The 57,671-nt window shown below is 59.8% G+C and carries 32 protein-coding genes and 2 pseudogenes (1 of these 34 running past the window's edge); 20 read left to right on the forward strand and 14 right to left on the reverse strand.

The annotated features are described in order from the left end of the window. From groEL to EN955_RS35330, 5 genes and pseudogenes are all read left to right on the forward strand, one after another. Nucleotides 1-200, forward strand: a pseudogene (gene groEL, locus EN955_RS09350) (chaperonin GroEL); the annotation flags it as partial. A gap of 112 nt (nucleotides 201-312) precedes the next feature. Next, nucleotides 313-675, forward strand: coding sequence for a hypothetical protein (locus EN955_RS35325; protein WP_024504928.1), 363 nt, complete (start codon nucleotides 313-315; stop codon nucleotides 673-675). 403 nt (nucleotides 676-1,078) lie between these two features. Then, nucleotides 1,079-1,261 (forward strand): hypothetical protein, encoded by a 183-nt coding sequence (locus EN955_RS09365; RefSeq protein WP_024504929.1) that lies wholly within the window; start codon nucleotides 1,079-1,081, stop codon nucleotides 1,259-1,261. 530 nt (nucleotides 1,262-1,791) lie between these two features. After that, nucleotides 1,792-2,178 (forward strand): hypothetical protein, encoded by a 387-nt coding sequence (locus EN955_RS09370; protein WP_024504930.1) that lies wholly within the window; start codon nucleotides 1,792-1,794, stop codon nucleotides 2,176-2,178. Between the two features lie 81 nt (nucleotides 2,179-2,259). Beyond that, nucleotides 2,260-2,403 carry an RES domain-containing protein gene (locus EN955_RS35330; RefSeq protein WP_245265393.1) on the forward strand — a complete coding sequence of 48 codons (144 nt, stop codon included), beginning with the start codon at nucleotides 2,260-2,262 and terminating at the stop codon, nucleotides 2,401-2,403. Between the two features lie 427 nt (nucleotides 2,404-2,830). On the opposite strand, the gene EN955_RS09385 is transcribed toward EN955_RS35330, so the two are convergent. Beyond that, nucleotides 2,831-3,430: an RNA ligase family protein gene (locus EN955_RS09385; RefSeq protein ID WP_164753104.1), complete on the reverse strand. Its 600-nt coding sequence runs from the start codon at nucleotides 3,428-3,430 to the stop codon at nucleotides 2,831-2,833. 240 nt (nucleotides 3,431-3,670) lie between these two features. On the opposite strand from EN955_RS09385, the gene EN955_RS09390 reads away from it, so the two are divergent. The 4 genes from EN955_RS09390 (at nucleotide 3,671) to EN955_RS09405 (ending at nucleotide 6,464) form a co-directional block, all read left to right on the forward strand. Then, complete coding sequence (locus EN955_RS09390) at nucleotides 3,671-3,853, forward strand: DUF3606 domain-containing protein (protein WP_024504934.1); 183 nt, start codon at nucleotides 3,671-3,673, stop codon at nucleotides 3,851-3,853. 18 nt (nucleotides 3,854-3,871) lie between these two features. After that, entirely contained in the window at nucleotides 3,872-4,648 is a 777-nt protein-coding gene (xth, locus tag EN955_RS09395) for an exodeoxyribonuclease III (protein ID WP_024504935.1), read from the forward strand. 107 nt (nucleotides 4,649-4,755) lie between these two features. Further along, the gene (locus tag EN955_RS09400; RefSeq protein ID WP_024504936.1) at nucleotides 4,756-5,427 is read left to right on the forward strand and encodes a DUF6088 family protein; all 672 of its coding nucleotides are present in this window, start codon (nucleotides 4,756-4,758) and stop codon (nucleotides 5,425-5,427) included. Further along, on the forward strand, nucleotides 5,424-6,464 hold the full coding sequence (locus EN955_RS09405; protein WP_024504937.1) for a nucleotidyl transferase AbiEii/AbiGii toxin family protein: 1,041 nt from the start codon (nucleotides 5,424-5,426) through the stop codon (nucleotides 6,462-6,464). The genes EN955_RS09400 and EN955_RS09405 overlap by 4 nt, the downstream gene beginning before the upstream one ends. Here EN955_RS09405 and EN955_RS09410 read toward each other — a convergent pair. From EN955_RS09410 to EN955_RS09420, 3 genes and pseudogenes are all read right to left on the reverse strand, one after another. Next, nucleotides 6,451-7,344, reverse strand: a complete 894-nt coding sequence (locus tag EN955_RS09410) for a hypothetical protein (RefSeq protein WP_338101344.1) — start codon at nucleotides 7,342-7,344, stop codon at nucleotides 6,451-6,453. The two genes, EN955_RS09405 and EN955_RS09410, sit on opposite strands and share 14 nt — an antisense overlap. A 504-nt stretch (nucleotides 7,345-7,848) precedes the next feature. After that, nucleotides 7,849-8,124, reverse strand: coding sequence for a hypothetical protein (locus EN955_RS09415; protein ID WP_024504939.1), 276 nt, complete (start codon nucleotides 8,122-8,124; stop codon nucleotides 7,849-7,851). A 129-nt stretch (nucleotides 8,125-8,253) separates the two neighbouring features. Then, nucleotides 8,254-8,670 (reverse strand): annotated as a pseudogene (locus tag EN955_RS09420) (organic hydroperoxide resistance protein); the annotation flags it as partial. A 351-nt stretch (nucleotides 8,671-9,021) separates the two neighbouring features. Between EN955_RS09420 and EN955_RS09425 the strand changes: the two are divergent. The 10 genes from EN955_RS09425 to EN955_RS09470 all read left to right on the forward strand — a co-directional run bounded on the left by EN955_RS09425 (nucleotide 9,022) and on the right by EN955_RS09470 (nucleotide 25,875). Next, a complete protein-coding gene (locus tag EN955_RS09425; protein ID WP_024504941.1) occupies nucleotides 9,022-11,982 on the forward strand; it encodes a PAS domain-containing protein in 2,961 nt (986 codons plus the stop codon). Further along, on the forward strand, nucleotides 11,982-12,353 hold the full coding sequence (locus EN955_RS09430) for a response regulator (RefSeq protein WP_024504942.1): 372 nt from the start codon (nucleotides 11,982-11,984) through the stop codon (nucleotides 12,351-12,353). The genes EN955_RS09425 and EN955_RS09430 overlap by 1 nt, the downstream gene beginning before the upstream one ends. 51 nt (nucleotides 12,354-12,404) lie before the next feature. Beyond that, on the forward strand, nucleotides 12,405-13,034 hold the full coding sequence (locus EN955_RS09435; RefSeq protein WP_024504943.1) for a response regulator: 630 nt from the start codon (nucleotides 12,405-12,407) through the stop codon (nucleotides 13,032-13,034). A 91-nt stretch (nucleotides 13,035-13,125) separates the two neighbouring features. Continuing rightward, on the forward strand, nucleotides 13,126-18,624 hold the full coding sequence (locus EN955_RS09440; RefSeq protein ID WP_024504944.1) for a trifunctional serine/threonine-protein kinase/ATP-binding protein/sensor histidine kinase: 5,499 nt from the start codon (nucleotides 13,126-13,128) through the stop codon (nucleotides 18,622-18,624). 369 nt (nucleotides 18,625-18,993) lie between these two features. After that, on the forward strand, nucleotides 18,994-20,292 hold the full coding sequence (locus EN955_RS09445) for an epoxide hydrolase (RefSeq protein WP_024504945.1): 1,299 nt from the start codon (nucleotides 18,994-18,996) through the stop codon (nucleotides 20,290-20,292). A 133-nt stretch (nucleotides 20,293-20,425) separates the two neighbouring features. Then, a complete protein-coding gene (locus tag EN955_RS09450; RefSeq protein WP_206523751.1) occupies nucleotides 20,426-21,247 on the forward strand; it encodes an alpha/beta hydrolase in 822 nt (273 codons plus the stop codon). A gap of 49 nt (nucleotides 21,248-21,296) precedes the next feature. Continuing rightward, a complete protein-coding gene (locus tag EN955_RS09455; RefSeq protein ID WP_024504947.1) occupies nucleotides 21,297-22,037 on the forward strand; it encodes a hypothetical protein in 741 nt (246 codons plus the stop codon). A 25-nt stretch (nucleotides 22,038-22,062) separates the two neighbouring features. After that, nucleotides 22,063-23,118 carry an alpha/beta hydrolase gene (locus EN955_RS09460; RefSeq protein WP_024504948.1) on the forward strand — a complete coding sequence of 352 codons (1,056 nt, stop codon included), beginning with the start codon at nucleotides 22,063-22,065 and terminating at the stop codon, nucleotides 23,116-23,118. 92 nt (nucleotides 23,119-23,210) lie between these two features. Then, a complete protein-coding gene (locus tag EN955_RS09465; protein WP_024504949.1) occupies nucleotides 23,211-24,032 on the forward strand; it encodes an SDR family oxidoreductase in 822 nt (273 codons plus the stop codon). Nucleotides 24,033-24,120: 88 nt separating this feature from the next. Next, the gene (locus tag EN955_RS09470) at nucleotides 24,121-25,875 is read left to right on the forward strand and encodes a cytochrome c biogenesis protein CcdA (RefSeq protein ID WP_024504950.1); all 1,755 of its coding nucleotides are present in this window, start codon (nucleotides 24,121-24,123) and stop codon (nucleotides 25,873-25,875) included. 1,083 nt (nucleotides 25,876-26,958) lie between these two features. Here EN955_RS09470 and EN955_RS09485 read toward each other — a convergent pair. The 4 genes from EN955_RS09485 to EN955_RS09500 all read right to left on the reverse strand — a co-directional run bounded on the left by EN955_RS09485 (nucleotide 26,959) and on the right by EN955_RS09500 (nucleotide 34,783). Further along, a complete protein-coding gene (locus tag EN955_RS09485) occupies nucleotides 26,959-30,426 on the reverse strand; it encodes an AAA family ATPase (protein ID WP_024504952.1) in 3,468 nt (1,155 codons plus the stop codon). Continuing rightward, entirely contained in the window at nucleotides 30,423-31,682 is a 1,260-nt protein-coding gene (locus EN955_RS09490) for an exonuclease SbcCD subunit D (RefSeq protein ID WP_024504953.1), read from the reverse strand. The genes EN955_RS09485 and EN955_RS09490 overlap by 4 nt, the downstream gene beginning before the upstream one ends. A gap of 375 nt (nucleotides 31,683-32,057) precedes the next feature. Beyond that, complete coding sequence (locus tag EN955_RS09495) at nucleotides 32,058-32,819, reverse strand: AAA family ATPase (protein WP_024504954.1); 762 nt, start codon at nucleotides 32,817-32,819, stop codon at nucleotides 32,058-32,060. Then, on the reverse strand, nucleotides 32,816-34,783 hold the full coding sequence (locus EN955_RS09500) for a hypothetical protein (RefSeq protein ID WP_127219040.1): 1,968 nt from the start codon (nucleotides 34,781-34,783) through the stop codon (nucleotides 32,816-32,818). The genes EN955_RS09495 and EN955_RS09500 overlap by 4 nt, the downstream gene beginning before the upstream one ends. A gap of 206 nt (nucleotides 34,784-34,989) precedes the next feature. Between EN955_RS09500 and EN955_RS35855 the strand changes: the two genes are divergently transcribed. Then, nucleotides 34,990-35,118: a hypothetical protein gene (locus EN955_RS35855; RefSeq protein ID WP_255337276.1), complete on the forward strand. Its 129-nt coding sequence runs from the start codon at nucleotides 34,990-34,992 to the stop codon at nucleotides 35,116-35,118. 403 nt (nucleotides 35,119-35,521) lie between these two features. Here EN955_RS35855 and EN955_RS09505 read toward each other — a convergent pair whose 3' ends face one another. From EN955_RS09505 to EN955_RS09530, 6 genes are all read right to left on the reverse strand, one after another. After that, nucleotides 35,522-37,483, reverse strand: a complete 1,962-nt coding sequence (locus tag EN955_RS09505; protein ID WP_164752926.1) for a DEAD/DEAH box helicase — start codon at nucleotides 37,481-37,483, stop codon at nucleotides 35,522-35,524. A gap of 37 nt (nucleotides 37,484-37,520) precedes the next feature. Beyond that, nucleotides 37,521-39,668 carry a hypothetical protein gene (locus EN955_RS09510; protein WP_024504957.1) on the reverse strand — a complete coding sequence of 716 codons (2,148 nt, stop codon included), beginning with the start codon at nucleotides 39,666-39,668 and terminating at the stop codon, nucleotides 37,521-37,523. An 18-nt stretch (nucleotides 39,669-39,686) separates the two neighbouring features. Next, nucleotides 39,687-41,237, reverse strand: a complete 1,551-nt coding sequence (locus EN955_RS09515) for an HlyD family efflux transporter periplasmic adaptor subunit (RefSeq protein WP_164752907.1) — start codon at nucleotides 41,235-41,237, stop codon at nucleotides 39,687-39,689. Nucleotides 41,238-41,693: 456 nt separating this feature from the next. Then, entirely contained in the window at nucleotides 41,694-42,587 is an 894-nt protein-coding gene (locus EN955_RS09520) for an efflux RND transporter periplasmic adaptor subunit (protein WP_024504959.1), read from the reverse strand. Further along, nucleotides 42,571-42,876, reverse strand: coding sequence for a DUF3467 domain-containing protein (locus EN955_RS09525; protein WP_024504960.1), 306 nt, complete (start codon nucleotides 42,874-42,876; stop codon nucleotides 42,571-42,573). The genes EN955_RS09520 and EN955_RS09525 overlap by 17 nt, the downstream gene beginning before the upstream one ends. A gap of 58 nt (nucleotides 42,877-42,934) precedes the next feature. Then, nucleotides 42,935-57,671 carry the 3' portion of an Ig-like domain-containing protein gene (locus EN955_RS09530; RefSeq protein ID WP_206523752.1) on the reverse strand. 10,823 nt of this gene lie beyond the right edge of the window, so the window shows 14,737 of its 25,560 coding nt (coding positions 10,824-25,560); the start codon falls outside the window, past its right edge — the gene reads right to left on this strand; its stop codon occupies nucleotides 42,935-42,937.

Here is a 57,671-nt window from a genome sequence, read left to right on the forward strand (position 1 = left end):
ACGCCCAGAACGAGGTCTATGTCGACATGATCAAGGCAGGCATCGTCGATCCGGCGAAAGTGGTGCGCACCGCACTCCAGGATGCCGGCTCGATCGCAGCCCTTCTGATCACCGCCGAAGCGATGATCACCGACGTTCCGGCCAAGGATGCAGCACCTGCGGGTGGCGGCGGTGGCGGCATGGGCGGAATGGGATACTGAGGACCTGGCGCCAGGAGAAAGCCATGCGTGAACCGACACTGCTTCCGGTATTCCGCACGCTTGGGGCAAGCCGCCGGTCGCCGTTGCGGCGACGCCGGCCAGATCCAGCAGCATGAAGAACGTGGTTGCCAGCATTCGGGAGGGGCTCGCTTCACAGGGCGAGCCTGGTTTCGAAGCTGGGCGTGGCCCTGTGGACAGTCGTTGTGCTGGCGGCAGTGTTTTTCATTGTGCACGCCTGAACCGGTCGGTGGCGGGCGAGAACCAAGAGGACTCGGAATATGGCAACCGCTACGCGCTTCGGATGGACCATCCGGACAGCTGGACCATTTTCGACGTCTTCACCGGCCAGCCCGCCGAGTCCGGCCACAAGGTCATGGTCGGAGTTAATGCTGGTGAAGCGGACGAGATGGTCAGACGGTTGAACGATCAGGACGCCAAGCGGCGGGACGAGGCCGACCCGACTGACCTGTGCTGACAAACCGGCAAGCTGCTGGAATGATTCGCTAACCAGCTGTGGGTGTGTACAGTCGCATTGTCGCCGGCCGGGACATCGGTACCGGCGCTTGAGAGCGACCATCGCTTTCCCGCCCCTCGATGGGAGCCGCATTATGGACAACGATCATTCGGCCGATGCTATTTCAACTTTTGACTGCAATATTCTGCGCGACGCGTTTACAACTCGGTCATTGAAAAGCAGATCCCCGAGGATCAGTTGCAGGCCTACGCTGTGCTTTTGATCCGCGACTCGGCAACTCCGATTTTGGTTCAGCACTGCTGGCCTGGATCGTAAAGAAATTAACTTTGTCGCCGTGCCTAACTTGCCGGAGCGGACATCTGCTCGGCGCTCGCTTTCATTTTTGCCTGAAAGGATAATGAGCATGAGATACATGAAAACTCCGGACGCTCCGGTCGTAACGATGGAGCCAATCGTCGAGGCCGCAAAAGTCCTATCGAAGCGGCTGACGATCAGAAGCGACGAAGCCGCAAGACGAAAGATCGCCGACACCGACGGCACGATGCGGCGGGCGCGCCAACTTGCGGAAAGCAATCGCCTGATTTGATGAATTGACGCCAACGTCCTGCCGCGGTTGACGCTTATTACGTCATGCGCGTCGGCACGTTACATCTATAACCATATTTCGCTCCAGGAGATATTGACCTCGCCAAGGCCGTCGGCGACTCGCATCGCGACATCATGCGGTGCTGCTGGCCAATCCATTCGCAGTCTGCTGGAGGTGGCCCCGGCGATGCATATCTTGAGCCTAAGACGCCCATTTCAATGCAAAATATGCGTCTTCTATCGGGCGACCGTGCAACCCCGTTTGAGGGCGGAGATTGGGGCGCGAAGCCGCCGTCCCACTCAGCAACACAAACGGCAATCCCAACGCCAGCATCGCTAACAACCAGTCTGCTTTCGGCAGGAGGTTAAGTCGGACGGAATGACCGAGATGAAGGCGCATTGCTGCCGCTAGCTAGGATCCGCTACGAGGATGGGGAAGCACAAGCAGTGCGTTGGAAAGGCGTCAGGCTGTTCTTTCTATGCCTAGGAATGTGCGTATATTGTGCGTAAGAGAGAGGTCGGAGATTTGTAATGACCCACGCACAGCTGGCCCAATCGAAAGTGGTCTCAGGTTTTGTCGACAGCCTGCAGGAGCCGCGCACGCCTTATATCTCGCCGAAGCGCCTGTCGCAGGCGCTTGGCGTGAAGGTGGCCAACCTGGCGCAGTTGACCGGCGTCCACCGCAACACGCTGCGCAATCCCTCGTCGGAGCGCCTGCAGGGTCGGATGCGCGAGATGGTGAAGGTGATTTCGGCCGCAACGGAACTCACCGGCGACGTCAAGAAGGCGATCTTTTGGTACCGCAATAAACCGATTGCCGACTATGGCCATCGCACGGCTGCCGAACTCGTCGCGGACGGCCAGGTCGAGGCAGTCCTGGCCTTCATCCGGGATTTCGAAAATGGGGCGCGTGGGTGAGGATCACCCGAGTCGGTCCAGACGAATCGCTATCTGACACCCAAATGGGCTTTCCTGCCCATCAGCGGTGCAGGCGCGGCGATCGACGGCGGTCGTTTCAACCGGCCATGCGTCGAAGCACTCTATCTGTCTCGTTCGACCCAGACGGCTCTTGACGAATACAAGCAGGGCGCCAGCATCGTCCCGCCGGCAACGCTTGCCGCCTACAAGATCACGCTCGCCTGAGGTGGCGGACCTTTCGCAGGGATTCGACCCGGAGATCTGGGACAGCGCTTGGCAGGAATGGGATTGTGCCTGGCGCCAGATCGCTCGCATCGACAAAAGCGTCACGCCGGTGGCACCAACCTGGTGGTCTTTCCGGCCAGTCTTGTCGAAGGCGATAAGATCACCGTCCATGATCCCGATCACCGGCTGCCGCACGACCAGTCGTCCTGGCCGTAGGAATCGACTGTCTCTGGGATCACAACGCGACGACGCCCCCCGTCACGGCGCTTGGTCCCCAACGAGACCGTCCTCGCCGTCGCCCTCCCCGCTAGCCAGCCCAACCGGTATATCGCCGGCCAGCAACTTCTCCTTCGACAGGAGGCCTGAGTGAACCCCGTCCCCACCCGACCGCGGTAAACCAGCTTCCCCTTCTCATAGGTGCCGAGGATCAGCGAGGCCATGCTTCGGCCGGTGTCGTTTGGGCGGTAACCACAACGACGAATTCCTGTCGTTTGGTGCATTTGATCTTGAGCCAGCTGGTCGTGCGGTCGCCGATGTAACGGCTGTCGGCGCGCTTGGCGATAACGCCTTCGTGGCCACCCTCGCACATGGCGTCGAAGACTTGTCTGCCCCGGTCGACGATGTGGCCGGAAAACTGCAGGCTGTCGCCGACGTCGCGGTCCCCAAGGAGCAACTCCAGCCGCTCCTTGCGATCGAGCAGCGGTTGGGTCGACAGATCCTCGCCATTCAGCTCGAGCAGATCGAATGCATAGAACTTGAGGGGCACACCTGCGGCGATGCCGGTTTTCAGCATGGAAAAATTGCTGCGGCCCTGGCTGTCGATCGCGACAATCTCGCCGTCAATCAGGGCAGAGCCTTTGGTTAGCGCCTGAAGCGGCGGCAGGATGACCTTGAACTGTCGCGTCCAGTCGTGGCCGTTGCGGGTGTAGACCACCACTTTAGAGCCGGAAATCGCGACCTGGGCGCGATACCCATCGAACTTCATTTCGAACAGCCAATTGCTGCCCACAGGTATCTCGTCGGTCAAAGTGCAGAGCTGGAACGGACGAAACGCTGGCGGCGGATATGTAGGGGTAGATTCTGAGTCCCGGCGCCGTGGGCGCTTTTTGCTGAGGGCGGCCTCTACGGCCGGCATGTGGAACTCGAATACATGGCTCGATTCAATACCCTGAACGGGATTCGGTTCCACTCCGGTAAGTCGAGACATTGAACCGGAAGACACTGGCTGCGTTGTTGGGTCTGGAATGGCAATCTTTTGGAGGACGAAATGGCCAATACAGGAACAACACGTGGACGCAACCAGGATCGCGTGAAGGTCGCTGGCGGGCAGGATCATGAAGTGAAATACGAGGCGGGTAAGACCGGAGCGAGCAAGGCCGACGTGAAGTCAGCCGTGAAATCGGTCGGGAACAGCCGCAAGAAGGTCGAGGATAAGCTAGGTAAGAACTGAACCACGGGGTCCGGCTAGATGCTCCGGGTTGCCACGTTCAATGTAAACGGCGTCAATGGTCGTCTGCCGGTCCTCATCGCGTGGCTAAAGGCCACGCGCTATGACGTCGTCTGCCTTCAAGAACTCAAAACCTCGGACGAGAAATTTCCGGCCGAGGCGATCGGCGATGCTGGCTATGGCGCGATCTGGCACGGCCAGAAATCCTACAACGGCGTCGCTATCCTGGCTCGCGGAGCTGACCCGATCGAGCGCCGACGCGGGCTTCCTGGCGACCCTGACGATAGCCATAGCCGCTATATCGAGGCGGAGATCAGCGGGCTCGTCGTCGGATGTCTCTACCTGCCAAACGGAAATCCCGCCCCTGGTCCCAAGTTTGACTACAAGCTGCGCTGGTTCGACCGCCTGATTAGCTACGGCCAGGATCTGCTCAAAGCGGGAGCGCCGACCGTGCTGTGCGGCGACTACAATGTCGTTCCAACTCCGATTGATGCCGTGGTGCCGCGACGATGGATCGGCGATGCGGTTTACTTTCCCGAGAGTCGCCAAGCCTATGCCGCGATGCTCGAGGACGGCTGGATCGACGCGGTCAGGCGCATCCATCCGGAAAAGGGCGTCTATACGTATTGGAATCACTCCTATGGCGGCGGCTACGACAAGAGTTCTGGCCTGCGAATGGATCATCTGCTGATCAGTCCCTCGTTATCGCCCAAGCTTCGCGGTGCCGGGGTGGATGTTGAGACGCGAGGGTGGGAGAAGCCCAGCGATCATGCGCCGGCATGGATCGAGCTAGAGTAGCCCGAGTTTGAGCGGCTGCGGCACGACTTCGCGCTTTGTCCGAAATTTGTAACAATCTTCGGACGTGCCACCTTGCCATTGTCCGAAACTTGTCACATATTTCGGACATGACCAAGGTCGAACAACATGACACCGATATTCGCTCGCGCGTGCTCGCGCGCATCGAGTCCAAGCCCGAGGAGGTCTGGACACCCGGCGACTTTGCCGATCTCGGCGCGCGCGCCGCCGTGGACAAAACCCTGCAGCGCCTAGCGGCCGCCGGGGATCTTCGCCGGATTGACCGTGGCCTCTATGACCGCCCGCGGACCAATCCTCTGACCGGCCGCGCCACCGTGCCGGACTATCGCGCCGTGATCAGGGCGGTGACACGCCGCGACAACGCGCGCACCGTCATCGATGGCATGACGGCCGCCAACGATCTTGGGCTCACGACGGCCGTACCCGCGCGAATCGAGGTGCTGGTCGATGCGAGATTGAAGCCGATCAAACTCGGCACCCAGGAAATCCACTTCAAATACGCCGCGCCGAGCCGTCTTTATTGGGCGGATCGGCCGGGAATGCGGGTCGTCCAGGCCCTGTATTGGATGCAGGATATGCTGACCCAGGACAGCGAGCGCAAGCGGATCGCGACCATATTGCGCCGCCTGCTTTCTGACCCCAAGCACGGCGAGGCGATTTGCGAGGATCTGCGCGCCGGTCTTTCCGCCGTGCCGATCTGGATGCAGGAGTTCCTGCGCCAACTGCTCAGCCCGGGAGCCGGGCTCGAGGGTAAGTCATGAGCACCGACGCCTACCGTCAGATCATTGCCGCACCGCCACGTGACCGGCTCGATCTGTTCCTCGCGACGGCCAACCGCATCGGCGCGCCGGTCGGGAATGTCGAAAAGGACTTCTGGGTCTGCTGGACCCTCAATGCGCTCTATCACGAACGGCCGTCAGGAGAGCCGCGGCTGCTGTTCAAGGGCGGCACATCGCTGTCGAAAGGCTATGACCTCATCAAGCGCTTTTCCGAGGACATCGACGTCACCGTGTTCCGCGACGACCTCGAGGAGCCAGCCTCGGTCGAAGAGCTCGAGGCGCTATCGAACAAGAAACGTCGCGCCAAACTCGACGCCATCCGAGATGCCTGTCGCGCCTATATCACCGGCCCGCTCAATGAGTTCCTCGCCGCCCAGTTGGCAGACCTCACCAAAGGGGCGGGGCGCGTGGAAATCGATGACGCCGATCCCGATCGGCAAACCCTGCTGCTTTGGTATCCCGAAGTGGAGCCGCGCGATGGCGCCTATGTCCGACCGGCGATACGTCTTGAATCCGGCGCAAAATCAGCGCTCGATCCCCATGGGCCTCTTACGATTACTCCCTATGTCGCCGAGGAAGCAGCCGGCGTTGATCTCGCCGTGCCGGACGTCACCACGATCGAGGCGACGCGGACCTTCTGGGATAAGGTGGTGATCGCTCATGGACTGCGCCGCTGGTATGAGCGGCGTGGTGAACTACGGCAGGAAGGTCAGCGGGTCTCGCGGCATTACTACGACTTGCACTGCCTCATGCAGTCGGAAACCGGGAGAGCGGCGATCGCCAACCTCGATCTTGGCGCCGATTGCGTGCGTCACGCGCTCATGTTTTTCGATCGGCCGGACTATGATCTTGCCTCGGCAGTGCCGGGGACCTTTGCGATCGAGCCCGCGACCAAGATGGTCGATGCGCTTGCGCGCGACTACACCAACACGACTGCGATGATCTTCGGCACCCCGCCAAGCTTTGACGGCATCCTAGCCTCGGCCCGGCAGATCGAGCAGAGCATCAACGGCGGGTAATTGTTCGCAGCCGCGTCCGCCTTCTCTCCAATGCGCGAGCCGTCTTTCTTGCGGCCCTCAAATCGTCGAGAGTCGGCTGCCACCAAACTGTTCCATCGATCTTCGTCTTGGATCGCGAGGGCCAGGTCTTGATGAGCTCATCGAGGTCGGCGGGACGCCATTGCCCCCAGACATAATTATGGTGGTCTGGAAGGTCGGAGTAGTGGGAACGAAGTATCTCGCCGTCGACGGGCTCACCATCGCATCCGACGACGACGACGACACCAAAGCTTCGTGTCATCACGGGCCGTCCAAAAGGTGGAAGATTGTCAGGGTCCAGCGGATAGCGCCTGCGGCGGCGTTCTATAGCACGCGCGCGTGACGCCAGGTCTTGCGGAGACCCCCGCCTCTGCGCCGCGCGCTGCTTTCGTGCTTCGGGCTCGTTGCGAATGGCGGCCGCCTCGATTTCCGCCCAGCGTCGATGCAGTTGTTCGTACGAGCGAAAAGGCACTGTCCAAGCGCGCCTGTCGGGATCCCAGAACGCAAACGGCACGTCGCGCATCGTGTTTACCACCGAGCGAGAATATGGTGTTTGCACCTCCAGCCGATCCTGGTGCACGAGCAGGTACTTGGAAACGATAGGATCGAAGGCATAGGCGTCGCGTCCCCTGCTGTCAGCATGCACGTTCAATCCGGCTAATTCTTGCTCCAGCCAACGATTGAAGCGCCGAGCGGCGGTCTTTCCCGGGACAAACCAGGCCTTGAGTTCATCGCTCCAACGGGCCCGGGGAAAACTCTTCCGGAAGCGTTCGACGGTGATCCTGTCATAGGGGAACGAAGCCGATGCGCCCGTTGGGACATCGTCATTGGAACTCGACCCATCCGTTCTCTTCATGATCATGGCGCCGCACCTCACCGCATCTCTTGCCAGGAGAACGCTTTACGAAGGCGCAAGTGCCCTTGGCGTAGCTTAGTTCGCAAGGGCTTGGTCGATAGCGCGATCGGCGATCCAGCGGGCAATGCAACAAGGTCTGCGCTTTTCTCAGAAGGCCGAGAGGCCGATCAAGCTGGATCTGCGCCAGCTTTCTTGATTCGACACCGGCCGCTCCGGGGCCGGAAGCGGACCAGCAACTTATGGCGTCCGAACAACGATAGCTGACATTTCACCAGATAGGCCGCATCGACCAGATCTGGATTGCTCCATGGCAATGTATCGTCGGGTTCCTGTTCATGACTGACCGATGCCGACCTGCTCGCCTGGAGGCTGGGGGAGGAGCGGCCCGGGGGAGTCTCTGGGCCGGCATCGGTCACCGCCGGCACTACTCTGTTGCCGGCGGAAGCTGAGGATTGGCTTTGATGGAGGCAGTTTGCCCCATGATCGGCAACCTAGGGGGTGGAGAACGACCTACTGCATTCCGCGGAGGGCATTCACGTCGGCGCAGAACTCGGCGTAAGGCTTGCTCATGGCCGCGTCGTTGCATTCTCGCATGATCATCTCGCGCATGGGCTGCGGCTTCGCCATGAAGGCCGCCTTGAACTCCGGCATGGGCTTCAGGGTCTTCATCGACGCATCGGTGTAGAACGGCGCCAGGTTGTCGACGACATCGAGTGCGCCCGCAATTGCCGTGCTTCCGAGAGTGCAGACGGCAAAGGCACCGAGACAGATCGCTTTGATATTCATGGTATAGTCCTTCTCCTGGGTTGCGCAGCTATCCCATCGATAACTGCTGGTAATTGTTCAGACTGGTAGAAAACCGCCGGCAGCCGAGCCGACCGTCGCCCCCGCGACAGCGCTGGTGAGACCAGGCTCAACCACGGTGATGATGACGTCGATGTTTCCGCGTGTGGCCTTGGAGTATGGGCACGTCTGATGAGCCGCATCCGCCAGGGCTTGGGCGACGTCGCGCTCTAGACCGGGTAGGCTCACGTTGAGCCGGGCCTGAAGGGAGTAGGAGCCGCTCTCCAGGCAAAGGTCGACCTCGGCATCGATGGCCAGGTCAGCCGGAAGAGCGACCTTCATTTTGCGGGCAGCAATTCCCATTGCCCCCTCGAAGCATGCCGACCAGCCGGCTGCAAACAGCTGCTCCGGGTTGGTGCCGGAGCCGGGACCGCCGGGAGACGAAAGTTTGATATCCAAGCGGTCGTCGGAGCTGCGAGCAACGCCGTGTTCACGACCACCCTCAGTATGGGTCTTGGCCGTGTATATTGCTTTTCCTGACTGTGTCATGATCAATCCTCGCTATTGCAGTTCTTTGCATTTGGCAGCGCCGAATGTGCTTCTCAAGTACGGGGGAACATGGCTGCAAATCTATTGAACTAACGTATCGTCGATACTTTCGGATTGGCGCGCCAGACCTTTAGCTGCATGGATTTTGCCATCTCAGCATCGGATCGTTCACTAGACAAAGAGACGGCCTAGAGCGTCTCGGTCAGAGAACGATGGCAAGATGTCACGGCAGCGGAGCGGCGGCTCTGGATGAATAACGCCCAAACCAACACCTAAGCATCATCGACTCGAGTGCAACATGTGGCGCATCTTTGCGCCGACGGCTTTCACCAGCCGTAGCGAAAGGGCGAGATGGAGAACGAACTCAGCCGCGTCGTCGATGCTCTCCCTGGGTTGATTTGGAGCGCGCTGCCGGATGGATGTACCGACTTCGTCAATCAACGCTGGTGCGAGTATACCGGTCTTTCAACCGGCGAAGCCCGTGATGAGGGCTGGCAAGTTGCCGTGCACCCGGATGATCGGCCACGCCTAACCGACGACTGGGAAGCAATACTTGCCTCCGGTGCGCAGGGGGACATCGAAGCTCGGATGCGGCGCTTCGATGGGACGTACCGTTGGTTCCATGTTCGAGCTTGCCCGCTGTTCGGTGAAAAGGGCGAGGTCGTCAAATGGTGCGGGATAAACACCGATATCCAGACGCGAAAGACCGCAGAAGAAGCGATTCGCGCCGAGGAAAACCGCTTCCGGGTAATCATCGACGGTCTCCCGGCGATCGTAACGCTCATGTCCTCTGACGGCCAGTTCGAACACGCCAACCAATACATGCTCGATTATATCGGCGTGACGCTGGAACAGATGAAGTTAAAGGACCGGCCCTTAGGCAAGGCTTATCATCCTGATGACCGGCCGGCGATCCTTGTCAAATGGATGGAGTGCGTCCGGACCGGCGAGCCCTACGACCATGAGGCACGCCTGCGTCGTGCTGATGGGAAATATCGCTGGTTTCATACGCAGGGATATCCGTTGCGAGATGCTGAAGGTCGAATTGTCCTTTGGTATCTTCTCCAAACGGACATTGACGAGCGAAGGTGCGCGGAGGCGCTGCTTTCCGGCGAAAAGCGCCTGCTTGAGATGGTTGCGTCTGGCAACCCGCTTCCCGTTGTTTTGGATGAACTTTGCGGACTGCTGGACAAGATGGCCAACGGTTGCGTCAGCGGCGTCCTGCTACTCGACCGCGCAGGCCTGAAAGTAGAACGTTCGATCGGACCTGGACTGCCCACCACATACAGCAAGGCTCTGGAAGGCAAGACGGTAAGTCCCGAGGCCGGACCATGTGGAATGGCAGTTTGTCAGAAAATTCAAGTCATCGTCTCGGATGTCACAACAGATGCGAGATGGAATGAAACAGGATGGCAGGCACTTGCCCTTGCCCATGGGTTGAAGTCTTGCTGGTCAACGCCGATTATCGCCGCCACAGGTGAGGCACTCGGAACTTTTGCAATCTATAGACCAGATGGCGGTCTGCCCACCGCATTCCATCAGTCGCTCATGCAGAAACTGACGCATATCGCCAGTATTGCTGTAGCGCGCACGCACAGTGAGGACGATCAGCAAAGGGCAGAAACTCTTCTGGCACATGAAAAGCGGCTCCTCGAAATGATCGCGTGGGGTTATACACTTCCTGTCGTGCTCGACGCTTTGTGCCGCCTGGTCGAAGATATGGCCACCGGCTGCCATTGTGGGATCCTTTTTTACAGCCCGGACGAAACAACATGGCAGCATGGCGCCGGCCCTGCGCTTCCGTCGGGCTATAACGAGACAATGCACGGCAGACCGGCCCACAGGGCATCTGGACCCTGTGGGTTGGCGGCTTCCGAAAAGAAGCAGGTGATCGTTTCGGACATTGCGACAGATATGCAATGGGACAAACACGGATGGCGTGCACTTGCCCTCTCGTACGGTATCAAGGCGTGCTGGTCGTCGCCAATTCTCTCACACGACAAGAAGGCATTGGGTGCGTTGGCTTTCTACCAGTATGAGCCGGGGCCGCCGAGCACCTTTCAACGCGAACTCATTGCGCAGTTGTCCCAGATCGCAAGCATCGCCGTCGAACGTGCGCGAAGCGAAAGCGCGCTAAAGCGGAGCGAGGCATTCTTGTCCAAAGCCCAGCAACTCAGCTTAACGGGCAGCTTTTCGTGGCGCGTGGGAACTAGCGAGATCACCTGGTCCGAGCAGGCCCATCGAATTTTTGAGTTTGAGCATCGCGTGCCCGTAACGATTGAACTACTCAGTTCGCGCATCCACCCCGATGACCTTGAACTTCTCAATGAAATGATCGATCGAGTTCGGGGCGCCGGCAGTGATTTCGAGTATGAGTGCCGGCTGCTGATGCCCGATCGGTCTACAAAGTATCTGCATGTGGTGGCTCATGGCACTCGCGACCATGATGGGGCACTCGAGTACATAGGCGCAGTTCAGGATGTAACTGAGCGGCGCCTCTCGGAGGAAGCGCTCGGCAAAGTTCGGTCGGAACTGGCGCATGTTGCCAGAGCAACGACACTCGGCGCACTGACTGCATCAATCGCGCACGAGGTGAACCAACCTCTCTCCGGTATCATGACCAATGCAAGCACCTGCCTGCGCATGCTTGCGGCAGATCCGCCCAATGTCGATGGGGCTCGCGAGACGGCACGGCGCACTCTTCGCGACGGCAAAAGGGCTTCGGATGTGATCGTGCGATTGCGCGCCCTCTTTGCCAAGAAGAACGAACTCACGGAATCGGTGGATCTTAACGAGGCGACCCGAGAGGTGATTGCACTGTCGTCGAATGACCTACAGAGAAACCGGGTCAATCTCCGCGCCGAATTCCGAGATGACATTCCGCCTATAGCTGGCGACCGCGTTCAGCTTCAGCAAGTTATTCTGAACCTGTTGCTGAACGCCTCCGATGCAATGAAAGGCGTTGACGACCGGCCAAGGCAATTGCTGATCAGAACAGATCGAGATGAAAGCGAGCATGTCCAACTCACCGTGCAGGACACGGGAGTGGGTTTCGAACCACAGGCCGTGGAGAGACTTTTCGACGCCTTTTATACGACCAAAACTAGTGGCATGGGGATCGGCCTATCAGTTAGTCGGCATATCATCGAAAGCCACCAAGGTCGGCTCTGGGCCTCCTCTAATGAAGGTCCCGGCGCGACATTTTCATTTTCCATCCCCCGGAAGTCCGTGCGGACTCGAGACAGTGACCGCTCCGGGCACAACCAAACCTCTGCCGATGTGGAAATTGGGCAAGCTATGAGGAAAAACTAATGGTATCCAAGTCGCTCGTGTCGGTCGTCGATGATGACGAGTCCGTTCGCGAGTCGCTGCCTGACTTGCTCAGGGAGTTCGGTTTTGCGGTTCAGGCGTTCTCATCGGCAGAGGAATTTCTAGCATCCGATTGGATGGACCGAACTGATTGCCTGGTCCTCGACGTAGTCATGCCAGGGATGACGGGCCCTGGCCTGCAACAGGAACTCAAACGCCGTCGGCGATCTATTCCTATCGTATTTATGACGGCACATGAAAACGAGGCCATACGTTCACGCGCACTCGCGGATGGTGCTGTAGATTGCCTCTCCAAGCCTTTTTCACAGACTGCCTTACTCGATGCTCTCAACATGGCGCTGCAAGCGACCTGACGAGCTTACTTGGAACGTAAATGCGGCTCACCCAGCGATAGAGGCCCAATCATGTCGCATGCCCAACCAATTGTATTTATTGTCGACGATGATGTCTCCGTGCGTGAATCGCTCGAGGCTCTTATCAATCTGACCGGCCTCCGGGTCGAAACGTTCGCGTCTGCGGAAGAATTTCTTATGCGGCCGCGTGTATCCGTGCCGAATTGCTTGCTCCTAGACGTCAGCTTGCCTGACTTGAATGGTCTCGATCTGCAGAAACAAATCACTGCCGATCGCGCCGACATGCCGATCATTTTTATTACCGGCTACGGCGATGTTCCGATGACCGTCCGGGCGATGAAGGCCGGGGCGGCTGAATTTCTGACGAAACCGGTGAGCGATGACGTTCTGTTGGACGCTATCAGCCAGGCTATTGAGCGTAGCCGCGAAACAATCGACCGTGACGCCGAATTGCAGGCTCTTCGGGACGATCAAGCCACACTAAGCCGTCGCGAACGAGAGGTCATGGCCTTGGTGACGTCCGGCCTCATGAACAAACAGGTCGGCTTCCAGCTTGGGATCAGCGAAATCACTGTGAAGGCTCATAGAGGCCGGATGATGCAAAAGATGAAGGCCGGTTCGCTTGCCGAATTGGTGAACATGAGCGCTAAGCTTGGCTCAGCTAGCGCGGTGAAGGCGTGACTGCCACCGCGAGCCGATCCGGCTTTCCACGGCAATGCAATCCAGAGCGGTGTTTCGAAAACGGGCGGCTTACGGCTTCACGAGGCAACAGATGACTTATTCCGGGTATTTGTTCGAAGTCCTGAGCCAAACGGGAAATTTTGTATTTTCGCGTGGCACTTGCTCCGGCAAGCCACCCCTCCTTGCGCTGTCCATTGCAGGACAGCAGCCCTCCGCCCGCCACCTAGACCGACTGTCGCACGAACTTGGTCTGGCAGCAGACCTTAACGGAACGTGGGCACTGAGGCCGCTGGCAATCACGCGCCAAAAAGGGCGGCAGATGCTTCTACTGGAGGACTGCGGTGGTGTGCCTTTAGATGTCATCCTGGCGCGAGAGCAGCACCAGATGAACCTGACCCAGTCTTTCCGGCTCGCCATCGATCTGGCGCGGGCGGTTGGCCAGGCACACAAAAGCGGTTTAGTTCACAAAGACATAAAACCCGCAAATGTCTTTGTGGATAACGAGGGACGTGTCCACCTGACGGGGTTTGGCATCGCTTCGCGAATACCCAGGGAGAGGCAGATCCCCGGGCCACCTGAAGTCATAGCTGGCACGCTTGCCTATATGGCGCCTGAGCAGACGGGGCGAATGAACCGATCTGTCGACTCGCGTAGCGACCTCTATTCCTTGGGCGTCACGCTCTATGAGCTGTTTACGGGCGAATTGCCCTTCACCGCCACGGATCCGATGGAGTGGATCCATTGTCATATAGCGCGGATTCCTCTGCCGCCGAGTCAGCGTATCAAAGGTCTGCCATCTCGCATCGACGACCTTATACTGAAGCTGCTCGCCAAAGACCCCGAGGAGCGATACCGAACCGCGGCCGGGGTTGAAGCCGACCTGATCAAATGCCTGGAAGCCTGGGAATCGAAGTGCATCACGCCGGTGTTCGAACTCGGCCAGCACGATGTTTCAGACCGTTTGCTCTTGCCTGAAAAGCTGTATGGGCGCTCCGTTGAGGTTGAGGTCCTACTCGCTGCTTCCGATCGAGTAATGACGCACGGCGATTGTGAAATGGTGTTGATCACCGGTTATGCTGGTATCGGCAAGTCCTCCATCGTCAACGAGCTTCACAAAGCTCTCGTGCCGAGACGCGGCTTGTTCGCGTCTGGAAAATCCGACCAGTACAAGCGAAACATCCCTTATGCGACGCTTGCTCAAGCCTTGCAGGGTCTGGTTCGTCAGTTGCTGATCAAGAGTGATGCAGAACTGAAAACCTGGCGCGATGATCTTCTCGCTGCCTTAGGGCCGAACGGCCAGTTGATGGTTGATCTAATTCCGGAGCTCGCACTGGTAATCGGCGAGCAGTCAATGGTCGCCCAAGTTGACGCAAAATCCGCCCGGACGCGATTCCACACGGCTTTCCGCAACCTGCTTGGTGTTTTTGCCAAGGCCGAGCACCCGTTAGTATTGTTCATCGATGACCTCCATTGGCTCGACAGCGGCACGCTTGAACTTTTGGAGGGCCTTGTTACAGATCCCCAGGCCAGACACATCCTCGTGATCGGTGCGTACCGAACCAACGAAGTCGGCCCAACACACCCTCTGTTCCACACGCTCGGCACAATTCGCGGTGCCTCAGGAACTATCTCCGAGATAGTCCTTGGCCCGCTACAAGTAAGTGATCTTGCGCAATTGTGCGCCGACGCGCTGCATTCTGATGTGGCGCTAACGCGCGAATTGGCCGAGTTGATATTCGAGAAGACGGGCGGAAATCCCTTCTTTGCACTGCAGTTTTTGACGGCGCTCTCCGAGGAGGGGTTGCTTACATTCCAACCCGAAAGCGCATCTTGGCGATGGGACTTTGATAAAGTTCAGGCCAAGAGGATCACCGACAACGTGGCGCACCTGCTCTCCACCAAACTGACCCGATTTTCTGCCCAAACGCAGCGGACTTTGGGTCAGCTGGCCTGCCTGGGTCACATCGCGGATCGTCTTGCGGTCGCGCGAGTGCAGGAACGTTCACTTGATCAGATCGACGCGCAACTGGGAGCGGCCGTGCAGGCGGGTCTGATCCATCGTTTCGATGGGAGCTATGCTTTTTCGCACGATCGCGTGCAGGAAGCGGCCTACACACTGATTCCACTTGCCGAGCGAGCTGCCACCCACCTGCAGATCGGCAGGGCGCTTTTGGCGCAGATCCCACCTGAGGAACTCGAGGACAAGGTGTTTGAGATCGTCAACCAGTTCCACCGAGGCTCATCGGCAATCGATTGCACTGCAGAACGTGATCTCGCGGCGCAACTCCATTTGATTGCAGGGAAGCGCGCCCAAAATTCGAGCGCATATCGTTCTGCGCAAACCTACTTTGCAGCTGGTCGGAGCTTGCTTGAAGATGGCAGTTGGGAGCGCCAGTACAGGCTGACATTTGATCTGGAAATCGGGCAGGCAGAATGCGAGATTGTTGGGGGTGAGTTGGTTGGAGCCGAGGGCCGGCTTACGGTTCTCACGCAGCACGCCAGAGGTTTCAAAGATGAGGCCAATGTGGTGTGCCTTGCTGTCCTACTGTACTTCACAACGGGCAGGAGCGAGAGTGCGGTCGAGGTTGCACTTGCCTTCCTGTCCCGGAAGGGCGTCAACTGGTCATCGCGCCCAAGTGAGGCGGAAGTTCGCCGGGAATACCTTGAAATGCGCCGTCAGCTAGCGCGCCGGCCTGTGAACGACCTCATCGACCTGCCAGCTATGAGCGATCCGGACTGCATAGCTATAATGGCGGTGCTGACCGAACTGTTCCCGGCAGCGTACGCTGTGGATCGGTATCTGCTTGAAATTGTGCTTCTACGCATGACAAATCTGAGTCTGGAGCATGGCCACTGCCAGAGTTCCAGCGTTGCCTATTCCGCGCTTAACATGACGCTTGGCTCGCACTTCTCTGACTACGCGACGGCATACAGCCTAGGCCAGCTCGCTTGCCAATTGGTGGACCGACGCAGTGATGACCGCTTCAAGGCCCGCGTGTATTCGTGCTTCGCCGCTTTCGCGATGCCTTGGTTCAAACCCCTGCCCATTTGCCAGCCCTTGATGAGGGAGGCCTTCGAAATCGGCAGATCGATGGGGGATATGGCATTTGCCGCCTACAACTCTAGAAATCTCATAACGCATTTGCTTGTTTCGGGCGTGCCGCTTAGCCAAGTTCAGATCGAGGCCGACCAGGCGCTTGCTTTTGCAAGCACAATTCAGCTGGGCCTGCCAGCAGAGCGCTTCCTGGGACAGCTCTCGCTCATCCGCAACCTTCGTGGTGTGCCCTGCGGCAACAGTCCCGAAGACGAGGATTGGGCCAATCAGAACGTCGACACGCAGCCTCAATTGGCAATGATGGTCTGTTATCACTGGGTCTTTAGACTTCAAGAACGGTATTTTGCGGCCGACTATGCAGCAGCACTGGAAGCTTCGGGAAAGGTGGCTGGGATACGCTGGGCCATGCGGTCTTCCATCGAGGAGGCGGAGTACGATTTCTATTCAGCTCTCACCTGTGCAGCTGCAATTGATAACGCCTCGGAAGACCAGCGCAAGAAGCTATCGCAGGCGCTCAGGACGCACTTTGAGCGGATTGTCCTCTGGGCCGAAAATTGCCCGGAAAATTTCGCTAATCGAAAGGCGTTAGTTGGCGCCGAAATGGCACGGCTGGAGGGTCGGGAAGTTTCCGCGCAACATCTTTACGAAGACGCGGTTCGCCTCGCGCGCGAGCACGGCTTCCTTCAAAACGAAGGGCTTGCCAGCGAGCTTGCAGGGCAATTTTACGCGGCACGCGGGCTTGAAACGATTGCCGATGCCTATCTTCGCAACGCGGTGTCCTGCTACGAACGTTGGGGCGGGCACACCAAAACCAGACAGCTCAAAGCCCGGTACCCGAACTTAAGCTCGGCCACTGTGAGACAAGAGCCAGCCGGGATGGTCGACACTCCGCTCGCGAAAATGGATGACCAAGCGGTCGACAACGCATCACAGGCACTATCGGCGGAGTTGGTCCTGCCGGCCTTGCTGGGTAAGCTCATGCGCCTGGCAGTCGAGCACGCTGGAGCAGAGCGGGGCTTGCTCATTCTCCTGCAAGGCAACGAACCGCACATCGAGGCGCAGGCAACAACGACGCAGGGAAGTGTGGAGGTTCTGGTCCGAAGCGTTGCGGTCACGCCATCTGATCTTCCGGCTTCGGCACTTCACTACGTTTTGCGTACGCGCGAGCGTCTGGTCTTGGACGATGCGTCTTCCGAAGGGCTCGACAGCGAAGATGAGTACGTTTCGCTCAACCGACCTAGATCGGTACTGTGCCTGCCGATCTTCAAACAAGAGAAGGTAATTGGCGCACTTTATCTGGAGAACAATCTGACCACGCGCGCGTTTACTCCTGATCGTGTTTCGGTGCTGGATTTCCTCGCCTCACAGGCCGCTATTTGGCTGGACAATGCGCAACTCTATTCGAATTTGCGCCGCAGCGAAACGTGGCTGAGAGAGGCTCAGCATTTGAGTTCCACGGGCAGCTTCTACTGGCGCGTCGATTTGGATACGGTGGAATTCTCGGACCAGACCTTTCGGATTTACGATCTCGACCCGGGCAATACCGTGACGCTTGACATGATCGCGACACGCATTCATCCGGAAGATCATTCACTGCTGCGAGAAATGATCGATATCGCGCGCGGCCCTGCGACGGACCTCGACTACCGCTACCGCGCGCAAATGCCGGACTCCTCGGTCAAGCACCTTCATCTAGTCGCTCACGGCGCGCAAAACAAAGATGGCCATGTGGAATATGTTGGGGCGATCCACGACGTGACAGACAGCCATCTAGCCGACGAGGCCATCAGCAAAGCCCGATCCGAACTTGCGCACGTGGCAAGGATCACGACGCTTGGAGTTCTCACAGCCTCTATAGCGCACGAAGTCAGCCAGCCGCTGATGGGAATTGTTACCAATGCCGCCACTTGCCTAAAGATGCTTGCTTCAGATCCGCCGAATATTGAAGGCGCACGCCGGACAGCACAGCGGTCTATTCGAGACGGCCACCGTGCTGCCGACGTGATAAAGCGATTGCGTGCCCTCTTCGGCAAGAAAGGCACCACTACCGAATCGGTGGATATTAACGACGCTGCCCGAGAGGTGATCGCGCTTTCGTCTACCGAGCTTCAGAGAAGCCGTACGGTGTTGCAGACCGACTTCGCTCGCGACTTGCCGCCGGTTATGGGGGATCGTGTTCAACTGCAGCAGGTGATGCTGAATTTACTGTTGAACGCATCTGACGCCATGAGCCATATCGAGGATCGCCCCAGGAAGCTCATCATACGAACCGAGTTGGACGGCGCCGACCGTGTTTGCCTGATCGTCAAGGACACGGGGGCGGGCTTTGATCCACAAGCCGTCGAAAAGCTTTTCGAAGCTTTCTACACCACCAAGAATGGCGGTATGGGGATGGGCCTTTCCGTCAGCCGGTCCATCATCGAAAGCCATCTCGGTTGTCTCTGGGCGGCTGGCAATGATGGCCCCGGAGCCACATTCTCTTTTTCGATTCCCCAGTCACTGGAACTGGCCCGCATCCACGCTTACACCGGGTAGGCGAGCGACATCTTCGCACTGATGCGATAAGCCCCTGCGCCCGTCGAAGACTGTTCGCGCGTGACCACTTAGCTCGCAAATCCACCTCCGCCTATCGTTTGATATGTTTGGTTCCTCCTGCACGCGCGTCCTCCGACGAGCCAATGCGAAGGTATCGGCGACACGTTCGTCCAATATATTCGGAGCGACTCTTCTGGCGTTATTGACCTTGCGGTGACCGCATCAGTCTTTCGATTTTCGCGGATGCGCAACGGACAAACCCAGAAGGAGAAGAACATGAACCCGCACGAAGGTGCACAGAATATTGGCAGCGTACGCGCAGGTCAGGATCGCCACGTTGATCTATCCCTGCCGAGAACGGGCACTGCGATGGCATTGTCATCCCCCTCGCGGCGCGGTTTTCTCTCCATGTCCGCAGCGGCGTCCATTGTAACGCTGGGCGTCACAGGCACGTTCAGTCTGCTTCCGGCGCAGCCGGCAGGGGCCGCACAAGAAGGAGCAGTCTATCCGTTTCAGGTCAACGTTCCCGAAGAAGCACTTGTCGATCTTCGCCGGCGCGTGCGAGCAACGAGGTGGCCGGCCAAGGAAACCGTGAAGGACGAGTCCCAAGGCGTGCAACTGGCCAATCTGCAGAAGCTCGTGCGGTATTGGGGGACCGACTACGACTGGCGCAAGGTGGAGAAGACGCTCAACGCCCTGCCGATGTTCCTCACCGAGATCGACGGCTTGCGCATCCAGTTCATCCACGTCAAGTCCAAGCACCCGAACGCGCTGCCGCTGATCATCACGCACGGCTGGCCGGGTTCGATTCTGGAGCTTCTCAAGGTGATCGGCCCGCTCACTGACCCAACCGCGCACGGTGGGACCGCCGAGGATGCGTTCGACCTGGTTCTGCCTTCAATGCCCGGCTACGGGTTCTCGGATCAACCGACCGAACCTGGCTGGGATGCCGACCGCATCGGCCTCGCCTGGGACGTTTTGATGCGGCGCCTGGGATACGAACACTACGTCGCCGCGGGGGGCGATTGGGGCTCTGTCGTCTGCGATAAGATGGCCCATCAGGCACCGGCGGGTCTGCTTGGCATCCATGTCAACATGCCTGCGACCGTCCCTCCCGAAGTCGCCAAATTCATGCGCGCCGGCGATCCGGCACCGGATGGGCTGTCTGCCGATGAGAAGGCAGCATACGACCAGCTAAACACATTCTTTGCGAAGAATGGCGCCTACGGCAGCATGATGACCACTCGGCCACAAACGGTGGGCTATGGGCTGTCGGATTCGCCCGCAGGCCTGGCCGCCTGGATGTACGACAAGTTCGCTCAGTGGACGTACAGCGGTGGCGAGCCTGAGCGTTCGCTCACCAAGGATGAGATGCTCGACGACATCACGCTCTACTGGCTCACCAACAGCGCGATCTCCTCGGCACAACTCTACTGGGAAAACAATGCGAACAACTTCAACGCCGTGGACATCTCGATCCCCGCTGCTGTGACGATTTTCCCCGGTGAGATCTACCGCGCGCCGCGAAGCTGGACCGAGCGGAGCTATCACAAGCTGATCTACTTCAATGTCGTCGACAAAGGCGGCCACTTTGCCCAGTGGGAAGAGCCGCAGCTGTTCTCCGCCGAAATGCGGGCAGCCTTCCGGTCCCTGCGTCAACTGACGTGACAAAGCCGGCGCAACGCGCGCCGGCCACCGCCGCGAGGCTGAGGCCATTCGGCAAAAGCCGTGTTCCGAACCAATCGTCGCAGCCCAATCGGCCTGGCCTTCATAGCCGCGCCTTCAGATGGAGAACATTGCCGTGACCAGAACCCGTTTCGCCCAGATCTCGCTCGCAATGCTAATTGCCATCAGCCCTGCCGGGGCCAGCACTGTTGGCCCTTCGCCAAGCAAGCGGCCGGCTGCGGCAACTGAAACCCTTGTCGCTTCCAATCCCGCGAAACCGACGATCGTGCTTGTGCATGGCGCCTTTGCCGATGGCACGGGTTGGCAGCACATCATTCCGATCCTGCAGCGCGACGGCTACACCGTCATCGCCGTACAGAATGCGCTGACCTCGCTTGCCGAGGACGTCGCGACGACCAAGCGGGTGATCGAGGCTCAAAAGGGTCCGGTCGTCGCTGTTGGCCACTCCTATGGCGGCGCGGTGATCACCGGTGCCGCGGCGGGGAACTCAAACGTGAAGGCACTTGTCTACATAGCGGCCTTCGCACCTGAAGCCGGCGAGCCAATTGGCGCCTACACCGAGAAATACCCATCTGCGCTCGGCTCAGCGCTCAGACCCGATGTGGCGGGGTTCGTCACCATCGACCCGCCCCAGTTTCGTGAGCTTTTCGCCAATGACGTTGCGGCGGCTGAAGCCAGCGTGATGGCAGCGGCGCAGAAACCAATCATCGGCAGCGCGTTCGCTTCGTCTGTGACGGAGGCGGCCTGGAAAACCATCCCGTCCTGGTACCTGGTCGCCCAACAGGACCGGGCCATCAATCCAGACTTGGAGCGGTTCTATGCCAAGCGCATGGGCGCAATCACCGCCGAGATCAAATCCAGCCACGTTCCGTTCGTCTCCCACCCGAAAGAGGTTGCACGCTTGATTGAACAGGCGGCAAGCGCCCCGGCGAAATAGCCCGACCAGCTGCAGGCAAACTGAGAAAATAACAACAAAGGAACATCCCATGGACAAGCTATTGACGGCAGTACTCGATGCGCATGGTGGATTGGAGAACTGGGCCAAAGTCACCAAGATCACCGCGCAGATGTCACTGGGCGGCCCCTTCTGGGGCGCAAGAGGGTGGCCGGACGTCTATTCGGACCAGACAGTCACCATTGATCCCCATCGTGAGCACATTACGTTCGCACCTTTCACCGGACCCGACCGTATGTCGCTGCTGGAACTCAACCCCGAGCGTGTTGCGATCACAACACTCGAAGGTGGGTTAGTCGAACAGCGCATCAACCCGCGCAAATCGTTTCCGACTGGCTTCATCGACGCCAGCACGCCGTGGGATGCAGTGCAGGTGGCCTATTTTACCAGTGCGGCCGTGTGGAATTATCTCACGGGGCCGTTCGCATTCACCTATCCGGGCGTCGAGGCAGCGGAAATCGCTCCGTGGAACGAAGATGAACGGAACACCTGGCGCCGGCTGGCCGTCAAGTTCCCGGAAAGCATCGCGAACCATAACGCCGACCAGGTCTTCTACTACGACCAAAGGTTCATGCTTCGGAGGATGGACTACTCACCCGATGTGACTGGCAGCCCGCCTGTCGCCCACTACACGTATGACCCAAAGAGATTTGGTGGGTTCGTGTTTCCAACGCGAAGGCGCGTCCTTCTGCATGATGCCAATGGCGTTGCGAACCAGGGATTCGTGCCAATCACCATCGACGTCACCGATGTGACGATCGACCGGGCATGATCGCGTGAACGGCGAGGATTGAGCAATGGATATGACCAGGGCTTCCGAAACAATTGACCACCGTCGCCGGAACTTCTTCGGCACGGCAGCAGCCACGGTAGCTGCCGTGCAATTGATCTCGATGGGTACGTCAGACGCTTGCAGCAAGGCCGCGCCGTTTGGGACAATGCCTTCGGGAAAATCGTCATTCGGCGCACTGAAGCAGATCGATGCCGGCCTGCTGAACATCGGCTATGCCGAGGACGGCCCTGCTGACGGCCCTGCAGTTTTGCTGCTCCATGGCTGGCCGTACGACATCCACACTTATGTGGATGTCGCGCCATTGTTGGCGTCGGCCGGTTACCACGTAATCGTTCCCTACTTTCGCGGCTACGGTACGACGCACTTTCTGTCGTCTGCGACACTCCGCAATGGCCAGCAAGCGGCGCTCGCCGCCGACGTCGTAGCCCTGATGGATGCGCTGAAGATTCCCACGGCGATTTTCGGCGGTTGTGATTGGGGGGCGCGGACGGCCAACATCGTTGCGGCGCTCTGGCCCGAACGATGCAAGGCACTCGTTTCCGTCAGCGGCTATTTGATTGGCAGCCGTGAATCCAACAGGAAGCCGTTGCCGCCCAAAGCTGAACTTGCATGGTGGTATCAATATTACTTTGCCACTGAACGTGGGCAGGCAGGATACGAAAAATATCGGCACGATTTTGCAAAACAGATCTGGCAGATCGCATCGCCGCGGTGGGACTTCGACGAAGCCACGTTCAATCGCACGGCGGCAGCCTTCGATAACCCGGACCATGTCGCCATTGTGATCCACAACTATCGCTGGCGCCTTGGCATCGCTGACGGCGAGCCGACATATGACGATCTGGAAAATCGGCTTGCCGCGGGTCCGGTCATCACTGTGCCCACTATCACCCTCGAAGGTGATGCCAATGGAGCCCCACATCCGGAGCCTGGTTCCTACTCCAAGAAATTCTCGGGCGAATATGAGCACCGGACCATCAAGGATGGCATCGGACACAATCTGCCCCAGGAGGCTCCAATGATCTTCGCCAAGGCGATTATCGACGTGGACGCCTTCTGAATGATCGGCAGCCGCGCTGCCCAACTTTCGTGACTGCATCACTTCAAAAGCAGGCGCCATCGCTGGCGCGAGAAACAAAAGGACAAACGGCCATGACCATTTCTGCCAACGGGACAGCTGTCGTGACAGGCGCTTCCTCAGGTATCGGCGCGATTTACGCCGATCGGCTGGCGCGCCGAGGCTATGATCTGATCCTTGTCGCTCGCAACCGTGAGCGCCTCGACGAACTGGCAGGTCGCCTCATCGGCCAAACCGGCAGGACGATCGAAATCCTGCCTGCGGATCTTAACGACCGAAATGATCTCGGCCGCATCGAAACGCTGCTCAGAACGGATCCCAGGATCACGATGCTGGTGAACAACGCAGGTATCGGCGCCACAGAGACACTGCTCGAGTCCGATGTGGACCGAATGGACGACATCATCGCCCTGAACGTCACTGCCCTGATGCGGTTGACGCACGCCGTTGCCCCGGCACTCGTGAGCAGAGGTGGCGGGGCGATTATCAACCTCGCATCCGTTCTGGCCATTACCCCCGAGATCCTGAACGGTGTCTATGGCGCCTCAAAGGCATTCGTCCTTGCGCTCGGGCTCTCGCTTCACAAGGAGCTCGGGGAAAGGAACATCCGGGTCCAAACCGTGCTTCCCGGGGCCACGGCGACCGAGTTCTGGGATACGGCCGGCATGTCGCTGGACCACCTTCCCGGTGAAGTCGTCATGAAGGCCGAGGCAATGGTCGACGCTGCATTGGCAGGTTTCGGCCAAGGTGAATGGATCACCATCCCGTCGCTTCCCAACATCGCCGATTGGGACGCCTACGAGAGCGCCCGGAGAACAATGATGCCGAACCTTTCGCTCAAAGTTCCCGCCGCCCGCTACGCGGTCGACTCCGGTATCAGCGCTAATGCGGCGTGACGCGGCGTTGCCCGCTCTTCGGAGAGCCGGCCGATAGTCGGGAGCAAACCTCACACCTCTCGCGCTACCATTTTCGAAAGTGCAACAGATGACGCTCTTCATCCTTGCCTATCTGGCCGGCGTGTTCACGATCGCCACGCCTTGTATCTTTCCGATCCTGCCGCTCCTGTTGGCGCGCACTGAGCAACCCTTTAGACAGGGTGCCTTGCCTATGCTTCTAGGCATGGCTTTCACCTTCGCGGCTATAGCGAGCCTTGCATCGGTCGCTGGGGGGTGGGCAGTGCAGGTGAACCAATCTGCCAGGACCTTCGCGCTCGTCTTGATAACGCTATTCGGCCTGACAATGCTTGTACCCACACTCGCCGGATGGATAGCCGCTCCTGTCGTGTCGCTCGGGTCAAGGCTGTTGCGTTTGTCCGCACGACAGCGAGTGAGCAAGCATTCAACGACAGGTGTGACGACGGGTTCGTCGCTGCTTCTCGGCATCGCCACGGGGCTACTCTGGGCACCTTGTGCCGGCCCGGTTCTGGGATTGATCCTGACGGGTGCCGCACTACGAGGAGCAAACATTCAAACATCACTCTTGCTGCTGATTTATGGCTTTGGTGCCGCGAGCTCGCTCGCCGCAGGCTCACTTCTCAGCGGTCAATTGCTCGCTACCGCCAAGCTCTCAGCGCGATGGGGCGAGGCCTTGCGCCGTTGCTTTGGCCTCGCTGTGGTGGCGGGCGCCGCAACCATCTGGCTTGGCCTCGACACCGGGCTTTTCACGCGCTGGTCTTTGGTTGTAGCGAACAGCCTTGAACAAGACCTCATTGTCAAAATAATGGATGGGAGAGACCTGGTTGGCGGATCAGGCGCCCTTTCCGCGACCTACCCAACCCTATCGGATCCCTTGGTCGCGATGCTTGCAGCGCCGCAATGGCTGAACACACAACCGCTCCGTTCCGAGGATGTTCGAGGCAAGGTCGTAGTCGTGAATTTCTGGACCTATTCCTGCGTCTATTGCTTGCGAGCCCTGCCTCATATCCGCGCCTGGGCGGCCAAATACGCCGACCAAGGCCTTGTCGTTATCGGCGTCCACACCCCTGAGTTCGCCTTTGAGAAAGACCTCCCCAACGTTCGCAGCGCATCGGCATCGCTGGGTGTTCGTTATCCGGTGGCCATCGACAACGACTTCGGGATATGGCGGGCGTTCAACAACAATTCATGGCCGGCGCTATACATCATCGGTGCAGACGGCCAAGTCCGGCGTGCCATTTCTGGAGAGGGCGGCTACGATCACTCTGAACAGCTGATCCAGCAACTGCTGTCCGAAGCCGACGGTGTTGATGTTGCCAGCGACATCATGGCTGTAGTGGGCGAAGGGCCGCAAGCAGCCGCTGACAGGACCAATCTGCGCTCGAGTGAAACCTATGTAGGCTACGGCCTCGGCAGGACGTTTTCGTCGCCCGGCGGATTGAATGAAGATTCCCCGACCCTTTACCGGGCCGCCATGCCGTTGAATCTCAATCGATGGAGCCTCTCAGGTATCTGGACGATCGGAAGTGAGTTTGCCACGCTCAGCGATAGCTCCGGAAAAATTGCTTTCCGCTTTCACTCGCGCGATCTTCATCTTGTGTTGGCTCCTCCTTCTGAAGGCCGGCCCGTTCGCTTTCGCGTCACAATCGATGGCGCGCCCCCCAAAGCCGATCATGGCTTTGATGTCGACGGCCAGGGTTGGGGAATACTGAAGGACGCACGCCTCTACCAGCTCATCCGACAAACCGGGCCGATCGCGGATCGAACCTTCGAGATCGAATTCTACGAAGAGGGAGTGCGGGCCTATGCCTTCACTTTCGGATAGCAGCAGGCCGTTCTTATCGAGTTCCCCAGCCGCGCCACTGCGGTGACTTGGTATAACTCGGCGGAATGTCGAGCCACCTTGCCGCTCCGCACATTGCGCGTCCCAGTCCTCAATTGCCGCGTCATGGAACCAGTAATTTCAAGCGGCGCATTCGTCTGGCGCTGAGACCAAAGTATTGACAACACTATCGTACAATAGATCGATCTAAATAACTGGGCTTATAAGCGATCTTCATCCGATTCAGCAGTTTTGTGGACAGGAGTTCGGATTATGATACTGAGGTCTCTCATCACGCAGCCGGCATCAATCTTTCGCGAATTCGTTGCACCTCGCTATCGGCCTGAACTCCACTACATGCGCGGTCCCGGTCCAGCCTACACGCGTCGCGCGGTCATGGTCGGGGCGAGAAGTGGTTCTGTAGACTGTAATCTCTGGCCGCTCTGCCGTTGTCATATCGGTTGCGCCATTGACACCCGCAGCAAGCCCGCACCCAGCGGGGCTGTCGCAGGCATGACGCTGCTGGCCCTGGTCGCCGCAGCACTGATCGCTGCTACACTGGTCGGCGTAAGGGCGTACCTCCTGACATCCGATGCGATGGCGCACGATGTGTCGCCATCCGCTACGCACCCGCAGGGATGGTCTTATCCTTCTCTTGTCGGCCCGGGTACAATTGCCGAGAAGTCGCTGACAGCGATGGAGCGGAGCCCGAAGGATATGTCGTCGAGGAGATGGGCGAACTGATCACCTACGCAGGAGGTTGGCAGACGGTCGTCGTCGTGCGCGCCGCATCCTTTCGCAGATACACTCTCGAAGCTTCCGACTATGAGCGCAAGCGGATCGCCGAACCCGCCGTCAGCAAGCGCCCTAAGAGTGGGGAACATGGCGCGAGAATCGGGCACCCAATGTTTCCCTTAGTGTTGCATCCGCGATGTCCGCTTCTGGAGGGCGGCAGGGGCCAGCGGAATGACCTAGATTAGGCGCAAAGCTGACGCCAACGCCGGCGCTTGGAAATGTCGATTAGACTAGCTAAGGGGAAAATGGAACAGCACGGTATTTCCGCAGCGCATCAAGTAAAGTCCAATCTCATCCGAGCTCATGGACCGCTACGCCCGGCACTACAGTCTTGGCGATCTCGCACAGGTGCTGGTGATGTGTCAGGTAGATTACCTGTCCTGCACTTGCCATCTCCCCAAACAACCTGAAAACCTCCTCCGACCGGACATGGTCGAAGGTCTCCATGATGTCGTCGGCGATGAATGGTACTGCGGGTCGAAACTGTGCGAACTCGTAATACCCGGCAAGCCTGAGCGCCAGGTAGAGCTGAAAACGTGCCCCTTTTGACAGCGCGTCGGCGACCTTGGATTGCCCGTCGCGCTGCAACGCGATGAGCACTTCCCCACCCTTCACGGGCTGGGTTGTCAGGCCAGAGTACTGGCCGCGCGTCATGAGAGCGAATGCGTCCGATGCGCGCTCCATCATCCCGGAGCGATGACGTTCACGGTAGACGCGCAAAGCATTGCCAGCCGACATTATTCCCAATTTCAGCTCGATATAGCGGACGGCCTTTTCCTCGATTTCCAGAAGGACGGTGCGCCGTTCGGCATCTATGCGGGCAACAGCACTGTCGCCGCCAATAGCGTCCAGCTTGTCGGTCGCGCGCGTCTGCCGAATGAGCTGGTGCTGTATTGCCTCGTCAGAAGCGCGAAGCCGTTGCTCGGCTTCCGCCTTCTCGATTGCGATACTGTCGAGATCGACACCATCCAATATCGAACGCGCCTGCTCGAACCCTTCCACCGCGAGCTCGGAAAAAACCTGCTCCTCAAGTTCGGCCACGGTTGTGCGCAGGCGATCCCTGTCGCGCAGCAGCTCGTCGCGTTGCACGACCTCCGCCAGCGTGGCCACGCTAAAGATGCTCAGAACCTCGTTCTTGCGGCGCTCATGCGCCGAAATCTCGGCATCGAGGATCTCACGCTGATCCTGCAGGCGCCGCAGGTCATTGACGAGGCTTGCCTTGGCCTCGCGCATCCGTTCGGCGCGCTCCAGCCGCTCGGCAAGCCGAATGGCCAGCTGTTCCGCTTCGTCGTCGGCCGCCTCGCCCGCTTCGGCTGCAACGGCGGAAACCTCGACCAGAAAATTGTCCCTGTCGGCCTCCATCTTCTCGATGCGAAGCTGCATTGCGTCCCGGTCCTGAAGGCCCTTGGACAGTTCAGCCATTTGGTCAAGGACGCCCCCCATGCCGGACACCGAGATGCCGCTCTCCAGCCAGGTGCCCTTGAGCGATTCGGCAATACCGGCCTGCCATTCATCCTCACGTCGCTCCGCGACTTCGACAGCGCGGCGCCTGGCGGCCAGATCCTCTTGCCTTGTGCCAACGGTCTTGAGCGCTTCGGTGCGCTCAGCGTCCACCTTGAATTGTCTCTCAAGGAATAGCTCTGCCACGGCCATGACCGTCCCCAGGCTGTCACCAGCATCCGAACCGACGCCGACGCTCGCCAGAGCACCGTTCAACTCCAGGCGTATTCGCCCTTCCTCATCAACCGCCCGCTCGGCTTTCTTGCGCGAAAGCTCGATCTCCTCCCAGGCCGCGAGCGCATCGATGCGGGCAGCGATGCGATCCTCGATCAGTTCGATCAGCTGTTCGGGGGATGTTTCCTGGCACGGTCCGAGCAGCTCTCTGGCGACTGTGCGTATTTCCAAGAGCACGGCCTCCCGATCTGAGCCGTTGCGGGCAAGTTGATCACGCGCATGCCCGATGGTGGCCGCGGCTTCTGCGAGGTTGCGGTTTGTGCTGCGAATTTCGACCAGTTCCCGGGCGTTGGCCAAACGGCCTGCGCCGACACTGTCGTCTCGGGCCAGTGCTGCCGCGAAACCATCCGCCGTTTCCCCAGTCAGGTCATGGCGATGCCTTGCCCAGGCGTCGTCGCGGGCACGCCGAATGACGTCGGCCGCATCATCGTCGGTGACATCCACAGAGGCACGAAGGGCTTCCAGCCGGGCCGAAAGCAAGTCGTGATTGCCCTGGTGCTCGGCAAGACGATCGGAAAGGACGCCCCTGCCCTTCCCGAGCTCCGCTGCCAGCGCCTTCCATGCGCCAATCTGCGCAGCATTCGGAATGGCGACCCTGGCCAGTGCCTGAGCCTCACCCGACCAAGGGTGCAAACGCGCGATCGCGGCCTGCCATCGAATTTCACCGGCATCCGCAGTCTCGCGTGCCGCCTTGATCTCCCTCATGTAGCCGCTGGCCTTGGCCCTAGACAAAGCCGAAACCAGCCTTGCCCTGGCAGGCTCTGGCACGGCCCGTTCTTCGCCGACCCGGTCGCGTGCCGCCTGGAGCACGTCAGCGGCTGCCGTGGCCTCCTCGCGCGCAACGCGCACGCTGGTAGCAATCCCGGATCGCTGCTCGACCATGGTGCGCACAGCGCTAATGGTTGCAGCAGGCAAGAGCAGTTTGGCAGGAACTGGCTCGGAGGATCTTCCAAGGGTGGCAAGACAGGTCGCCACGGAATTGTCGAGGATTTGCAGCTCCGTCCTGCGGCTTGGCAGGTCCAAGCCGGCCGAGACGTGACGCACCTTGCGGTCGGCCAGGCCGCGAACGCGTTCGGAAATCGCAAGGATCGCGTCATCCACATCGACCGAGGCGATTTTCGTCGTCACCCGCTCAAGCTCGTTTTCGCTCGCCGATAGCCGCGTTCTCAGGCTGGCGTCGTCATCGATCATCTCAGTGACGCTGCCGGTCCAGGTCCGTGACGGTGAGGCGATCTCTGGCAACTCGGCCAGTTGGGCTTGCTTGCGCCGGATATCGGCGAGGATCGGGATCGCCCGAAGATACTTCGCGATGGTCTCGAGGCGAGCCGACAGCACCGACCGTTCGGCGATGCTGCGGTCGTATTTTTCGGTCGCGTCGAGACGCTCGGCTTCAAGGCTCTCATAACTCGACGCCAAGGTGTCGACCGCGTCCTTACTGGCCTTCAGTTCCGCAAGCCGCTTCTTGAGCAGCGCAAGTTCGGTTCCGTGTGCCTGTTTGCGATAGAGCCTGTCCGCTTCGGCCTCGAGCACGCTCAATGTATCGCTTGCGTGCCCGAGGCCGGCGCTGGCCGTGAACAGCAGCTTGCCCAGGTCGCCGCGCGATTCCAGGATTGATTTTCCACCTGCTTCCAGCGTTTCATCGTCCAACGAGAACATGGTCTCGTATGCGTCGCGAGTCAGGCCAGCCAGATGTGCCAATATCGCGATTTCGCTGACCGGCTGGCCAGTCTCGTCCAACAATGAGCTGGCGCGCTGTTTCGTGCGTGTGAAGGTGTGCTCCGCACCGCCGAGTTCGAGCACCCCGCCGATTCGCATCGCACTGTACTCGTGCAGGAAATTGTAGCGGCTGCGTTCCTCGATGCCGAACAACAGATCGAGATAGCCGGAAAGCGCGGTCGACTTGCCGGCTTCGTTCAGGCCGAAGACGATATGCAGATCGGGACCGGATTCCGGTTTCGGCCCGAAGTCGATCGTCCTGTCGGTGAACTTGCCGTAGCGGATGAGGTCAAGGCGGCGCAGCCTCATTGTGATCCACCGGCCTTGAGGCGGGCGGTGACCAGATTTGCGCCGTTGGCAAGCACCCTATCGAGGAACAACTCCTGCTCAGCCTCGTCCTTGCCGGCGAAATCGCGCCCGTCAGGCGGAAGATCCGCGACCATCTTCTGGACCAAGGCCCTCGCCTCAGCTCGGAACGCGTCCGAGCCGGCATCGGCGCGCATGGATTGAGCGAGCTCGAAAATCGGGTCGGCGGCTTCCTCGGAGGTCTGGGATGTGGATGGAGACACTTTGAGCTCGAGCTTCTCCACCCAAGTGTCTCCCGTCTGCTCCGCGGCCTGCTCGGCCTCTGCGAGCAGCAGGTCGCGATCACGGATCAAGGCCCAGGACAAAGGTGACGCACCGGTCAGGTCGAGACGAACCACGGCATGACGGGATTTGACAGAGGCGCGAACACGTTCGAGTGCGGAACGGACTCGTCCGACGACATCGGACCATTCCTCCATTTCGGTCAGGTCGACATTCACCCTTTCGAATTGCGCGATGCTGGTCAGCCTCTCCTCTATCTCTACGGTGCGGTCGTCTCGTATCGTCACCAGGGTGACGGATTTCTCCCCGGCCTCATTGATGTCCCTGCCCTGTGGAATTCCCGGCATCACCACCGTGCTCGCCCCAGGATGGACCTGGCGGACATGGATGTGCCCAAGCGCCCAGTAGTCGAAGCCATGGGCATGCAGGTCGGTGGCGTTGCAGGGGGCATAGACGTCGTGGCCGGGCGATCCGGCCAGGCTGGTATGCATAATGCCGACATTGACCGTGCCTTCACGCGGCACCGAATACTTGGGCAGCAGGCTGTCCGGCGCCTTGGGGCTGGCAAAGCTCAAGCCATGAAACATGACGTCGAGCCCGGCGGCTGTCTGCAGCACGGACTGGGGACGGCCACCGAATATCGTGACCGTCTCCGGGAACACCAGCTGCTTCGATATGCGCGATAGCGCGTCATGATTGCCACGGATCTTGAAGACTCTAATGCCGGCCTGGTGCAGCCGTGTCATCTGCGACGCCAGGAAGCGGGCGGTTTTCATCGACGTCTGATCGCCGTCGTAGAGATCGCCGGCAATGACCAGCGCATCGACACGTTCCGCAAGGCAGAGATCGACGATCGAGACAAACGCCTGGCGACTGGCGTCTCCGACGAGTTCGGCAAGGTCGCCGTTTCGCATCGCCAGCGAACGCAGTGGCGAGTCGAGATGGATGTCGGCGGTGTGAACGAATCGGAATGGCATGGGGAAGTCTCCGGTCACAATTATACGAGTGTTCGACCGCGGCTCGACAGGAAAATCTCAAGATAGGGGTGTTGGCGTTCGGGTATAGGTCGCCCTTGAGCAAGGGTCTTGGCTATGTGCCGGGTAAGGCCATTTCGCGTTGACAGGGAGTTGCAAAACACCGCCCGAATGTCGAACATTCTCGGGATCGCGATCGATCCTTAGAACCCGGGAGCCTGTCTGGGGGCAATCTATCGGAGCGACTGCAGCGCCGGATGCCCAGATGCTACGGGTAATCTCGGCCGCAACGGAACTCGCCGGCGACCTCAAGCGAACAGATTGAATTATTGCACGAATACCAGTGTGCCGTCCGGAATTATCTGTCGCTGTCCGGAATTAAGCCGGGCTGCGGAGGTCGTCTGCGGCGGCGTTTCGGCGCTCGTGTAGAAGCCTGAGCACACCGCTGCCGCACGACATGCCGCGAAGCGTGGTCTCTATCCGAGGAAGACGAATGCTGCCGAAGCCGCTGGTCCCGGCAGCGCTATTCTGGAGGAGATGGCAAAGCGCGCGAAGGGAGGTGTTCTCACCGTAGATAACAATCGCTTCGTAGGCGTCGGCTCCCTCAACGTTGTGTTCCGCGCCGATCCTCACGCAGTCCTCCCGCGTCGGCTGCCCGATCTCGAAACGCATGCCGATACGGCTTTCGATCTGATCCACAGCGTGGGTATCACGCCTCGTGCCGGCTAACCGATGAGTGTTGCCGGCGAGCAGTAAAGCGAAGCCGCACCGCTCCTGAAGATGCAGCAGCTCCCGCAAAACAGTGGGTGTGAAGTTCTGATATTCGTCCACCAGCAACGGACGCGTCGGGCCGTATCGGGCGCCCAAAAAATTCATGCAATCCTTCGCAAGATCGTAGGTGTGCTTGCTGTCCCTTTGGACGCCGTAGGCGTCATGCAGCATCAGGAACATCGGCCTGATAGCCTTGGTATGCTGCGTCACCTCACAATAGGCAGCTCCGCTTTGGGCGGCTATCCAGTTGAGCGCTACAGTCTTTCCGAGTCCGGCTTTGCCGACCGCAAGCACCGGATATCGCATCTTGACCGCCATATCGAATGCAGCCCGTACGGTGAACGCGGCGCGGGTTTCGATAAACGTCATCCGACGATCCTCTTCGCCAAGTCCATCTGAACGGCTATGCGCTCGTCCTGTTCGCGTCGGCGCTCTTCGGAGGTCGAAGCCCTCTTCGGCATTACGATCCGCGCCGGCCGCTTCGCCGGATCGTGAGAGACGATGCCGACGGGCTCGTTGGGGACCGTGTCAAGCTGGGCTTCGCCGCGTGCGATCAGGCGTGCAGCCACGTCGATATCAGGGGCTGACCGATCGAGGTCACGCACCGCCTGCCGATGCACCTTTGCGCGTTCGGCTGATGCTTTTGCGCCGCGCTTGTCGAGCGGATGGAACTCGACGTCGGGAGAGGCTATGCCGACTCGTTCACCATAGCGGTCAAGCAGCAGCAACTCGGCCGGTGTGTGATAGGCCGGCACACGAACCCAGATCTTCTCGTACTGGTAAGCCTGCAATTCTGGGCATGTCCAATGACGGCCACCGACCGATATCGCACCCTGAACAACCGACCGCTCTTCGGTTCGCGCACATGCCGCGCGCACTTCATCGCGGCTCATCGCAGTCGGCGTCCATCCGGCCTCAAGGTGTTTGCGGAATGTGGCTTCAGGTGAGAGACCTTTGAGCGCGCTCTTTTTGCCCTGCGCAGTGTGATTATAGGTGCGCACGAAGCCTTCTATGGCCGGCACCACATCTTCGAACGTGCCGAACGGAGCCACTGTCCTCCCGATAGCCTCCTGCTTCTTGCTCATTCGGTTGCCGCCGATGTGGCCGCGCGCCGTGCTGAAATAGCGCGTCTCCAGGTCGCCGAATAAACGCTCAATCGGCTTTGCAGAGGCGTTGTAGGGCAAAGCATTGATGACGTGGGTTGATCGGGACGGGCCATGGAAGCCCGGCACGGTAAGCAGCATGGCATCGTCCAGAAAGGCGGCGAAGCTGAATTCTTTGCCGTTGTCGACATAGAGCGACTGCGGCATGCCCCACGCTTCGATCATGGCCGCGAACACTTCGATCACGTCGCGGTTTTGCACTCCGCCGCGCTTTTCGAAAAAGATCAGCCCTATCCAGAGGCGCTGCGTCGCCCAATCTAAGAAGCCGATCAGCCTAGCAGTGGCGACAGTGCCGTCAGGACGAGTGAGGTGAATGTCGACAGGGTGAACATCGCCGACCACCAGCTCCATCGGCTGCAGGCAGGCGACGGTGCGCCGGATGCGCGGCCGGCGATCATCATAAGCCTTATGGTCGCGCTTAAACCGGTGGACGTTTCGGAAGTGGAGTTCCGCTGAGACGAGGTCGGTTGGAATAGAACAAGCGCGCTCCATCACGTTAGGATCGCCGGGAGGGAAACCCCAGGCCCGAGTCGCGTCGATCAGGAACTTCTCGGCTTCTTGCAGGGTGTGGCCCCACGACATGCCGCCTTTGAGTAGGCCGCGGATTTCCTGCTTTAGGTCCTCCGCGATTTTTGCCTTGGTGGATGCGTCGAACGGGACCAGCTTGTCCCACCTCCGGCTTATGACGACACGCTTCTTGCCCCTGTCCGATCGACCATGCCGTCCGACCTTCATGTCTTCGTCAAAGCGTGCGGCATGGCGCTGCAGCGTCCGCAGGGAATAGCTGACCGCCGTGCCCTCCCAGTTCCGCGTTGGGTTGTCTGCTAGCTCGGCCAGGGCGTCGGTGCGGGCAGTCGATTTGACTGGATGCTGAAGCGCTGGCCTCAGGTAATCGAGCCACCATGTGTGCTCTGCCGTCCTGCCGGTGATTGATTTCGAGTGGTTTTCAACGAGGATTTGAGAGACCTTTAAACGGTGCTGGTATTCGAGCGGCAGGGACGTGGAATTCACCTGATATTGCTCTCCGGCGTTCCCGCCGCGCCGACCATTGACCTTCCGCACTTCGAGCGGATTTTTTCGCCAGCGACGCCGACGAAGAGCGCGGTGAGCGACTTGCCGCCGAATGCCGACCAGTGCAGCAAACTCAACTGTGGTCAGCCACTCACTCATAGCTAGTAACCTGGCGTCGACGCGGGGCAATTCCTGAGAATTTTGTGGGGATATGCTACATCGCGAACGTGTAGGCTATTTGACGATCGTCCGAGACCACCTCGCGGAGGCAATATCAATGTCACCCCCGGCGAGAAGATACTATTAAGCGCTGCAATAGCGCTGGGTCGTAAGCTCGATGACGCCTCCGCTAGGGATTGGGCCGGTTGGATCTGATAACCGCCTTCGGATTCCAGGAAATCGTAAAGCTCGTTGAGGCAGTGCGCATCGACGAAACGATCAACGACCAACATCTGGCGAGCCGTCTTGTCGGGTTAGTCAATGACCGCAACTGAACTGAAGCGAATCCCCCGAGAGGTGCGAGCGCCACTCGCTCGATAAGGGTTACCAAAACCCGTTCCTGTGGGTTACCAATCCGCTTGTTGGGTGGCCTCAGGTTACCAATCAACGCCGCAGTAAGCTTAATGGAGACAGCCCCTTAGCGCCAGTTCGGAATTAATTGTCGTTGGGGCACATTGGTAACCTGTTGACCGAAGGGCATTGGTAACCTCGTCCGGCGAAAAGGGTGGAATATGAACCACTTAGCAGTCTTCGACAGATAATTCCGGACTTGGGGTATCACCAACGACAGATAATTCTGGACGGCATATTGGTTTGCCAAAATGCGAGGACTTGTTTCGCAAATCGCGCCCCGATTAGCTAGCAGTCGGCCTAAACCGAACGCAAATTCCGGGCCTGCTATTCTGGAGCCCCGGCGAACGCCAGGGCCTTCTCAAGCTTAGCGTCCTGCTTCATGGTTTGCCTGCGGGCAGCCAGGTTTCTGTTCTCCGCAGAATGCTGTGCGAGCCACCGCAGCAGGCGACAGAAGAGTCCAGACGCCAACTCCGGTCTGCCTAGTGCAATCGCGTACACAATCCGAGCAAGGACTCTCGCGTAGCGGCGAAACAACTCATCCTCCAGCGAGACGATAGCCTCGAAACTGCCCGGGTCGCCCTGACGTGCGCATCGCCCGAAGAGCTGACGATCGATGCGAGCAGATTCGTGGAATTCGGTCAGAACGACATGTAATCCGCCGCTTTGGACAATGCTCTGCGCGAGCCGAATGTCGGTTCCTCGACCCGCCATGTTTGTCGCTACGGTCACGCGCCCTGCTTCTCCCGCAGCCGCAACGATGGCCGCTTCCTCCGCGTCCTGACGGGCATTCAGCACCGTGTGGCCAAGTCCATGCGAATTGAGCAAGGCACTCAGCTGCTCAGAAGCTTCGACCGATCGAGTTCCAATGAGGACTGGTCTTCCGAGCTTCCTCAACTCGCGCACATGGGCGGCGACTTTGCGCCACTTTTCCTCGGCGGTTCGGCAAAGGTATACCCCCACGTTCCGTCGCTGGACCCCGCGATGCGTCGGAATTCTGACGACCTCGAGCCCATAGACTTCCTGCAGCTCCGTCGAAATCTCCGCAGCCGTGCCGGTCATCCCAGCCAGCCACAAATATCTCCTGAAGAATCGTTGATAGGTAATCTGTGCAAGTGTTTCCCGACGGCCGGTTGTTTTACAACCTTCTTTAGTCTCCACCAGTTGGTGAAGACCGCGCTCCCAAGACCGGTCGGCCATTACCCGTCCAGTATACTCGTCGACAATCTGTACCTTCCCGTCTGTCACAATATAGTGGACGTCCCGTTTGAAGAGATGGAGGGCGGACAGGGCCTGCTCCACCAATTCAAGGCGCACCCTTCGCGACGCCCAAAGGCCGCCCACAGCCGAGGCGTCAGTGCCAGCGACTAAGGCCCGCCCTCGTTCGGTCAGCCGGACTGCCCTCTCGCTGCCCAACAAACGATAGTGCTCACCGGCCCTCAGACCTTTAGCCAAATCCAACGCTGCCCTGTAAATCTCGGTCGCAGCCGGATCGTCAGTCTCGCGCGAAATGATGAGGGGTGTCCTGGCTTCATCAACCAACACGCTGTCGGCCTCGTCGACAATTGCAAAATGCAACCCCCGCAACAGGAGCTGGGATGCCTGCTGCCCGTCACCGATCGTCTTGTCTAGCAGAACACGAGCACCGCTGCGACGCCCGCGCAGCGCGATCGTATCCCGCAGGTAGTCAAAGGTAAGCTCTTTGTTGGTGCAGTAGGCGACGTCGCAAGCGTAGGCAGCGCTACGAACCGATGGATCTTGCCCATGCAGCACCAGCCCTACCGTTAGTCCAAGGTTCTCATAGACGGGCCTGAGTTGATCAGCATCCCGCTGTGCAAGATAGTCGTTAACAGTGACGATGTGGACTGGAACTCCAGCGAGCGCGGCTGTGGCCGCCGGCAGGAGCGCCGTGAGCGTCTTGCCTTCACCCGTTTCCATCTCCGCGAGTCGACCTTTGAGAAGTGCATAGCCACCGATAAGTTGCACCGGATGATGCTGCATGCCGAGGAGACGTTGCGAGCATTCTCTTATTAGCGCAAATGAACGAGCGACGATGCTTTCTGCGAGTCCTTCACGCGAGAGGGCCAGCTTGATTTTTTCAGCGGCCACCGAGATGCTGTCATCAGCGAGCGTTTGATACTCGTCCCCAAAGCGCTCGACGTCTTCCAGAAATGTTCTGAAGCCGTTCAACGTCATACTTGGTCGGCGCTTGACCTTTGCCTGGACTCTGGTGAGAGCGTCGTCGAGGAAGCTCGCGGTCTCCCGCCGTCTTTCGGCAAACGGCATCATCCGGAGGTCCGCGATCCTCCAAGGCCTGATCGTGTCTTCACGCATGGAACTGGGACAGAAAGAGTTGCCGCACCCGGCGTGCCATCTGCAGGCCAACCGGCTCCCATTCGAGCTCGAACCGAACATAAACGCGGCTCCCGAAAGCTGGCGGGAGAGCGTCAGCGGAAATCTTCAGATCGAATTGGAACCAGCGTCTGAGGGAGTTGAGCCCCTCGGCGTCACGCGGATCAACGGCAATGGCGCCACCACCGCTCGACGTCAAAGCCTTGCTCGGAAGCTTGTCGTAGGCGGCAGGCACTTCACGCAGAATTTCCGCCGGAACCGCGGCGCCACTCTGTCCCGGCATTCGCACCGTGACGCGAATCAATTTCTCTCGCACGAGATCGATATCGTCCTGCGAGACCACTACGCGGACGATGCTTCCCGCAGGTGGCGTCACATAACCGAGGATCGCTCCCTGCCGGAAGAAGCGCTCAGGCATATCCTCGCTCTGTTCAACGACCAGAACTCCGGCAGCGGCGCTGGTCGCCACCAGGTGGCGAAAACGATCCTGCGCTCGATCGAGCTCCGCCTGGGCTTCATCAAGTTCCTTCCTTGTCACCTCGGCCTGCGCGCGGTTGACAAAACGTTCCGCCCGGAACTGAAGATCAAGTTCCCTGACGCGGGCCTTCAGGATTGAACTCTGCATCTCCAGAACCGGATCGGTGCTTTCGAACAGGGGCTGGCCCGGTTCCACGGGTGAGCCAGGGAGGCGCTTCAGTTCCCGCAGGAATCCATCAGCGCCGGCGCGGACGTAGGCTTCCTCCGGCAGCCAGATCACGCCTTGTGACATTGTCAGGTGCGGGGCTGGCACAGCAAAGAGCAGCGCGGTTCCAGCAAGCAAGGTGAGGGACGTGACCACCACTGCCCGCATCCGATGACGGCGCAATCGAGGGCTGGCGATGACGTGCCATAGCATCTTGGCTGCGGGCAGCGCCACACCCGAAACGATCCCCCACAGTGCCACAAGGATGCCGAGGATCAGGTAGTGCGTTGCGACAAACAGCGAAATGCCGAACAGGACGAGCATTCGATAGATGAATGACGCGGGCGCGAAAGCAAGCAACCAGATTCGTTCGCCCGGACCGAGCGGAAGCGTGCGCTCCTTTTCGACACCGAAGGCATAGCGCTCGACCAGGCGGCCCCAGAATTCGGACGAGCGCTGTGCGAGATTGGGCATCTCGACAAGATCGGCCAGCACGAAGTAGCCGTCGAACTTGAGCAGCGGATTTCCGTTGACCAGCACGGTCGAAAGACCGGCAACGAGCATCACGTCGAAGGCTATTGCCCGCACGACGCCGGTCTCCACAGTCAGCCACACATAGAGCCCAAAGGCCGCTAGCAGCGTTTCAACCAGGATTCCGGCCCCTGCCACTGCTGCACGCTGATACTTGCTGCGAAATCCGGCCGATGCCGAAGCATTCACATAGGGCACAGGAAAGAAGACCAGGAACATCAGCCCCATTTCATGGACTTCACCACCGAAGGCCCGCGTCGTCAGACCGTGCCCCAGTTCATGCAGCAGTTTGACGACAGGATAGACAAGAGCAATCAAAAGCAGGCCCTGCGCCGCGAAGACCCGATCCGAGATATCTTGCGACAGGGCATGTGAGTGAAGGCTGGCCAAGTACAGCGCAGGCGCGACAACGACAACCCACAGAACCAGGCCGAGCTTGCCAAAAAGCCCGCGGCAAAACGGGAGTGCCGCCTTCAGGAAGCGATCGGGGTCAAAGAGTGGCAGAGTGAGGGATAGCGGGCTCTTGAGATTGCGCTTCAATAGCGCCTGACTTTGCTTGGAGAACCGATCGAATGCTTCCAGGGCGTCCGGCTGAGTGTCGTGGCGAATGAGATCCGCGACATGAAGCTGCGTCAGCAATCCAATTGTCTCGTCCTGGCTCGGCGCACTGTCGCCGAACATGTCCACCATGCTGTTCCAGATGGCGTCGACAGTCTGTCGCCCGTCGAGATTGGCAATGAAGTAGTATGCGACCGGTGTGAACCGGTGGGACTTGCCGCTGGCGGCGTCCTGAATGACGTACCAGGCGCTGCCGCGATAGCGATGACGATGGATCCGCGCATGAAGCCGGAGCTTCGGCTTGAGGCCGCAGACCCTATACCAGTTTGAGCTCAGAAACGGTTCAACCACCACCTGCTCCCATGCCCATTAGGGGATCCAAGCCCAGATAAGGAGCCTGGTTCGCTCGATCAGGTTGCGCCCCAAAACCCAAAGCAGCCGGCGCTCACCAATTTCGATCTTGCCGATGCCTTCCATACCCGGCCGCAGAGGAAGGTCATTGGAAAGCAGGTTCGCTTCGACGCGGAAGAAGTTACGGCCGTCCTCGGCGGTCGCCACGGAGGTCAGCCGGGCGATACGGAATGGGACCGTCTGGCCGGCCGCACCGGTAAGCGCGAGAGCACCCTTTTGTCCGATGGCAATGTGCCGGATGTCCTCCTCATCGACCCGCAACACGACCCGATATGAACTCAACGGCGCGACCTCGAACAAAACCTTGCCTTGCTGAACAGGTGCGCCGAGCATCTGACTTAGATCCCCAGAGACAACGAAGCCGTCGACCGCGGCGACAATCCTGCTGCGCGCCAGCTTATCCTTGGCTAGTCTCGCTTGGGCCTCTGCCTGATCGATCTGCGCCTGCAGCACCTGCATATTCAGCCGGTCGTGCTGCGATTGTGCGTCTCTGTGTTTCTGCTGGAGTTTGCGAACCTCCATCTCCCACCGCGTGCTCTCCAGCACGAGATCGCGATCGTCGAGGCTAGCGAGAACGTCACCCTGGTGTACGATGTCGCCAGGTCGCACATTTGCGCGGGCGATGAACCCGTCGAAGGGCGCCACCGCGGCTCGCTGTATCGAGCCCTCGAGCACGGACTTGGCTGATACCCGGAATTCGGTGTTGGCAAAGGCGAGAGACCCGAACAGAGCGAGTGCCGACAGGACTGCGAGCTTGAGCGCGGGTCGGCGCGGTCCGAAGATCGCCGTAAGGGTTGACCGGGCGTTTGTGGCGATCCTGCCAGCGATCCAGCGCTCGGACCCTCGCTGCAGCTCAAGCACAGGGCCGGCAAGGGTCCCAAGGAGCTGGAGAGTTTGAACCGCCTCGAGATCAAAAGGATCGTTGGTTTGACGCTCCAGCGTCATCACGCCGATCGGTCCGTTGGCGGCTGAGAGCAGCACCGACAGAACGCTCCTGATCCGGCCCGAACCGACAAGTTCCTTGTGAGCTACCGCGATCCGCCGTTCGGTTCCAGTCACCACGGGATAAGATACCGGTAGTCTCTGGTCGAACGCCTCGTCCATGGCGTTTTCCAGTGTGCCGACCAACTCCGACTTCCGCTGAAACCAGGCCGAGTGCGACATCGCCCGCATCCGGATTCCGCGCCGCTCATGGAACCCCAGTGAAACGCGCTCGCAGCCGAAGCGCGCCGCAACTTCGTTCGTCAGAGCCAAGGCCGCAGTCTGGAGTCTGGAGTGTTCCTCGACGACTGCAAGCATGTGGAGGGTTGCATTTGCGCGAGCGAGCAGACCTATCTCGCCAGTGGCCCGCTGCCGCAGCAAGGCTGCTTCCAGCCACCCGGTCCCCCATTGCAACTGCCGGAAAACGGACTTGAGATCGAAACCGGCATGGGAGACAACGTCAAGCACGACGACGCCTACGGCGTTGCCCTGCACGTCGATTGGAAATGCGACATGCACACGCGCCATAGGACCCGTACTTGCCGGGATTGATCGTACGACCCCACGGTGCTCTCGGATTGCCTGCTCTGCCCCAGGGCTCAGGTATGAGACATCCTTTTCGGGGTCCGGCCAAATGGCGGCAGGCCGGTACGGACCTTCTGGACTCTGAAGCAGAAGGAGGCCAGCCCCCGTTTGCTGGATCTGGCTACACTGCAGAGCCAGCCAGCAGGAGCAGAACGTTGCCAGGTTGTCGGCTGTCGCAAGCGACGCCCAAAGCACGGCGTCATCCCGCGACGAAACTTTGCCGCCATCCGCGGTGCGGTCCCTCGTAGCGTCGTTTTCAAATTGATCAAGAGTGTCCATCGAACACCTCGAGATCCGTGGCACCAGGCCCAATCGATTTCATAGAGGCGGACAAAACGCTGTCCTGTTCCAAGCAATGGTGGACCGCTCGCTTTTCCATCTTCGTCCGCCCACGCCAGTTCACCCCGCATCGTGCCGCTGGTTCGCAACAAGCGTGCGAAACTTGATCGTGCAGCGCAGCCCCGCCGGCACCTTGCCCTCCGGGTTGTCGAGCGTAAGCCTCACACCGAAAGTCGCGCTGGGGGCATCGATGAACCGGTCGACCACCGACACCTTGGCGGTAAGACGGCCCCCGACAGGGTCTTCCGGATAGACTTCGGCAAGAGCGCCGACCTGGATTCTTCCCAAGCGTTCGAGTGGCAGATACACCTCCACAAACAGCGGATCGGTCCTAAGGATAGTCAACACGTGGGCCTGGTCGTGAAGGTACGCTCCGGCCGTGAGCGCGCGCTCTATGACAACACCGTCGTACGGGCTGCGTATCATACGCTGCTCCAGCAGTGCCTCTGAATGCCTCAACTCGAGCTGCGCCATCCGAAAGCTAAGTTCGGCCTCGTGCAGTTCCTGCTCGGCTTGTTTCAAGTCAGAATCGCTTTCGTCGCGGCTCGCCTCGGATGCTGCCTTCATCTCGGCGAGCTTCGTTATCCGATTGGACTTCTTGGTGAGGTATTCCATTCGAGATCTTTTCGAGAGCACCTCATGGTCGTTTTCTGCCCGAGCCCGGGCTACCTCGAGCGAGGTTCGTTCGACGCCCGAGTCGAGCTCGGCTACGATTTGACCTGCTGTAACTGCATCGCCACGATCGGCAAATACCTCTTTCACGAGCCCTGAAACGGAAGCGCCGAGCTCGACCTTCGCACTTGGCTCAATCAGACAATCGGCATCGAAGGCGGCTTGTCTCTCTTGCGCAAGAGCGGGCTTCGAAGCAGACGCAAATGCCAGCGCTGCAGAAGCGCCGATCACCAAGGCGCAAAGAGAAGAGTGCGATAATCGCAGCTTAGCGCAGTTCGCCATGGCGGTTTTCGTGCTCCTGGATGAGCTTCGTAATGAGCTCCTGCAAGCGCTTCGCCGCGAATGGGCTCAGGATAATGCGGTGGTGCAGCTCGATCTCGAGATCTCGCTGCTGAAGATCCCAATTCTGGTTGATCCCGAAATTGAGGACCACCTCTTCTCGCGTGCTGGTGGCGTTGCAGACATTGCAATAGCTGCTTTTCAAGTTCGCCGTGTTCAAACGTACAGGAGGCTGCGTCTTGCCCGCCGCAATCGTTTCGTTTGAGCCATTCTCTGACTTGCCGCTCGCCATCGTGTTACCCCTTCTCCCTACCCGCCGATCAGTCCCGATACTGGCTCGAAACGCTTGGCTAATTCCTTCTGCTCTGCCCTGCGGATGCCGAAACCCGGATGCCGGCATTCGGGTTCTGTGTCGCAAGTGCCTGCGCCACGAATGGGAACTTCCATGCCGCCGGATCCGTCAACAGCGGCCACTTGTCGTTTGCGAATGCCGCTGTCGGGACCGTCAGATCGAGAGCGAAATCGCGATCGCCCTGCGAGGCTCGTCTCGCAGCGCCGGCAAATTGCCAGTCCGGAACGTCCAACAGTGAAGCCTTGGTTCCGTCGTCAGGAGCGCGCAAGAGAGGAGCCGAGTTCTTGTTGATCGCAGGCGTGGGATCTGCTGACGCCTCCCCGCGCGTCACCTGCGCCCGAGATGTCGTCGCGTCGGCTGAGGTCAGGGTCGGGCCGAGAGGCAAAGCGTCTAGTGTAGAGGATTCGCTCTGCGTCTGGAATCCGGCCCCGGTGCTTTGGAACTGAACATGGATGCCGGCGGGAATTGGTGGGATCTCCGGCTGGTCGCGGCCCGCTATCTCCAATTTCAGGATGTTGGCATCTTGGCTGGTAACAGTACCGCTGAGGTCGAAATCCGCGATCGAGACCGGATCGATCAAGGACCAGGCTGAGAAGCCCTGTCCTGGATTTGCTGCCGCCGTTGAGATTAGGTCGACGTCCGCCTTGGTGTATACCGCATCTCTGTTGGCGTCGCCGATATAGCCCACAATCTGCAGGGCATCGTCGCTGGTGATTGTTGTCGCCTTGCCGTTTACGCTTGCAACCGCGACATGCAGGACCTGGGTATCTCCATAGATCGCGGTGCTGGGCACGGACGCAGTGAGGGAGACGATATTCAGCGTGCCGCTTCGCAGTGCGCTGCTGCTGGAGACAGTCACGATGGCCTGCTTCGTCCCGTCAGATTTCAGGGTGCTGCCAAATGAGAGTTTCGTGCCCTTGGGAAGGTCGGCTCCGGCCGTTGCTCCAGTTATGGTGAGCATGGCCGGATCATAGTCCACAGTGAACACCAGCGACTTGACGCCGCCAAGGCTGCTGAAACTCACAGGCAGTCCGTTGGCGCGGGCGGGAACATCCACTTTCTGGCCCGGACCGCGCATGAAGTCGAACAGGCTGATAATGCCGTTTCCTACGCTCTTGACGTCGAAACCAGCGATAAAATCGTCGCCAGGAGTTCCATCGCGATTACCATCCAGGTCGTCGCGGCTGTCATGCAGGGCGTTCTCACCGCTTCGCAGCATAACACGGTAGTGGTCGAACGGAAGGATGCCACCGACATTGAGATCGGGTAGCTGTGCTGTCGCGGGATCCTTAGCCGTCGGATCTTGGCTGTGCTTTAACATCGATTCTGGGCTGGCGTTCTGGCTGCCATATTGCCGGATTGCTCCCGTCCGCAGGAAGGTGAAGCCTGCACCGTCATTGTCGATGACGATCGAACCGTCGATGCGCCCAACCCCCTGCCCGATCAGCATGACGTCGGCGGGACCGCGTGCGTTTCCTTGGCCAGCATAGATATTGAACGCGGTTGGATCGAAGGCGTGGTTGAAACGCACCCGGAAGCCAGTCGCCGTCGGTGTGAAGCTCTGCACCACCAACCATTCGGTGTCGACGACAACCGTGGTTCCGGAAGACGCGCTAAATGTGCCGTCCTCGTTCGTGGCACTCGCGAGGATCGTGAAGCTGCCGCGTGCATCATAGATATGCGTTGCGGCTGTGGAGCTTCCTGCCAGAGAGTCGACCACCCCATCGCCCCAGTCGACCGACCATAGGGTGATCGTGTCGTCACCGGGATCGGCAGCCCCAAGCGTGATTGTGTAAGGATCGCCCGCGACAGCATGTCCTGGGCCGGCGACAGTAATTGTCGGGGCGACATCCGCGACGTGGATAGCGAAGCTCCGCTCGGCGTATGAACCGACAGCGTCTGTGACGCGCAGCGTCACGTTATGCGTGGCGTCGCCGTCAGGTGCGGTCCACCTGAACGCGCCAGTCACCGGATCCACGATCGCGCCGGACGGGGCAGTCACAAGCGAGAAGACGAGCTTGTCGCCTCGGTCAGGATCGCTGGCGATGAGCGTGAAGGCCAGCGTCTCCCCCTCCTTCAGCGAGCGGTCGGGCAACGCTGAGAGCGTCGGACCGTCGTTGAGGCCCCTTACCGTGATGGTCACGCGAGCAGTGGACAGCGCGCCGGAGGCGTCCTTGACCGTATAGGTGAAACTGTCGCTCGCGGTCTCACCCGCGGCGAGCGCCGCGAAGGCGCCGTTCGGGTCGTAGTCATAGCTGCCGTCGCTTCTAGCCCTCACGCGGGCCCCGGAAACAAGAGCCAGCACCTGGCCAATGTTCGCAGCCGACCCGTTCACCGCAATGAGGGCAAGCGTGTCGCTGCTGTCCGGGTCGGTATCGTTGGCGAGAATGCCCTGTGCTGCTGCGACGCTCAGTGCGGTGTTCTGGTTAGTCGCCGCTGAATCGTCGACCGCCTTCGGCGCGTCGTTCTGTCCGGTGATCGACACGGTCACGGTTGCGGTCGAGGCTGCGCCTGCAGCATCGCGCACCGTATAGATGAAGACGTCCTGGGCCTTTGCGCCCGCTGCGAGATGATCGAAGGCCCCGTTCGGATCGTAGGTAAAGGTGCTGTCGGCATTGAGGATGACTTTGCCGACGGTCCCAGCGGTGTCGAAGCTGATGCTGTGGGTGTCGCCTTGGTCGACATCAGCGAAAATCGGCGCGAGAAGCACCGTCGGGCCGTCCTCCATGGCTTCGCCGGCTACATCCTGCGCCACCGGCGCATCGTTCACCGGCGTGACTGTGAGGTTGAAGGTGTCGAAGGCTGACAGTTCACCGTCGCTCGCCGTCACCTTGAGGCCAAGGACTCCGTTGAAGTTTAGCGGCGGCGTGCCCGAGAAGGTCAGCGTCGAGGCATCGAAGGAGAGCCAGCTTGGCAGCGGCTCACCGGCGGCGAGCGTCGCCGAAAGGGTGAGAGCATCGCCGTCCGGATCCTTGAAGACGAGCGCAGGAAGCGTGAAGGTCCACAGTGCGTCCTCAGGCGAGGCCTGGTCCGCGATTTCCTGTTCCAACACCGGTGTGCTGTTGCCAGCCGTGACCTCAATGCGCACAGTCGCGATGTTGCTGGCCAGAACGCCGTCGCTTGCCTGGTAAGTGAAACTGTCGGTGCCGAAGAAGTTGGCCTTCGGCGCGTAAGTGAAGCTGCCGTCCGGATTGAGCGTCAGCGTGCCGTTGGTCGGTCCGGCGACGAGAACCGGCGTCAGGCTGTCGCCGTCGACATCGCTGTCGTTGGCGAGGACCGACACCACCAGGCTGCCGTCCTCGGCAACGTATGCGATGTCATCGGCGGCGACAGGCGCATCGTTCACCGGCGTGATGATCAGGGCGACGGTCGCGATGTTGCTCTCGGCGGTACCGTCGGACGCCTTGTAGGTGAAGCTGTCGGCGCCGAAGAAATTGGCCTTCGGTGCATAGGTGAAGCTGCCGTCCGGATTGAGCGTCAGCGTGCCGTTGGTCGGTTCGGTAACCAAGATTGGCGTGAGTGCGTCGCCATCCACATCGGTGTCGTTGGCGAGGACCGAGACAACCACGCTGCCGCCCTCGGCAACGCTTGCGATGTCATCGGCGGCGACCGGTGCATCGTTTACCGGCGTGACGGTCAGCGTGGCGGTAGTAATGTTGCTCTCGGCGTTGCCGTCGGACGCCTTGTAGGTGAAGCTGTCGGTGCCAGTGAAGTTGGCCTTCGGCGCGTAGGTGAAGGTGCCGTCCTGATTGAGCGTCAGCGTGCCGTTGACTGGTCCAGTGACCAGGACCGGCGTCAGGGTGTCGCCGTCGACGTCGCTGTCGTTGCCAAGCACCGCCAGGATGAGGCTCCCGTCCTCGGTGACGCTTGCGATGTCATCGGCCGCGACAGGCGCATCGTTGACCGGCGTCACTGTCAACGTGACTGTCGCGACGTTGCTTTGAGTGAAGCCATCGCTGACCCGGTAGGTGAAGCTGTCGGCACCGAAGAAATTCGGCTTCGGAGCATAGGTGAAGCTGCCGCCGGGGTTCAGGGTCACGGTGCCATTTGCCGGTTCCGCAACCAGCGACGGCGTCGGGGTATCGCCGTCTTCGTCGGTATCGTTGGCGAGAACGGCAATGTCGACGCTGCCGTCTTCGGCGACCGTCGCTTCATCGTCGGACGCGATCGGCGCATGGTTCCCCGGCTGACCTTCGGTGACGAACTCGACGTCGTCGATGATGACCTGGCTACCGAGCGCACCAAAGCCGAGCAGGTCGAAATAGAGCTTCAGCGGCGTACCTGCCGGAATGCCCGTGAGGTCGAATTCCACGGTGACCGGAGCGTCAGGGGGCAGCTTTCCATTCTGGTCGAGGCCGGTGAGTCTTATCCGCGACGAGGCGAAGACGGTGCCATCGGACTGGATGTTGAGCGCTGCGTCGGTCTTGGAGAGCCCGTCTGCTGCGATCGGTTTTCCATCCGACCCGATCAATGCGAACTCAAAGGCATCGCCGGGGCCTTGCGAACGATCGCCAAAGCGCGCGCCCTTTATTGTGAAGCGGAGAGCGAGCGCATTCTGCGGAATACTGAATTCTTGACTAGCGCGTGCGCCACTTCTGTCACTTTCGTTCAAAGTGAGGACCCCAGATCCGATCCCGGCACCTCCTGTCACAATCCAGCCCGAAGTGTTCGCGTCAGAAACGCCAAATGACCCGTTGATGATGGCGGCCTGCGGGGCGCCTGCCGGACCGATGAGATCGGCAAGAAGCGCGCTGAGGTGGAACTCCGCCTCGAGAGCGCTCGCCACGCTCTCCGGTGCTGCGGCGAGCGCCGCCTTCAGCGCCTCGACGTCGGCGGCTGAGGGCAAGCGCCGCACGCCGACGGGAAGCGTCGCCGCCATGACACTGTTTGGATTGGTCGAGTGAGGAAGCCCTAGCACATGACCGATTTCGTGCAGAGCGGCAGTAAGAAGGTCCATGCCACTGGCCGCATCCGTGCCAGCCCGACCCACAAATACGTTGGGACTGGAGGTCGAGTTGAATTCGCTGTTGTCGTAGGGAGACTCATCCAGAAACCAACCTATGCCGCTAGCCGTCAAATCAAAGTCCATCCTCGAACCTACGGTCCGAGCAAGCCATGACGGTGGCAAATCAGCAAGGCCAACTTCTATCCGGTCAAGTGCCTCTTTCCATTCGGAACTCAGATGGTCTGACCACAGATCTTCACCGGCACGCACGATCTCCGATGTGTCTGCGAGAGCCAATGACGAGTCAGCTAGATCTTGACCGCCGCTCAAAGCTGCCGTCAGAGCTGACTGAGTGGCCTGAAACACATCCAATCCGTTAACCTGGAATTTCTCGACCCGATAAACTAATGCGATAGGATTTCCAAAATAATCTACCTCCCATCCGTTCGCTATTTGCTTCCATGTAAGGCGGGTGATATTCGAATAATCCACAATCATATTCAGCGTATCGTTTTCACCAAGTCCACCGTCTACAATAACGGCATGGGAGAAAGGAGTTACCGTGTCCATGATCAGGGTCTCATCCCCCTGACCACCTAGCGAAAAGCTACTCAACTGCGTGAAATGCACAGTGTTATTGCCTTTGAGACCGACGGCGATCGTAAGTGGATCTAGTGTGAGCTCACCCTTATAGATCGTACCGTTCTTGAGAGACTGTGCTAGCCCGGTGTCTTTAAACGGGCTGTCTGGGTCTCTCGCAAATGTGACAAGCTTTATTACGCTGTCCAAATAGTTCTGCTCGTTGTGCTGGCCGCCAAAGAAACTTGGCGGATCGATGACGGGAGCGTCGGTTTGTATGAAGACCTTAGTCCCCAGCTCCCACTTTGGTTCCATTTGATATACTATGCTCGACAGCCCGACATCGTACAATATATCAGAGAGACTTTTTGCCAAATCAGGAAGGGCACTTCTTGGCGAAAATTTGGTTAGATAACTAAGCGACGGAACAGGATCGAGGGTATGATCAAAGATTAGTATCCTTTGATCTTTTGGATTTGTCTCTGCTTCTGCTCCAGGAGAGCCTATGGAAATTCCCCGAACGTCGTACATCGATTCTGGCAAATCGTTGAGAATGTAGTGTACAATAGCCGCACCCAAACTGTGTCCAGCAACTATGACCTTCGTATTAAGGTGATCGTTTAGGTAACTCTTTATACCTTCTATTAACGGTTTAAATTTTGCATAGTGCGTCTTGAAGTTGAGATAATCGTTCAGATCAGCCAACTCATCTGAGCCTCGGACAACGATCGCTAGCGTGTTGCTACCGCCCACATTCCCTGTAAGGACAAAAGCGTTTGCCTCCGGGCCCTCGGGACTCTGCGCGCGAGAAATGGCTTGGTAGTGCCCACCTAAAAATGAAAATTTGATATCCCCATTGCCATAGTCTTCCGGGAGCATGCCAAGTTCAATAGCAGAAACAGCATGCCATCCTCGACCTTGCGCATCGAGAACTGGCCCTAGAGTTCTGGTCAAAAGTTGAACTTGATTGGCCTCGTACGCGAGTGGATCTGGTGGATCTAGTTTACTCCTTTCAGGTCCATAGCTCTCTACGAGAAGCTGCAACATCTCCGTTTCCAGACTTCCCGCAGTTAGACTTACGACTTTCTTCAAATTCTGCGCAAAAACTGCTCTCTCAATGCTCTCGGTGTTGATATCGACTTTTGGATAGCCACTCCCGACAACTGTCGCGATAGTCGTTCGCGTATCGTCCCAAGTCTTCCCGTACGTCACCTTGACGACATAGTCATCCGGTGAGCCCGGGAGCCTTATCGTGTCGACTCCCGCACCTCCATCGAAGGTCTGCGTGAAGTCGAATGAGAGCGAGGAGGGAAGAGTAACGTCATCGTTTCCGCGAAGCCAATCGTATTGGTCAGCGCCCCGCGCAATCGCTTGCGCCTGACTGCCAGTTAAGTTGTTGAAATCAACTCTGTCCCAACTAGGGGTAAAGAGCAGCGAGCCATGCTGCAATGCAATGCCTTTTGGGGTGCCTCCTAAGAAGATTGGCGCATTTGGACTGTCTGGCACAGATGGCCGAGTTATGCCCGACCACACGGCGTAATCGGCTCTCAGGTCAATTAAGCTGTTGACGCCGGTGCGCAATCCGGTGAGCGGATCGAACAGGGTGGCACTCGAAGTCAAATCGTCAATCGCCCAATTGTAGGTCGGCGATCGCGCGCCAACCGGATGCTGCAATGAGGTTTCGACCTGCGCGATAAGCGCCTCCACGTCAAACGCGAGAACGGCGCCGTTGCCGGTGTATGTGCCGTACAGATATTTGCCGTCTGCGGAGAGCGCAACGCTGCTGCCAAAGGCGTAAGGGATCATGCGCGTTGCAGCCACCAGACCCTTCGGGCCGGTCATGTCAGAGTAAAGCCCGAACGGATCACGGATGATACCGATGTTACTGCCGGCCGGCTCACTCGGGTTGGCGTCGGGATCGTGAGAATCGACGCCTTGAACAAATCGGTTGTATCCGTAAACGAACCCATAGCGGAGATCGCCGGTGAACACGACGTCGCTGGCGTTGTTGACGTCAAAGCTGTCAATGTTATCTGGTCCGAATGGCGAATCCAGCGTGATCGAAATATTGCCGTGCAGTTTCCAGGTGCTGCCGTCCTTTTTGAGCATGATCAGCCCGGTGCCGTCCGACGACCGATCGGTCACCGCGATGAGTTCCTCCCCTTCCGGTCCGACAAGCGTCCGGACGGCGAATAATTCCTCAAGGCCCGGCGCGCTAAACTCGGTGGAATGTACTTGCGAGAAGATCGGCCCGACCGCACCGGCTGTCGCGACGAGGGCATTCACGTCGGGCAGGTCCACAATAATCAGCTTGCCGGGTGCCGTTGCAGTGCTGGTGCCTGTGAGAAACCGGTTAGGCGCGGCGACGACGAGTTGGCGCCCATCCGGCGTGAGCTGCAAGTCGCGCAGGCCGAAGTGTTGGGGCACGCTGCTGCTCATATCGGTGACGTCTTTCACGACAATGGTGCCGACATGCTTGTTGTAGGTGCCAGACGTCGGGTCCACATCGATGACGTAGATCGCACCACTATTCATGTCACTCACGTAGGCCCATCTATCCGAAGCATCGATAGCGATGTCCCATGGTGCAGCGTTGGGCGCGTTGGTGAACTTAATGAAGTTCACTCCATCAGTGTAAGGCTCCGCCGGATCGTCCGGAAGTACGTCTACCTGACGCATCAGCATCGTATCGACGACGGCTATACCTCCGCTTCCTCGCAGCGTGACGTATGCGCGGGCGTTGTCGCTGGTGATCGCCACACGGTTGGGCATCACCGCGTTTCCGGCTGTCGGCCGGCCGTTGTCGTCGAGATTGCCGAGTGGAATTCGAGCGACAAGCTCTGGCAACTTTTGGTTGTCATTCCCAACCGGGCGAATAACCGCCAGTTGATCGGCTGTGCCGCCTTCAAAGGTGCCGCCCGGCACCGCAACGAATACGTTCTCGTCCCCAGGCTCGAGAAACTCCCAATTGGAATAGACGGTCAAAGCGTCCCAGAAGGAACCGGGCTGGCCACTGTCCTGCGCATAGCTCGAAGGATCGCCTCCAAGATCTTCGTTCGTAAGGACGTAGTTGAGGCGCGCCACCTGGAAAGGCGTCGAGCCTAGAGCCATAGACGTCGGTACGCGGACCCACAGTTCACCTCCTCCCATGAAGGCTGGACGAACCAGCACGCCTCCACTGACGGGGGTGATCTCATCGTTCTCATGCCCTCGGATCAGGTCGCGGATTTCCAGTTCGTCAGGATAGCCGAACAGCACCCGCAGATGGTCGAGGTCTGAGCCGGCGAGCGTCGGCGCCCCAGGATCGCTCCAGACAAAGCGGTCACCCTTCAGCACCAGCCAAGGCTCCATTCCGTCTCCCTTGTCGGCGAATTCGACGCGGGCCGATGTGATAGACGGACTGTGATGCGTATCGGCTGCCGGATCTACGTCGGAATTGAATGTGGTTTCGAGCGAGCTGATCTGACCGGGACGCACCTCCACATTTGCCGCAGTCGTGACGAGATTGCCATCCAGGGTACGAGCGGTGAGTGTAACGTCTCGGTTGCCCCCCGGCAGGGAGAGAGGAACCTGCCCAAAGCCGGCGGCGCCGACAAGGACGTTTCCGATCGTGGTGTAGACATATTGCTGTACGACACCGAAGGAGGCCTCGAGATCAGCTATCACGGTGCCGATCGAGCCTGGATCGATAGCCACCGCCATGTAGGTGCCGCCGAACCCGATACCGCTCCAGATCGGTGACGCCGTGCGGGCAAAACCATTCGCATCGACATAGCCACTCTCGACCTCAAGCCAGCCCTGCACCGTTCCGCCAGCGGTTTCAAAGTCGGAGAGCCGATAGAAGCGAATCTCGCTTCCTGCCTGGAGTGTGGTCGGAATCGCGAGCTGCGCCGGGGCGTCCAGCGTGGCGCCTTCGAGATCGATGTGGAACGCTGCGCCAAACCGGAACCCTTGGTCCTCGGGCAGAACAGGGATCGTCAAATCATCACGAGCAACACCCGAAATAGTGACGGTTACCTCTCGGCTTAGGGCTCCGGGAGCAATCGCGACCTGGAGGCCCTCGCTCGTCGCGACGACGGCGCCTGCCTCGCCAACCAAAGTCGGGCCGAACTGAGCGGCAACAACCCTGACCGGGATCCGGGCCTCCGCCATCTTGTACGTCGCAGTGATGGTCACTTCGCCGGACGCGAGCGCGGTGATCAGACCGTCGGGCGAGACCTCGACAACGCCCGGCTTGTCGACATAGTAGCGCGTCCCGTTCACCGCGAAGGCTACGTTCGTGCTGGCGTCCTGCGGATCGGTAAACAGTTTGATCTGACGCGTTCCGCCGTTGGCGGCTAGTGTGACTGCGTCGGGATAGATGTCCGCGCCGAAGCCTGCGAGTAGATAGTCGTCATAGGTCTGCGCGCTACCTACGAGGAATGCGGTTGCCGCAGTAAGTCCAGCGCGCGACGACACGACAGTACCGGCACCGGAAGCTCTTCCGATGAGGATGCCATCCGAGACATCTGCTGCATCGGGATTGGTTGTCGACACGTCGAAGTAGGACGCGGGCAGAAGGATGTTGCCTTCATCAGCAAAGTCCCCGATCCACTGCATCTGATATCGTTCGCTGAGATTGATCCGGGGCTGACGCGTTACAAAATCGAATCTCAACAGAGCAGCATTGGAGACGCTGACGCTGATCGTGACCGGCGCCGAGCTCTGGTAACCGTCGTCGGCGACGATCGTGAAGCTTGCCTGCCCCGCAAAGCCCGCCTCGGGCACGAATACAATCGATTTCCCATCAGTAGACAGGCGCGCAGTGCCGTGCGTGGCGCCGAGCAGCCGAACGAAAGTCATGTCGCCTTCGGGATCGCTGACCAGATTGCCGACAGAAGCGGTGAGCTCAAGATCTTGGTGCGTCTTGAACGTTCCGGTGATCGCAATCGGCGCCTGGTTGGGCTGATAACCCAAATTCTGGAACAGCAGCTGGGCGTCGGTGCTGTCGACGGTGCCGTCCTGGTTCGCGTCAGCGGTGGGCGTGTAGCCAGCCTGGCCCGCGCTCGCGCCGTTGGCGGCAAACGTCAGGGCGGCATCGGTTCCGTCCACCTTGCCGTCCCGGTTAGCATCGCCGGCAACGAAAAGCTCGAGGCTGTAGGCGCCGGCGCTCTCGGCATCTGCGCCGCGGACGGTCAGCAGCTTCAGCCCAGCCTGGTCGATCTTGTACAGCGCGAAAGCGCCATTCGCCCCCGCCCGGCTAGCGACAAGAGTTGCTCCCTGAAGCTCCGGAACAGCAAACGTTGCACCTCCGGAAGTGGGCTTAAGGATCACGCCGAGATAGAGGGAGCCGCCATCGGTGGACGCGAGCTCGGACGGCCGGATCGTGAAGGTCAGCCGGTTCGTCCCGCCTTGTGCCAAGGTTTCATGGGCGGCGTCTGCGAGATAGCCGGTTGCAACGCCGAGATCGGCGGTGACCGGAAGCTCCGCTCCCGATGCATCGATCGCCACGCCCCGCTGCCCGGCGTCGCCGCTCACCAATGTGAGCCTGTGATCCGCGTCGTAGCCGTACCGTCTCGACGTCGCGGTGATCAAATCGCGGACCAGCGTGAGATTGCCTTGCGCATCATAGAGATATGCGAACGAGCGACCGTCGGTCGTGATGGCTCGTGTGATGCCGTGCTCGCCGCCGATGAATGAGATTCCGTTGCCGTTGGCATCAAAGATGCCACTGTCGGCAACGGTGAGCGCCACACCATCAGTAAAGCGGATCGAGGTCACGCCGGCCTGGGAGTCGACGACATAGGCGGTCCCACCCGGCCCAACGAGCTCGTATTCGCCGCGGCCCTCGAGCCCGGCCGGGTTGTAAGGCCTGCCGGTCGCAAGATCGTAGAATCGGTCGCCGACGCGAGAGAGCTGCGTCGCGGCAGTCCGCAAGGTCCACGTCACGCCAGCGTCAGCGCGGAAGGAAGGCGTATAGTAGACGAGGCCCGGAATGCTATGCTCTTGAGCTTCGAATGTGAAGCCGACCCGCTCGCCGGTCGGCAGCGTCACGTAGACACGCGTGCCGTTCCTGAACGCGCCGTACGAACCAAAGGCCTCACGGCCGGTCGGCGCAACGTCGGTTTCTATCGCGACGTCCTTCAGAGCAAGTTGCCAGCCATTGCCGAAGCTGCCCGCCTGGGCGCGAACAAGGGGATCGTAGTGCCTGACCAGAGCAATCTGGTGGCCGGCAAGCGTGACAGTGAAATCAGTCTCGGCACGCGGTAGCGTTTTGATGCTGTCGATCTCTACCTGAGTCTCGGCGCGCGCGGTGCGGCCGGCCACGTCGGCCGCCGTGAGACGCAGGCTGTAGACGCCGTTCGCAAACAGAGCAGGATCGAGTTGCGCAAGTGCGCCATTCGTGATCGCACCGGCCCCGCTAGCCAGGGTCGACCACTCGCCAGATTCGAAATGCGCGATCTCAAGTTGCCAGCGATCCAGATTCGTGTCGATTACGGAGCCAAGTAAATCGGCTTTCGTATCGAAGCGACTTCCCAGGAGGCCCGCCGCGAAGGAAACCTGCGGGGCCAGTATGTCGGTCGGGTCACGCACTTTGAGGATCGCTGAGCGCGTGCCGACGAGCCCGTCTGCGTCGGTTGCGGTCGCCACGATTTCGCTCAGGCCCGGCAGCCCGGCCGTGATGCGGGCGCGCCCCTGGCTGTCGAGCGCGAGCAGGACGCCGTTGTAGCGCACTTCCAGCTTGGTGATGTCGGCAAAGCCCGTCGAGATGACGTGGACCAGTATTTCCTGACCGGGCACGACCGGGAAACTCGGCGTCTGCTCAATGACGATACGCGGGAGTTCTGGTGCGGTGGTGGCGCGGAGCACGACCGGTTCGAGCACGCTCTCCTGCTCGTCAGATAACGTGGCGAGCACCAGATAGTCGCCGGCTTGGCCGGCACCCGGCGTCCAGCGGATCTCGCCTGTCGTCTCGTTGAGAGTGGCGCCTTCGGGCAGACCGGTGGCGCCATAGGTCAAGACGTTCTGGTAATCCAGGTCTGTCCCTGCAAGCCGGAATACCAACTCGGTGCCGAGCACCACCTGATGGTCGGAGGACTTCAGGACCGGCGTGCGGTTCGTGTCCGTAATGGCGACCTGGACATCGAGCGTCGAGAGCGCGCCCGACGGATCGGTGGCTCCAAAACGGATCGTGTAGTCACCCGCCTGGCTGTAGCCGGGCGTCCAGGTGAACTTGCCGGTCTTGCGGTCGAAGCGCGCGCCCTGTGGCAGGGGCGATAGCACGGAATAGACACTGGGATCCTGATCGACGTCTCCCGAGAGCACCGTGAAGGCCATCTCAGCGCCTTCCCGGCCTGCCTGCGGGAACATCGCCACGAGCTCGGGTGCCCGGTTCACGTTCTGCACCTTGAGCGTGATCGTCTCGGAGCTCGCCTTGTTGCCGTCCGAAGCAGAGAACGTGATTCCGGCATAGTCGCCGGCTGCGAAGTAGTTGGGCGTCCAGGACAGCAGTCCGGTTTTCGCGTTGAAGGAAGCCCCCGTCGGGAGATTGGTGACCGAGAAGGTTATCGCGTCGTTGTCAGGATCGATCGCGTGGAGCGAAAGGGCGAAAACCTCACCTTCCTTCAGGGTGCGGTCGCCGATGGGCAGGAGGACAGGCGCGGCATTGCTGGCGCGCACCACGAGGTGGATCAATTGGCTGTCGGACAGCGCGGCATAAGCACCGGCGTTTCCGTCATCCGTGACGAGGAACGTGATCGTCCGCTCACCAATGTCGGCCGCGGCGGGCGTCCAGTCGACGCGGGCGGTGCCGTAGGTCGCGAGCGGCGTGATGGTCATGCCGGCCGGCATGTTCTGGCCGGAGAAGATCAAGCCGGTCTGGTCTGGATCGCGTGCGCGCAGGATGAAGCTCAGCGGCTGTCCGGCGACCGCGACCTTGTCGCCGACGATGTCGAACAGCGGTCGCTCGTTCGGCGCCACCACGGTGGTGGTGAAGCTCACCGCCGTCGTGCGGATATCGGCCTTGCCTTCAGCTCCACCATCGTCAGTGGCGCGGACGGTGATGAGATAGTTGCCGCGGTCATGGTCGCCAGGCGCGAAGCGGATGATGCCCTTGTTGGCTTCCGTCTTCACGAAGGTCGCGAGGCCACCTAGGGCGGTCAGCTCGATCGGCGTCGTGTCGACGGCTGGCCCGCCGGCCGTCGGCTGCCGGCTCAGATAGACCGACCATGTCAGCGGGTCACCGTCCGGATCGGACACCTCCACCGGAATCTCGAGGACCTCGCCGCGGTTGACGCTCTGGTTCACGGGTGTCGGCACCACCGGCGCGCGGTTAGCGTTGACGATATCGATGACGACATCGCGCACCGTTACGGCGGGCGTGAGCCCATCTCCCGTGTCAGTCGCCGTGAAGCGAACGGTGTAGTGTCCGGCCTGCGTATAGCCCGGTGTCCAGCCGAAGATGCCGGTGACAGCATCGAAGCTTGCACCTTGCGGCAGGTTCTCGACGGCATAGGACACGGTGGGTGCCGTGCCATCAAGCGGCGTCAGGCTGGCGTCCGCCTTGCGATCCTGCGGCACGAAACCAGGATTGTCCGGATCGAACGCGAAGGCGCGGAAGAAGAGCGGCTGGTTCTCCAGCAGACGGAACGGGCCGAGCTCGTCGAATACCGGCGCGCCGTTGGCATTCGCCACCCTGAAGGTCGTGCTGATCTCGGTGGTGTTAATCCCGTCGCTGACGAGGAACGGGATCACATAGGTGCCTGCCTGGGTGAAGGACGGCGTCCATTCGAAGGCGCCTGTGTTTGGATCGAGGAAGGCGCCGCCCGGAAGCAGTGCGCTGAAGAAGGTGAGCGCATCGCCCTCCGCGTCGCTGGCGCGCAGGCGAATTCGGATGGGATCGCCCTCGCGAACGACGCGGTCCGCGACCGGCGCAAGGCTTGGCGCCTGGTTGGTCGGCACCACCAGTAGCGTCAACGTCCGCGCGACGGTGTTGACGCCGTCGGTCACGCCAAGAACCACGCCTTCATATGTGCCGGCCTGGCCCCAGCCCGGTGTCCACTGCAGCAGTCCGGTTTGGGCGTTCAGCGACGCACCTGCCGGAAGCTGGTCGGCGAAATACTGGAGATAGTCGCCGTCGGGATCGAAGGCCGCCAACCCAACGGCAAAGTTCTCTCCCTCGCGAACCCTGAGTTCTTCGGGCAGCTCCTGGACGACGGGCGCCTGGTTCCCG

It is taken from the genome of Mesorhizobium sp. M7A.F.Ca.CA.001.04.2.1 (assembly GCF_003998485.1).
In the GTDB taxonomy this organism is placed as follows: Bacteria; Pseudomonadota; Alphaproteobacteria; order Rhizobiales; family Rhizobiaceae; genus Mesorhizobium; species Mesorhizobium ciceri.

Bases quoted from the DNA above. Each gene is read 5' to 3' on its own strand.
- EN955_RS09525 (WP_024504960.1), bottom strand. From the start codon at position 42,876: ATGGCGAGCGGCAAGTCAGAGAATGGCTCAAACGAAACGATTGCGGCG.
- EN955_RS09485 (WP_024504952.1), bottom strand. From the start codon at position 30,426: ATGAGGCTGCGCCGCCTTGACCTCATCCGCTACGGCAAGTTCACCGAC.
- EN955_RS09505 (WP_164752926.1), bottom strand. From the start codon at position 37,483: ATGATGCCGTTTGCCGAAAGACGGCGGGAGACCGCGAGCTTCCTCGAC.
- EN955_RS09490 (WP_024504953.1), bottom strand. From the start codon at position 31,682: ATGCCATTCCGATTCGTTCACACCGCCGACATCCATCTCGACTCGCCA.
- EN955_RS09390 (WP_024504934.1), top strand. From the start codon at position 3,671: ATGGCCAATACAGGAACAACACGTGGACGCAACCAGGATCGCGTGAAG.
- EN955_RS09430 (WP_024504942.1), top strand. From the start codon at position 11,982: ATGGTATCCAAGTCGCTCGTGTCGGTCGTCGATGATGACGAGTCCGTT.
- EN955_RS09455 (WP_024504947.1), top strand. From the start codon at position 21,297: ATGGACAAGCTATTGACGGCAGTACTCGATGCGCATGGTGGATTGGAG.
- EN955_RS09465 (WP_024504949.1), top strand. From the start codon at position 23,211: ATGACCATTTCTGCCAACGGGACAGCTGTCGTGACAGGCGCTTCCTCA.
- EN955_RS09400 (WP_024504936.1), top strand. From the start codon at position 4,756: ATGACCAAGGTCGAACAACATGACACCGATATTCGCTCGCGCGTGCTC.
- EN955_RS35325 (WP_024504928.1), top strand. From the start codon at position 313: ATGAAGAACGTGGTTGCCAGCATTCGGGAGGGGCTCGCTTCACAGGGC.
- EN955_RS09370 (WP_024504930.1), top strand. From the start codon at position 1,792: ATGACCCACGCACAGCTGGCCCAATCGAAAGTGGTCTCAGGTTTTGTC.
- EN955_RS09470 (WP_024504950.1), top strand. From the start codon at position 24,121: ATGACGCTCTTCATCCTTGCCTATCTGGCCGGCGTGTTCACGATCGCC.
- EN955_RS09495 (WP_024504954.1), bottom strand. From the start codon at position 32,819: ATGACGTTTATCGAAACCCGCGCCGCGTTCACCGTACGGGCTGCATTC.
- xth (WP_024504935.1), top strand. From the start codon at position 3,872: ATGCTCCGGGTTGCCACGTTCAATGTAAACGGCGTCAATGGTCGTCTG.
- EN955_RS09425 (WP_024504941.1), top strand. From the start codon at position 9,022: ATGGAGAACGAACTCAGCCGCGTCGTCGATGCTCTCCCTGGGTTGATT.
- EN955_RS09440 (WP_024504944.1), top strand. From the start codon at position 13,126: ATGACTTATTCCGGGTATTTGTTCGAAGTCCTGAGCCAAACGGGAAAT.
- EN955_RS09435 (WP_024504943.1), top strand. From the start codon at position 12,405: ATGTCGCATGCCCAACCAATTGTATTTATTGTCGACGATGATGTCTCC.
- EN955_RS09415 (WP_024504939.1), bottom strand. From the start codon at position 8,124: ATGAATATCAAAGCGATCTGTCTCGGTGCCTTTGCCGTCTGCACTCTC.
- EN955_RS09365 (WP_024504929.1), top strand. From the start codon at position 1,079: ATGAGATACATGAAAACTCCGGACGCTCCGGTCGTAACGATGGAGCCA.
- EN955_RS09520 (WP_024504959.1), bottom strand. From the start codon at position 42,587: ATGGCGAACTGCGCTAAGCTGCGATTATCGCACTCTTCTCTTTGCGCC.
- EN955_RS09460 (WP_024504948.1), top strand. From the start codon at position 22,063: ATGGATATGACCAGGGCTTCCGAAACAATTGACCACCGTCGCCGGAAC.
- EN955_RS09515 (WP_164752907.1), bottom strand. From the start codon at position 41,237: ATGGCGCGTGTGCATGTCGCATTTCCAATCGACGTGCAGGGCAACGCC.
- EN955_RS09410 (WP_338101344.1), bottom strand. From the start codon at position 7,344: ATGATCATGAAGAGAACGGATGGGTCGAGTTCCAATGACGATGTCCCA.
- EN955_RS09500 (WP_127219040.1), bottom strand. From the start codon at position 34,783: ATGAGTGAGTGGCTGACCACAGTTGAGTTTGCTGCACTGGTCGGCATT.
- EN955_RS09445 (WP_024504945.1), top strand. From the start codon at position 18,994: ATGGCATTGTCATCCCCCTCGCGGCGCGGTTTTCTCTCCATGTCCGCA.
- EN955_RS09405 (WP_024504937.1), top strand. From the start codon at position 5,424: ATGAGCACCGACGCCTACCGTCAGATCATTGCCGCACCGCCACGTGAC.